Origin of the sequence: Robiginitomaculum antarcticum DSM 21748 (assembly GCF_000365025.1) — a bacterium.
Lineage (GTDB): Bacteria > Pseudomonadota > Alphaproteobacteria > Caulobacterales > Maricaulaceae > Robiginitomaculum > Robiginitomaculum antarcticum.
In genome coordinates, this window is the sequence record NZ_KB823012.1 from 335,944 (window position 1) to 392,377 (window position 56,434).

Genomic DNA, 56,434 nt, shown 5'->3' on the forward strand with positions numbered 1-56,434 from the left:
CCCCTGTATAGATGGAAATAAATTACAATTGCTCACTTAATATGACGTGTGGAGACGCAGTTAATAAATGCTGAAAATTAACGGCATTTTTATTTCCAATCCTTTAAATGTTCACCTAAGGTTCTAAATATGACAATGACTCGCACGCGAATTTTGGGATTGGACCCAAGCCTTGTGGCTTGCGGTTGGGGTATTGTCGACATGTCCGGCAGCAAAATAACTCATATTGGGCACGGCGTGATTCGCCCGCCTAAAAAAGAGAGCCTCGCTAAGCGCCTGTCCTTTTTATATGCGGCGATAGAGCAGATCATTTCCGATGCACAGCCCGATACAGCAGGGGTCGAAGAGGCTTTTATGAAAGACAATGCCATGAGCGCGCTCAAGCTGGGTCATGCGCGGGCGGTGTGCCTGCTCGCTCCCTCTCGCGCCGGGCTGTCGGTCGGCGAATATAGTGCGCGCTCCGTGAAGAAATCTGTCACGGGAACAGGCGCTGCGGATAAGGCGCAGGTTGCCGCCATGATAAACGTGCTTCTGCCGGGCTGCGCGGTGAAGGCCGGTGACGCGGCGGACGCGCTCGCCATTGCGATTTGCCATGGCCATCACAGGCCGCCGGATTTACGGGCGGTGTCATGATCGGTATGCTCAGCGGAACGTGCCTGTTTGCGGGTAGCGGCGAGGCGATTATTGATTGCGGCGGTGTTGGATATCTCGTGCTGTGTGGATCACGCACGCTGGCGGGAATGGGCGAGGGCGCGGCGGCGCGGCTGCACATTGAAACCCATGTGCGCGAAACGGCAATTACGCTTTACGGCTTTGGCACCGAAGAAGAACGCGCCTGGTTTGTGCGTTTGCAAAGCGTGCAGGGAGTCGGGCCAAAGGCCGCGCTCGCCATTCTCGATATATTGACGCCCGGGCAAATCCTGTCTGCCGCCAGCCTTGAAGATAAAGCCTCCTTTTCCCGCGCCTCCGGCGTGGGCCCAAAACTTGCGGCGCGCATAGCTATAGAGCTCTCCGGCAAACCTGCACCAACAGGGCGCATGGTCGCGGGGGCTTTCACTGCGCCGTCCGCCAGCGCCTCGCAAGGTGAGGCAGCCCGCACTGAAGGGCTATCCGATATGGGTCTGCGCAATGACGCGGTCAGCGCGCTAGTCAATCTGGGTATTGACCAATCCAGCGCGCTGCGCGCCGTGGCGCAGGCTTATGCCGGCTTTGCCGACGACCCTGCGCTTGATGACTTGATCAAGGCAGCCCTGAAAGAGATGAGCCGTGAACGCTCGTGACCTTGCCCCCCCTTACAAACCAGCCTAAGTCCGCTTTATGACCGATCCGCGCATTGTCAGTCTTGATCCGCAATCCGGCGATACGCGTGACCGCGCTTTGCGCCCGCTCAGCTTTGTTGATTTTGTCGGACAGGCAGGCGCGATAGATAATCTGAAAGTCTTTGTTAGCGCGGCAGGCGGACGCGGCGAAGCGCTGGACCACCTGTTGCTGTCCGGCCCGCCGGGACTGGGCAAGACGACATTAGCGCATATTGTTGCGCGCGAACTGGGCGTAAATTTCCGGTCCACCTCCGGGCCGATCATTTCCAAGGCCGGAGATCTGGCAGCGCTACTAACCAATCTTGAGCCGCGCGACGTGCTCTTTATTGACGAAATTCACCGGCTTAGCCCCGCTGTCGAAGAAGTGCTCTATCCGGCCATGGAAGATTATGAGCTGGATTTGATTATTGGTGACGGCCCCGCTGCGCGCTCAATTAAAATCGATCTGCCGCCTTTTACGCTGGTCGGAGCGACAACGCGGGCGGGCCTGCTGGCCACGCCTTTGCGCGACCGTTTCGGCATTCCTGTACGGCTTGAATTTTACGATGTGACGGAGCTGACCCAGATTGTTGTGCGCGCCGGGCAAAAGCTGGGCGTTGAAATGAGCGCGGACGGGGCGCGCGAGATAGCCCGTCGCAGCCGAGGCACGCCGCGCGTGGCCGGACGCCTGCTACGCCGCGTACGCGATCTGACCGAATCTGTAGGGGCAGGGCGCATTGACCGTGATAGCGCTGACGCTGCGCTACGCCGCCTCGATGTGGACGAGATCGGACTGGACGCTCAGGATCGCCGCTACCTTCAAGCCTTATGCGAAATGTTTGGCGGCGGCCCTGTCGGCGTAGACACACTGGCGGCGGCTTTATCCGAAGCGCGCGACGCGATTGAAGATGTGATTGAGCCCTATTTGATACAGCAAGGCTTTATTATGCGCAGCCCGCGCGGCCGCATGGCGACGCCGCACGCTTATGACCATATGGGTTTGGCTAAGCCTGCGGAAAATGTTGTCCCGATTCCCACGCTGTTTGGAGGCTCGGGTGAGTAAATTTCCCGAACCGGACATGGGCTATTTCGAAGGTCGCGCGCATTATTATCCCGTCCGCGTATTCTATGAGGATACAGATTTTTCCGGCGTGGTCTATTACGCTAATTATCTTCGGTTTTTAGAACGCGCGCGAAGCTCTTATTTTCGCCTTGCAGGGATTGGACATGCCGAGCTTTTGGAGCGCGATCCGCCGCTTGCTTTCGTTATTCGCAAGATTAATCTGGATTATAAAATAAGCGCGAAAATTGACGACGCGTTGACTGTGATGACGACTTATGATGTGTTTAAAGGCGCGCGCCTCTATGTCAGTCAAAAAGTCTTTCGCGGTGATGATCTGCTTCTAACCGCCGACAGCGAAGCGGCGTGTATCGATCTCACAGGACGTCCGCGCCGCGCGCCCAAAGAGATGATGGAAAAATTGCGGCCGCGGCTACTAGCCGGGTGAGCGCCTAACGCCCTGTTGTTCACAAGCGGTCAACGGCCTGCTTTTACGAAATTTCAGCACTATAGTTAACCCTTTCTTACCGCTCCTGCCTTACCGCATATTCATTGGCTTTATCGGCGTGAGCGCGCTTAAACCTAGGGTCAAACACCTTTAAAGATTCGCGCGCTGTCAATAGCGCGTGGCCGAAGCAGGATTAGATTATGAGCGATATTGCGCTTTTCACATTGGACTTTATTTATCCCCTTATGCAGGTCGAAACCAGCGCCCTTGATCCGGTGTCCACCGAGTTCTCGATTCCCAGCCTGTTCCTCAAGGCCGACATTATCGTCAAGCTGGTCATTATATCTTTGGTCGTGGCTTCGCTGTGGTCATGGGTCATCATTGTCGATAAATTTATTGCCTTTCGCGTCCTTAAAAAACGGGCTGCGGATTTTGAAGAGACCTTTTGGAGTGGGCGTACACTAGAAGAGCTCGACAGCGGCTTGTCCGGAGAGACCCGCGACCCGATGGGCCGCGTCTTTGCCGCCGCTATGCGTGAGTGGAAAGAAAGCCGCGCGGCCAGCGGGCGAGTGGATAATGACCTACAAGGCACGCGCGGCCGACTTGACCGCGTCATGAACCTTGTTGTGAACCGCGAACTGACCAAAGCCGAGAGCGGACTAAGCGTTTTGGCGACGATCGCCTCGGCCTCACCCTTTATCGGGCTGCTGGGGACGGTCTGGGGGATTATGGTCACTTTTCGCGCCATCTATACCGCAGGCAGTACCGATCTAATCGTCATTTTGCCCGGTATTGCCGAGGCTTTGTTTGCCACAGCGCTCGGCCTGATCGCCGCTATTCCCGCAGTTGTATTCTATAATAAATTCAACGGTGATCTAAACCGTTATGCCAGCCGCCTCGAAGGCTACACTGATGAACTCTCCGCCATATTGTCGCGCAAGCTCGCCAAAGGCGGCGCGTAATAATGGCGATGATGGGTGGATATAACCGGCAAGGCCGCGGGTCGCGCCGCCGCGCTGCGCCAATGAGCGAGATTAACGTTACGCCCCTTGTTGACGTAATGCTGGTGCTGCTCATCGTCTTTATGATCAGCGCCTCGGTGCTTGTGTCCGGAGTCAATATTGAGCTGCCCAAGACCGATGCCAAAGCTCTGCCGACCCAATCCGACCCGCTGACCATAAGCGTCGACCGGGATGGCCGCGTCTTTATTATGGATAGCGAAGTGTCGCTGGATAGTTTGGTGCCGCGCCTGACCGCAATTGCGCAGAACGGTTATGATGAACGCATCTATCTACGCGGTGACGAAGGCGCGGATTATGGTAATGTGATGAAAGTCATGGCGCGGATTAATTCTGCCGGCTTTTCGAATTTGAATTTGGTCACGGATCCCGTCGACAGATAACAGGATCTTTATTTATGAAATTGGGTCTGCCTATCTCCGTTGTCATCCATGTCGCCTTTATCGGCGGCACGGCTCTGCATTGGGGCACAGCAAAGCCGCGAAAAGATGTGTTTCGCGTGATTCCCGTCGAAATTGTCAATGTCTCCGATATCACGCGCGCCCCGGCGCCGCAGCGCGCCGCGCCCGACCCTGCGCCGGACAGAACGCCGCCCGACACGCCGCCTGCTGATGAAGCGTCGCCGCAAATCAAACCTTCTGAAGCCAATTTGCCGGAGACGAAACCGGCAGATAAGTCTTTGACACCCGCAGAGGTCAAACCTGACAAGACCCCGCCTAAAGACCCGCCCAAAGCTGAAGCGCCAAAAGGTCTGTCATTTGATGATCTTGAAAATATGGCGCAATCCACAGCGTCGGATTATTCCGAAAAAGGCGGCGGCGGGACAACGCAAACACAGTCCGAACAAAACCGCGAAGAGATGCAAATGGCGTCGCGCGATGGTGAGCTGTCAACCAGCTATGAAGATGCCGTCATGCGGCGCGTCTATAATAGCTGGCAAATCCCGACAGGCGCTCCGGATATGGAGGATCTGGTTGTTACCGTGGAGGTGAAGCTGTCGCGGGACGGGCGCGTGGTATCGGCGCAATTATCCACAGATAGCGCCGCCAAGGCCGGTAAGGACCCTTTTTATAAAAGCGCGGCCAATAGCGCGGTTCGCGCCGTCAACAAGGCTGAGAAATTTGAATTTTTGCCTTATGATCAATATAACAAATGGCAGACAATGACGCTGACATTTTATCCCAAAAACGCTCCTGCGGGCATTCCGACTTAATTGCGCTTCGGCAAAAGCAGAAAGACCTCTATGTTACGAATTCTTATAACCGCCTGTTTATTTGCCGCCGCCTTTGTGATGGCGGTGGTTGGCCATGCGCAAATTTCTATCGATATTACCAAAAGCGAAATCGATCCGACCCGCATTGCTATCCCCGAATTTATCGGTCAGGGCGCCGGCGCATCGCCCTATAATGTTGATATCCCAAATGTTATTAGCGCCGATCTTGAGCGTTCGGGCCTGTTTGAACCGCTGGATCGCGCTGCCTTCATCGAAACACAAAGTACGATTGATTACGAGCCGACATGGCAAAGCTGGCGCGTAATTAACGCCGAAGTTCTAGTCTCTGGCCGTGTCATTGAGCAGGACGAGATGACTATAACGGTCGAATACCGCCTGTGGGATATATATGGTAACCGGCAGCTTGATGCAGCGCGTCTGCGCACGCCTAAAGACAATTGGCGGCGCATTGCCCATAAAATTTCTGACCGAATATATACTGCGCTGACAGGTGAAGCCGGCTATTTTGACAGCCGCATCGTCTATGTCGCCGAAGACGGACCCAAAACACAGCGCCGCAAGCGTTTATCAATCATGGATCAGGACGGTGCCAATCAGGTTTATCTGGTCTCCGGCTCCGACCTCGTTCTGACGCCGCGGTTTCACCCCAGTGAGCAACGTATCGCTTTCCTGTCTTATGAGACAGGACGTCCTGACGTCTTTTTAATGGATATTACAACGGGTAACCGTGAACGTCTGGGCCGTTTTGACGGCATGACGACATCGCCGCAATTCTCCCCTGATGGCGATACGCTCCTGATGACGCGCATTATTAATGGCGACAGCGATATATTTTCCTACGACCTTTCATCACGTAAATTAACGGCCCTGACCCGCTCTTCGGGTATCGATACGTCGCCGAGCTATTCGCCGGATGGCCGCAATATTGTGTTCAACTCGTCGCGGGGTGGCTCGCGTCAGCTCTATGTCATGAGCGCTGCGGGCCGTAACGTAAAACGGATCAGCTTTGGCTCAGGCCAATATACCGCTCCGGCCTGGTCACCGCGCGGGGATAAAATCGCTTTTACAAAGTCTGAGGGCGGGCGGTTTCATATCGGCGTCATGAACGCGGATGGCAGCAACGAAAAACTTTTGACCAGCAGCTATCTGGACGAGGGCCCAACATGGTCACCTAATGGCCGTGTGCTGTTATTCTCGCGTGAGCCGCGCGGCGGGCAGTCGGGCATTTACTCTGTTGATCTGACCGGGCGAAATTTACGTCGCGTCGCCACACTTGGCGCAGCGTCGGATCCGGCATGGGGGCCAACCCTTAAATAGTCGTAACTTGGCACTGCCGCATTATTGCCTGAATATGCCTCTATATCCGGCCGTGCAATACGGGGGCAAATCACAAAGGGCCAGGCCGAGCGCCACCCTAATTTTGGAGACGCATTATGAGCCTTAAAAAACTGTCTATTGTGACCCTCGCGGGCGTAGCTATGACGCTTGGCGCTTGTGCAACAAAGCCCAAAGAGAAAATTCAAACGGTGCAGCGTCCTGTTCAAAGCGAAGCGCCGAGATCCACTGCTCCGCCCATTATGGAGACCGGCCCCATGCAGGAGACGCAAATTGCGCCGCCGCTTATGCAAGGCCCGATCCCCGGCAGTATTCAAGATTTCGTTGAGCGCGCCGGCGACCGCGTCTTTTTCGGCTATGACCAGGATACATTATCGCCGCAAGCTATGCAGGTTTTGCGCGCGCAGGCCAGCTGGCTTCAAAACTATCCGGGCGCTGTAATTATTATTGGCGGACACGCCGATGAACGCGGCACACGCGAGTATAACTTGGCATTAGGCGCGCGCCGAGCCGAAGCAGTTAAATCTTTTCTTGTGGGACAAAGCATTGCGCCAAACCGCATGTCGACCGTATCCTACGGCAAGGAGCGTCCGATTGACGGCCGCTCGACTGAAGAGGCTTGGGCGCTAAACCGAAACGGCCACACCGCTATCGTGTCCGGCACAAATAGTTAGAAAGAGTATTATGCGTATTTTGCTGACCTTCTGTCTGGTCTTTCTGACCGTTCTACCTGCTGCCGCGCAAAGCAAACGCGATATGGTGGCCAAAGATGCCGAGCTGGAACAGCGTGTTTACACGTTGGAGAACCGGTTTCTGACTGGTGACCCCGCTGCGGAGCGACTTTTGCGCCGCATGGACGCGCTTGAAGCGCAGCAGCGCGCGCAGGAAGGCGAGATTGAGCAACTTCGCTATGAACGTGAAGCCCTTCGCAAAGATGTGAAGATTTTGTCGGAAAAAGTCGAGCGCTATGAAGCGGTCGCGACGCGTATGCGCCAGCATCTCGACGCGGTGGATCTGGCGGCTACGAAAGGCACGCCAATTATTGTGGACGCGCCCGCCATGGACGCACCGGTCGTACTACCTGCACCTGCGCAAACCGCGCCTGCTGCGGGTGAAATGGGCAGTTCAGTCATCGATACGGCCGAGCTGCAAACCATTGGGCGGGATAAGCTTTTGGCCGGAGATTTCGCCGGAGCGGAGCTGGCTTTTCGTCAATATATCGACATTAACCCCGATGCAACCGACGTGGCGGACGCCTATTTCTGGCTGGGCGAGAGCTATCTTGTCCGCAACGGGTTTCCCGATGCCTCTACCGCCTATATCCAATCCATGAAAAAAGCGCCAAAAGGGCAATATGCCCCGCGCGCCCTTGTCGGACTGGCGGCGGCTTTGCGCGGTATGGATAATAAAAGCGGGGCCTGTCAGGCCCTAGATACCTTCCCCGTGCAGTTCCCGAATGCGGGCGCTGACGTCAAAGCCAAAGCCAAAGCCGAGCGCGCCCGCGCAGGCTGCTAGACGCTGTGACCGAAGCGGCGCAGGCGGTATTTGCTACGTGGCTGCGGCAAACATACCCGAACCCCGCTGAGTCAATTGCGGTCGCTTTTTCCGGCGGCGGTGACAGCCTTGCCTTACTGATTCTCACCTTACGCCATGCCGGTCCGCGGCCTGTTTATGCGCTCTGCGTTGACCATGCTTTACAAGAGGGTAGCGCGAAAATTATTGCCGCCGCCGCTGCTCAGGCGCAGCGTTTGGGCGCTGTGGCGCAAACATTTTACTGGCATCACGGCACGATAACATCTGGCGTCCAGGAGGCGGCGCGCAAGGCGCGATACGGCCTAATGGGGGACTTTTGCCGTGAGAACAGGATGGACAGCCTGCTGGTCGCGCATAGCCGGGATGATCAGGCCGAGACCTTATGGATGCGCAAGCAGTGCGGCGGCGGCTGGCGGGCTATGGCCGGGATGAGCGCGAGCAGTTATGCGCCCGTTTGGCCGCAATTGCGCGGCGTCACGTTGCGGCGTCCTCTTCTGGAGTGGGGCCGTGAAGATATTCGGGCGATTTGCCGTGATGCCGGAGAGCCGTGGTATGACGACCCCGCGAATGAAAATAACGACTATCTTCGCGTGCAGGCCCGTATGGCGCTCGCCTCTGATCCCGTATTAAGCCCTGTGCTTCTTGAAGAGGGGCGGAAGATGCGCGCCCGCAGAGATGGCGAAGCGCGCGGCGTGCAAGACTGGCTGACCGAGATTGATATAGTGGACGGCGGCGGGACACATGTCGATCAAGCGGCACTTCACAATATGAGCGCGCCGGCTTTGGCGCGGGTTTTAATGTGCATTTCGGGGCATCCGCACATGGCCGATATGGCGCGTGTTCGAGCCTTAATCGATGCAATGGTCGAACCCGGCTATAACGTGCAAACGTTGGGCGGATGCGCAATTCTTCGCCAGGATAAAGGGTTTATAATCGCGCGCGAGACAGGGCGCTGGCTGGCTCAAAACAAACCGGTTAAACTTCCTGCCCATGAGCCGGTCGTTTTTGACGGGCGGTGGGAAATTGTAGTAGCGCGAAAAGGGCTTCACGCCGCGCCTCTATGGCCTGCGCGCGGGCAGCTCTCCAAACCACAGCGCGCACAGCTTCACAGCTATAACGCCCATATCCGCCGCGGACTTGTCGGTGTATTTGAGGGCAGGGATATGGTCGCAACACCCTTTATTCCGAATGGCGATGTAACGTACCGTAATCTTGTCAAATCTAGACTCTTGAAACACAGCGCTAAACTTGGCGCGGCGCCTGCATAGCTGCGACAGTGTGGCGGTATTTAATACAGGGATACGGCCTTCCTTTTGGGGTTTTGCATCCCATATGTTAATAAAGCCGTATAACGGACAAGCACGACAGCGGAGCCTTTTATAATGCAAAGACGCAATCTTATCATTTGGGCCATGATCATCGGCCTCGCCGTATTCATGGTAATGTCAACACAAGGCGGAAATGCCGGTGATGGCGAAAAAGTTACGTTTGCGGATATTGAAGCGATGGCTGAGGCCGGGCAGCTTGAGAAAATCACTCTGGTCGACGATAATATGTATCGCGCGAAAGCCAAAGACGGCAAAATCTATACCGCTCCCGGGGCGCGCCAGATTACCGGTTTCGCAGTCGAAGAAAAATTCAAACCGATGGGCGTCAGTGTAGATTACGCGCAGGCCTCCAAAGCCGGCAGTTTCATATCCAGCATTTTAGTCGGGCTGATCCCAATCCTCGTTCTTGTCGGGCTTTACGTTTATTTTATGCGTAATATGCAGGGCGGCGGCGGTGGCCGCGGCGGGGCTATGGGTTTTGGCAAATCACGCGCAAAATTGCTTAATGAAGAATCAGGTGGCCGCAAAACATTTGATGATGTTGCTGGCGTCGAAGAGGCTAAAGCCGATTTGACTGAGGTTGTCGAGTTTCTCAAAGATCCAACAAAATTCCAGCGCCTCGGCGCAAAAATTCCCAAAGGCGCGCTTTTAATCGGCCCGCCCGGAACGGGTAAAACCCTGCTGGCCCGCGCGGTCGCAGGCGAGGCCGACGTTCCATTTTTCACAATATCGGGTTCCGACTTTGTTGAAATGTTCGTCGGTGTCGGTGCGTCGCGCGTGCGTGATATGTTCGAGCAGGCCAAGAAAAATGCGCCATGTATCATCTTTATTGATGAGATTGACGCCGTTGGCCGTCACCGCGGCGTTGGAACATCCGGCGGCCATGAAGAGCGTGAGCAAACGCTTAATCAGCTTTTGGTCGAGATGGACGGCTTTGAAGGCAATGCCGGTATTATACTGATTGCGGCGACAAACCGTCCTGACGTTCTGGATAAAGCGCTTCTGCGTCCGGGCCGTTTTGACCGCCAGATCGAAGTCCCGCTGCCGGATATTGCGGGCCGCGAAAAAATCCTCAACGTGCATATGCGCGACGTCCCTGTATCCAAAGATGTAGATAGCGGCGTGGTTGCGCGCGGTACGCCCGGTTTCTCCGGTGCTGACCTTGCCAATCTTGTTAATGAAGCGGCTTTGCTCGCCGCACGCCGCAATAAGCGTAAGGTTACGGCGCGTGAGTTTGACGATGCCCGCGACAAAGTGATGATGGGGGCCGAGCGCCGCACATTGTCTATGACCCAAGAAGAAAAGGCCAATACAGCCTATCATGAAGCCGGTCACGCTATTGTTGGCCTCAATATGCCGGGCAGCCTGCCCATTCATAAGGCCACGATTATTCCCCGCGGCCGTGCATTGGGCATGGTTCAGTATCTTCCCGAACGCGACCAGATCAGTCAGTCCCGCGAAGAGATGATTGCGCGTATGGCGATGGCCATGGGGGGGCGCGCCGCAGAAGAGCTTAAATTCGGGCATGACAAAGTCACCTCCGGTGCGTCTTCTGATATTGAACAAGTGACCCGTATTGCGACCGCTATGGTCACTGAATGGGGTCTGTCTGATGTCATCGGCCCGATTGCCTATAACCATAAAGACCAGAACAGCTTTGTGCCAGGAATTGGCCGTGGCTCGTCGATCTCGCCGGAAACGGCCAGCAAGATCGAAAATGAGATCAAACGTTTAATCATGGACGCCCATCAAACAGCGACCAGCATTCTGACGAAGAAGAAAAAGCAGTGGCATGCTCTTGCTGAAGCGCTTCTCGAATATGAAACGTTGACCGGTGAAGAGATTAAAGACCTGATGAACGGGCAGCCGCCCAAACGTGCGCCGTCCGGCGGGGGCAAGCCCAGCGTCTCGGCTCTGCCGACAATGCCGAAACCTAAGCCTAAGCCCAAGCCGAAACCGCGCAAAGGCGGCGACCCCGCTCCGGCTTAAATCATGACCCCAAACGCCGCCTCTGAAATCTTCGGGGCGGCGTTTTTGTTAGCTCTCTTAAAACCATTGCGCGCGGCTGCGACGCGGTTTATGTCAGGCTCATTCTTTTCAATGGGGCTTTCATGTCAAAAATTCTTACACTTCTCGGCGCAGCCGCGCTTGTTCTTACGCCGGCTCTTGCTGTGCCAACCGCCAGCGCCGGGGATGCGCGCATTGGCGTCATGCTTCACGATGTTCAAATCTTTGGCTTAGGCGGCGCGCGCGGTAAGGAAAAAAGCGAATCTATCAGCCTTGAATATGTTTTTGATCAGCCCCAGTGGCTGGACTGGGCATGGGGCGCGCGGCCTTATGTTGGCGGCTCTGTCAATTTAAGCGGCAATACCAGCCATGGCGGCGCAGGCGTGTTGTGGCGCAAAGGTTTCTTTGACAGCTTTTACGGCGAAGCCTCATTCGGCCTTGTCGTTCATGACGGCACGATCCGTGTGCCTAATCCGGCTGATGCGACTACGGCTGAAGAAGTCGCGATTCGCCAGCAGCGTAAACGCACTGAAATCGAATTTGGCTCCCGTGCTTTGTTCCGCACTCAATTTGCCGTCGGCTATGCCTGGACCGAGGAGTTTTCGACTGAATTTACGGTTGAGCATTTGTCCAATGGCAAAATTCTTGGCAATGATGAAAACGAAGGTGTGGATAGCTACGGGATTCGCTTTAACCGCCGCTTCTAGGCCGCATTTTCCTTGCGCTTTAGATTCGCCAAAGGCGGTGAATTTAGCTATGGCATGTAAAAGCCGACAGGATTAAATCTATAGGCGCGAAGCGGGCTCGCTTTGCGCCGCTTTTTTGTGAGTAAGCTATGGGCAATGTAGTCGTCGTAGGATCCCAATGGGGAGACGAAGGTAAAGGTAAAATCGTTGACTGGCTGTCCAGCCGCGCCGATGTTGTTGTCCGCTTTCAAGGGGGTCACAATGCCGGTCATACTCTGGTGGTTGATGGCACGACCTATAAGCTCTCCTTACTGCCCAGCGGCATTGTGCGCGGCAGCAAGATGTCTGTCATCGGCAATGGCGTTGTCATTGATCCATGGGCTTTAAAATCCGAGATCAAGCGCATACGCGATCAGGGCGTCCATATCGGACCTGACGCTTTGTTGATTTCTGACACTGCGTCACTGATCCTTCCCATACACGGTGAGCTTGATGCAATCCGGGAAAACCGCGCTGATGGCGTTAAAATTGGTACGACCCGCCGCGGCATTGGTCCGGCGTATGAAGATAAAGTGGCCCGCCGTGCCATCCGCGTCTGTGATCTCGCCGATGAGTCGCATTTGCGCGAGCGCGTAGATAATTTGCTACATCATCATAATGCTCTGCGCATCGGCCTCGGCCACGACGCCGTTGACGCCGCGCAGTTGACGCAAAAGCTCCTCGACATCGCGCCGAGCGTTCTGCAATTTGCAGGACCCGTCTGGCATCATCTTGATGAGGCCAGCCGCGCAGAAAAGAAAATCCTGTTTGAAGGCGCGCAGGGGGCCATGCTCGATATTGACCACGGCACGTACCCTTTTGTGACCAGTTCTAACACCATTGCAGGTCAGGCTGCCGCGGGTTCCGGAATGGGGCCGCGCGCACTCAATTACGTTTTGGGCATTACCAAAGCGTATACGACCCGCGTCGGCGAGGGGCCTTTTCCAACAGAGCTTCACGATGAGATCGGACAGCGTCTCGGCGAACGTGGCCATGAATTTGGCACAGTTACAGGGCGACAACGCCGCTGCGGCTGGTTTGATGCCGTCATGGTGCGCCAGGCGATCATTACGGGTGGAATTGACGGTATAGCCCTGACGAAACTGGACGTCTTGGACGGACTGGCCGAACTTAAAATCTGTACGGGTTATAAGCTGAACGGCAAGATCATCCGCCGCTTTCCCGCGGGCATGTCCAATCAGGCGGCAGTGACTCCGATTTATGAGACTATGCCGGGCTGGAGCGGATCAACGCAAGGTGCGCGCAGTTGGGCTGAACTGCCGGCCGAAGCGGTCAAATATGTCCGGCGTCTTGAAGAGGCGACAGGCTGTCCCGTAGCGGTTCTATCTACATCGCCGGAACGCGAAGACGTTATTTTGATCCGCGATCCGTTTAAGGGCTAGGCTACCCATCGCTGTGCACCAATCTCGCGCGTCTTAGCGTAACCAAGTCTGCGCGATCTTATCACACTTACACTTTGACAGGTGACAATTTTGTGTATTTGCGCCGAGTCATGAGACTGATACATTTATAAAAATTTTGATGATTTAAGGTGAAACCATGGACGGATATAACGAAACGATTGCGACGAATGCCGATGTGCGCAGCGATGTCCAGGATCGTTACGGCGCGGGCGCAAAGGAGTTTGAAGCAGCGCTGTGTTGTCCGATCGATTATGACCCACAATATCTGAAAATTATTCCCGAAGAAGTCATCGAACGTGATTATGGTTGCGGCGACCCTTCACGGTATGTGCGCGAAGGCGATACGGTTTTAGACCTGGGCTCGGGCGGCGGTAAAATCTGCTTCATCGCCAGCCAGATTGTCGGACCGGAAGGCAAAGTTATCGGCATTGATATGACTGATGATATGCTGGAGCTGTCGCGCCGTATAGCGCCTGTTATTGCCGAGCGCGTGGGCTATGCCAATGTTGAGTTTAAGCGCGGCCATATCGAAGATCTGAAAACCGATCTGGATGCGCTTAATAGCTGGCTGGCCAAAAACCCGGTGAAATCCGCCGGCGACATGGAGCGCATGGAAGAAGAGATTTTGCGCATCGGTCAGGACATGACAATGGTGCCGGATAATAGCGTCGATGTTATTGTCTCCAATTGCGTGCTTAATTTGGTGTCTGATTCAAAAAAGAAGCAGATGTTTGCCGAAATGTTTCGCGTTCTTAAAGTTGGTGGCCGCGTGGCTGTATCCGATATTGTGTCTGACGAAGACAGCTCTGAATCGCTTAAAAACGACCCCCGTTTGTGGTCGGGCTGCATTTCCGGCGCCTTGCGTGAAGACGAATTTTGTACGGCACTGGAAGAGGCCGGTTTCCACGGTGTGTTCGTTGATAAATTCGAATATGAGCCATGGCAAATTGTTGAAGGCATCGAATATCGCAGCGCGACCTATCTGGCCTATAAGGGCAAGCACGGCCCGTGTTTTGAAAAAAACCAGGCTGTGATTTACAAAGGCCCGTTCCGCCAGATTAAAGATGATGACGGGCATACTTTTATGCGCGGCGTGCGTAGTGCTGTCTGTGCAAAGACCTTTGATCTGTTAAAGCGTGAACCTTATGCCGATTTATTCTATTTTGTAGAACCCGCTGTCGAAGTGACCGAGACAGTAGATTTTCAGAATAATTGCAGTGTCCGCCGCCGCGATCCGCAGGAAACCAAACTCGGTAAAGCTAAAATTACCAGCGATCCGAGCCAGCGCGAAGAGAGCTGCTGTTAAGAGCTATCACCTAAATCAAAGCCCCGACATGTTCGGGGCTTTTTGTGCTTCGGCCCTTATTGCTAAAAAAACATCATGCCGTCATAGTTTTGCCACGTCGATTAGGTTAAAAGGGAAGAAACCAGCCTTCAGGGGAGAGCTATGATGAGCCGAAACCTATGCCTTGCCGCCTTAATTGCGTCGATAACTGTGACTGCCGCCTGTAAAACCGTGCCTGAGCCCGAGCCCGCGCCGATCACGATTAAGACAGAGGCGATGACATGTACGCCGACTGATACATTAGAGCGTCAGGTTATTCCGGCTGTTATCAAACGCGGATTTTACATCACCGGCGTCGAAGACGAACCGCAATATGTGACGGACCCTGAGACAGGTGAAGTGAAAGAAATTCCAGTCGGGGCGCACAATAAAGTCCCATATGAGCGCGTAATTGAGCCTGAACAGATCATCTGGGTGAATGCTGACGGCCAAGTCGTCACTGATATTTGCCTGTCCGATGGTGAAACGCCGGAAAGCTCTATCCCGGGGCAGTAAACCGATTTAGACCTTTTCGCTTAGGGCTTAAATTGTTACCATTAGGTCTAAAGCGGAGACCGGAATGGACATAATTTTAACCAATACCTCGACCCTACCGGGGCGTGAGGTAGTCAAACATCTTGGTCTTGTGCAGGGCAATACGGTGCGCACCAAACATTTAGGCCGCGACATTGCCGCCGGTTTTAAAAACCTTGTCGGCGGAGAACTGCGCGGTTACACCGAACTGCTCGGCGAGGCGCGGGAAGAATGTACGGCCCGAATGTTGACTGAAGCTAAAAATTTGGGTGCGAATGCGGTCATCAATATACGCTATGGAACATCATCCGTCGCGAATGGCGCGTCGGAATTATTTGTCTATGGCACGGCAGTGATTGTCGATTAAATGTCCGGGTGGAATCAGTTTCAAATAATATTATATATCTGGCCGGTCCTGATACTGGTTCTCGGCTATTTTACGGGTAAAATTATCGCGCAGCGACATCTTGCGCGTCTAGATCAGGCTGAAGCTGAACTGTCCCATATTCATATTTGGACAAGTCCCGCCTTTCCCGACGCCCTGCGTGGCGATTTGCCAAGAGGTGAAAGCGCACTCGTTGTCGGCAATGTCACATTGGGTAATGATGTATTTCGATCCTTGATCGCTGCCTTTCAAAGTGTGTTCGGGCGGAACCTGTCCAGCTTCGAGGGCTTATGTAATAGAGGCCGTCGTGAGGCGATTATCCGTATGAAAATCCAAGCGGACAATCTTGGAGCAGCGCAAATCCTGCAGGTTCGTTTCGAAGGATATTCAATCCTTGGAGCAAAGGGCCGCACCGGCGGGATAGAATTTCTGGCGTATGGCACGGCGGTGTGTGCATCCGAATAAAGGAAAATTATGTTTAAAGTGTTTTATGTATTGCCGGTTTTAATGCTTTCTGTAGCGGCCTGCGATGCACCGCCTTCCGTACAGAAGGTCATAGATGCCGAAGAGGCAAAAATAGAAGCGGCCAAGCCGCGCCTTGAAAATCCTGCCCAGACCGCTGCGCAGGAGGCGGGGCGTGAATTCTATGACCTTTATGTGAAAGGCGATTGGGCCGCGCAGGGCGCCTGTGACAGTAGCGCCAAATGGACGTTTGAGGCTGACAAATTCATCACATCACAAAACCGCACCTGCCGCTTCGCGGTTGCAGAAGAGCTTCCCGACGGCAGTATTGCTGTTGCGGGATATTGTCCGCGTATACAGCTTGATGAAGAAGCGGTCGTCATGCGGATTACCCGCACTGCGCCGGATCAAATTGTGATTAATAGCGATTTTGGCGGTGGCCCACTGGTCAAATGCGCTGGCTAATGTGGTCATGCGGCGCGCACAGATTGACCCCGATCGTATAAGAAATTTCCGCGCCTTCATTCAGACTTTGAAGGCAGGGCAATCACATTTTATGCCGCGTTGCACTCTCAAACGCTAAGACCTCATCCGCTAAAGCTTTATGCAGGGCTGCGGAGCGTGTTTTGATCTCATTTGCATCCATCGGCGTCAGCGGTGAATGCCCCCAGACGGCGCCCGGCCAAGCCGGATCTTCTGCCCGCCGGACAATGTGGTGAACATGGAGTTGCGGCGTCATATTGCCGAGCGCGGCGACATTCATTTTATCACCGCGAAACACCGCCATCATCGCGCGGCACAGCGCGCGACTTTCCACTGTAAGCTGTCCATGTTGGTTCTCGCTAAGCTCATAGGCATCTTTAACGCCTTCAAGCCGCGGAACGAGAACGCACCAAGGATAAGCGGCATCATTGATCATTAAAAGCCGCGAGAGCGTAAAATCACCCAGCCACAAGCCATCGCGGGACAGATCAGAATGAAGTTTAAATGTCATTTCAAAACCCTAATCTCTAACGGCGTGACTGGCCAGAGTTAGATATCAAATAAATCTTTTTGTCCTGACACCGATGAGGGGATACGAAATTGCGTGCAATCCAGACTATGGCGTGAATGCGCGCTGGACTCCTGGCTGACCAGTCCGGTGCGGCGCTGACACAGCGCATAGCGTTGCGCGATAAGCTGCGCGAAGGGGGTTTTAACCTCGCCGCCGCGAGACCATGCCGGATCGTAATCCTTGCCGCCATTCATGGTGCGGATATGGTTCATAATGCGTTTGGCGCGGGCAGGGGCAAACACCTCTAGCCATTCCTGAAATAGCGGACTGACTTCCTGCGGCAAGCGCAATATTGTATAAGCGCTATAGCTCGCGCCAAGCGAGACGGCTCGCTCCATAATGCTCTCAAGCTCGCTATCGTTAAGTCCCGGTATCATCGGGCCTAGCATAATACCCGTAGAAACACCGGCATCGGCCAGTTTTTTTAAGGCTTCAAAGCGGTTCTCCGGCGTTGGGCAGCGCGGTTCCATCGCGCGTGCCAGTGCGCGGTCTTGCGTCGTGATCGAGATCATACAGCGCGTCAGGTTTTTCTCGCCCATCGGCGCGAGAATATCCAAATCACGCGTAATTAAATCGGACTTGGTTAAAATAGAAACCGGGTGATGAAAGTCTGAGAGGACTTTCAAAACGTTTCGAATAATTTCCATACGCCGCTCAATCGGCTGGTAGGCGTCCATATTCGTGCCGACAGCGATTGAGCGGACTCGGTAATTGGGATTGCACAATTCCTTGATCAATAATTTTGGCGCGTCGGGTTTAGCAAAAAGACGGGTTTCAAAATCCAGACCCGGAGATAAGCCGTGATAGGCATGGGTCGGCCGCGCAAAACAATAAATGCAGCCATGCTCACATCCGCGATAGGGATTGATAGACCGGTCAAACCCGACATAGGGACTGGTCACTTTATTGATAATCGTTTTGGGTTTTTCAATTGTGACAGTTGTGCGCCGTCCGATGCGGTCATCATCGGCGAGGCTGTTCCATCCATCGTCAAACCGCTGACGCTGCACCGGCTCATAACGGCCGCTGTCATTACTGCGGGCTGCGCGTCCTTTTTCACGTAAAGGGTTTTCGGTGCCGCGCTTTGGCGGCGTAAATGGTATAAAATGGGGCGAGGTCATAGGATGATTATCCTAGGACTATAATCCTTATTAGTCTAGAACAAAAATAGAACACTCTGTGGATAGATTTATATATTCAATCTTGCCGTATCCATTCACGCGCCCTAAACAGCCCTATGACCAATGTTGAAATTCTGGGCTATATCGCAGCCGCATTGACCACGGCCAGTTTTGTACCCCAGGCCGTGCTTGTGATCCGCACGCGCCGTACGGGCGGCATATCGCTTCTTATGTATACGCTGTTTACGTTAGGGGTCGCGCTATGGCTGGCTTATGGAATAGCGACGCAGGCTATGCCGATTATCGTAGCAAATCTGATCACGCTCATCCTTGCAGGGACAATTTTGTTCATCGCTGCCAAGGCGCGATTTTCACGTCGCGGCACATTGCAGGCGAGAGCGCCCGGAACGCCGTTAGAGCCCGATCAAAACCCGGATATTCAGATTTAAGTTTCTTAGCTCTGCTGTGAGGGCTTTTGCAATACTCGGTAGTCGGCGCTTGTTTTATACGGACGGCAGCGCGTTATCAGACGGGAATTTGCGTGCAGGATCGGCCAGTATATCCGGCGTCAATGTATCGCTCAGATCCGCCCATTTTGGATTGAGCAGCTTGATGCGTTTAATCACCTGGGAGCGGTTCCATGTCAGCATATCGGTTTGGCGGTTAAACGCGCTGCCCAGATCGGGATGGGCTTCGAACCAGACCAGCATTTTGCACGCCATATGTTTAGGGTTGAGATCATCAACCTTGCCGGCCTTGTGCGCGGCTATAATGGCAGGCAGGTCATCGGCATGACCGAAATACAGTGTGCCCTTGGGGCGGTTGGTCAGAATATAGGTGTAAAACATAGCGGCGTGTAAATCACTTTCATCATAATAGACAGTCGGTTGTTCTAACAAAAAACGCGCCGCAATCCAAAGATTGCGGCGCGTTCATTACATAGTCCGAACTGCAAGAGTCCGGAGAAAAAGCTTAGTCAGCCATTTCGATGTCTTCAACGGCAGTTTTGCCGGAGCGCTCGTTAACAGCCGTGTTGAAGCGAACTTTGTCGCCTTCTTGCAGACCTTGGAGGCCGCCGCGCTGTACAGCTGAGATGTGTACAAACACGTCGTCGCCGTTTTCTGGTTGAATAAAGCCGAAGCCTTTAGTGGTGTTGAAGAACTTAACTGTTCCTGATTTCATTTCTGACATGTGTATTCCTTTCACGTCATGGTTTTGCGCCGCCTCATTGTGAGACAAAATACGCGTTAGTCGATGTCGGGAGAGGTAATAACATAGTCCCCGAAACAGAATCTCCTTTGGACGGAGGCTGTCGCGGTTAGTAAGCCGATTGTCTGGCCGTAATATCGATAAACCCAATATGGGCGAAAAGGGCTGTGATTACAAGGTCTGTAAACAGGAAAGCTGCATATGCTTACCATCGGGTTGATAACGGCTAATCCAGCGTCCTCTCATTTGCCCATGCGCCATTCTGCGATGGCCCATCGGGTGACCACATGCGCGCCGGGTTGGTCGGCGGCGGCGCGCCGCAAAGTAAGCAGGAAGCCTGCGGGGCGGCAGCTCCGAAGGCTGCCAAAGAGTTTTCTAGTGTTTACGAAGATGCCATCCCCGCAGCGATATCTCACGGCCGATACGCGGCTCTCGCTAAGGTCACAGTCCACAGCGCAGTCTGCTCCCAAACCCGTTTGATGTGAGCCGTAACCTCACCTCGCCCAGATCCAATACCGTCTTCTGGCGGGCAAGAGACGTCTTACCTGTCCGGTCCAAAAGAACAGTTTAAACATAGGGCAAATAGAAGAGGCGGGGATTGTTCTTTTGAAAAGTGCGGTTTTAGCGGGATAAAGGGAGATCGCCGCAGGGATAGAAGTTAACGCGCGCGGCCACGCGATACATAATACGGATTGATTTTCAGCGCGCAATGGCCATTTAACCCCTATGACTATTCCTTTTTCAATTCTCGATCTCGCCCGCGTCACTGAGGGCCACACAATTGCGCAAAGTTTCGACGATTGCGTCAGTACGGCGCAAAAGGCCGAGCAGTTGGGCTATAAACGCGTCTGGTATGCCGAGCATCATAATATGGTCAGCGTAGCCAGCTCGGCCACCTCTGTGCTCATCGCCCATATTGCGACGCAGACAAAAACCATACGCGTCGGCTCCGGCGGCGTCATGCTCCCCAATCATTCGCCGCTGACCATTGCCGAGCAATTCGGCACGCTCGCCACATTACATCCCGGGCGGATTGATCTGGGGCTGGGCCGCGCGCCGGGCGGAGACCGCAATGTCATTCGCGCCTTGCGCAAAGATGCGCAGAAGGCGGCCAATCGATTTCCGCAGGATGTCATGGAGCTTTTATCTTATCTTGACGAGCCCGGCGGACAGCTGAATGACACAGGCGTGCGCGCCATTCCTGGCGAGGGCACGCAAGTGCCGGTCTGGATCCTCGGCTCAAGCCTGTTTGGCGCGCAGCTCGCCGCCCATTTGGGACTGCCTTACGCTTTTGCTTCGCATTTCGCGCCGCAACATGTTTTGGAGGCGGCGCAGACTTATCGCCGGGATTTCAAGCCGTCCAAATATTTGGATAAGCCCTATTTCATGATGGCGTGTAATGTCTTTGCGGCGGACACCGAAGAGGAGGCGCAGTTTCATTTCACAACATTGCTGCAGGCCTTTATCGGTATTATCACAAACCAGCGCGGCCTTATTCCTGCTCCCGTCGAGAATTTTGAGGTGCCGGCGGAGCTCGGCCCGCATCTGGAGAGCATGTTGCAATGCAGCGCGGTCGGAACGGCTGAGCAGGTCGCGGAGCAATTGTCGCAGTTTCAGCGCGAACTTTCCCCTGATGAATATATTATCTCCATGCCGTTTTACGATCAAGCCGCACGGCTAAAGTCGATGGAGCTAACCATGGGAATACGCGAAACGCTAGGGGCTTAAGGGACAGTAAAGGATCCCGTCGTGGTCTGACCTCCGCTGCCTTCGACCGTGAAGTCAGCGGTCATACCGGATGGATCGCCATGAACTGTACGCGCATAGGTCGCCTTGCCCAAATTGCCTGTCGTCATTAAGCGGGATTTCCCCCACCAGAAGCTGGCTTCGATTTGCGCGCCTTTGACGGGTTTACCTTTACAGGTCACGCTCACATCAAACCGCACATGCCATTGGTTTCCCGATTTTGCCGTGCTCTTGCCCGCCGCCGTAACGACGGTATCTTCAACGGCGCAGTTTATCGCCGTGACCTTTATTGTGCTGCTCCCATCATCACATTTCTGTATGAGCATGGGCACCGCTATGAGTGTCAAAATCAGTGCTTTGGACGCTATGAAAACAGCCATAATTCTCTCCCCAATAATTTATAGCATAGTCGTGCTATACCACATTTTACGTAATTTGTAAATTCCGGTGCGGGGAGGGGTGCTCCGGCCGCCCGGTCGAAAGACAAGGCGACTATGAAAAAGACAGAAGAGACCTCATCCTGAGGCGACCCGCAGGGTCGGGACTCGAAGGGCGAGGTTGGTCATTTTGAGAGTTGATAGTCAAGCCGGCCCGCGTTTTGACAGCTTTGGTAACGCCTCCCAATCTCCTCGAATTAAAGCTTCTTTCTTCTTGCGGCTCCAGCCTTTAATCTGTTGTTCAAAGGATATGGCAGGCTCTGCTTCTTCAAAACACTCGGTCCAGACCAGTTCGACTGGTAAACGTTTGGCCGTATAGGATTTAGGATAAACCGCATTCTTATGCTCCCACAGCCGTCCGCGCATATCATCACCGCGATGGCTGCCCGTGTAATAAGAGCCGTCAGAGCATTTCAAAATATAAACCCAGATGTTCATGGGGTTTTATACCGCGCTGTTCGGTAGGTGACCAGAGGGTCAATAAAGTGATAAGCCAGCGCGCAACACCTCGCCCTTCGAGTCCACGCGCTACGCGCGTCCTCAGGATGAGGTGTTGGGTGAGATTGGGGTGTTGGGGAGAGTTTAAGGTACCTTTGGACAGACTAAACCACCCTAACACTACCCCTATCATCTAAAATCAAAAGCAAGCCTCATCCTGAGGGCGCGCCTAAGGCGCGGGGACTCGAAGGACGAGGCGGTGGCTTTAGTCAAACTTAATTCTCATCCAGCAAAGTGAAGCTGCACCCTATGCTTGGATATTCTAAATTATTGGAAATTTTCATGCAGGCTTGAACGAACTCTTCTCCGACTACATCATTTTTCACATTGCTTTCTTTGTATTCTTTACGCCAAGTGTAATTTTTTGATAGATCAGATTGCGCTTTTACACGTAATCCGAACTGGAAAATGACGCCAACATGATTGTAATATTGACAAATAGCGACGCCATACTCTTCGCTATATGGAAAATATTTTGAATGCGCTGTAACGGCTGTTATCGGAAATTGCCTTTGCACACGAGCTGCAGCGCCCTCTTGGTAAATTGGCCACTCTTGTGCAGCGCCGCTTTCAAAATCAGTGCGGGCCAGATCACCATCCGGGCAATTGTAAGTCTCTGCGCTAGCGGCATGTGTAAGGACAAATAATGTTATTAAAATTACAACTATGCGCATTTCTCATTCCCCCGCCTTTAAATAAATCTCTCCGCCTTTATCCCTAAATTTCGCGCTCATTTCGCCCATGCCTTCGATAATTTGCCCTTGGCTCATCTCAGACGCTTCGGGGTAGAGAGCGGCTTTTTCGTTATCGGACAGGCTGTCGGCGTAGTCGCGGACGTCCTGCGTGATCTTCATGCTGCAAAACTTAGGCCCGCACATGGAGCAGAAATGCGCGACTTTATGGGCATCTTTGGGCAGGGTTTGGTCGTGATAGTCTTTGGCGGTTTCGGGGTCCAGCGACAGGTTAAATTGATCTTCCCAGCGAAATTCAAAACGCGCGCGCGACAGCGCATCATCGCGAAGCTGCGCGGCGGGGTGACCCTTGGCCAGATCGGCGGCGTGGGCGGCGAGTTTATAGGTAATCACGCCGACTTTGACGTCGTCGCGATCCGGCAATCCCAAATGCTCTTTGGGCGTAACATAGCATAGCATGGACGTGCCGAACCAGCCAATCATGGCCGCGCCAATGCCCGATGTGATATGGTCATAGCCGGGCGCGATGTCTGTCGTTAACGGGCCAAGCGTGTAGAACGGGGCCTCGCCGCATTCGCGCAATTGCTTTTCCATATTGATTTTAATCTTATGCATCGGGACATGGCCCGGGCCTTCGATCATGACCTGACAGCCTTTTTTCCACGCGATTTGTGTTAGCTCGCCAAGGGTTTCCAGCTCTGCAAATTGCGCGCGGTCATTGGCGTCGGCAATCGCGCCGGGGCGCAATCCGTCACCGAGACTGAACGTGACGTCATAGGCGCGCATGATGTCGCAAATGTCCTCAAAGTGCGTGTAGAGGAAGCTCTCTTTGTGGTGGGATAGCATCCATTTAGCCATGATCGATCCGCCACGCGAGACAATGCCGCAGACGCGGTTGGCTGTCAGGTGAATATAGGCCAGACGCACGCCGGCATGGATGGTAAAATAATCCACGCCTTGCTCGCATTGCTCAATTAATGTGTCGCGGTAAATTTCCCATGTCAGCGCTTCGGCTTCGCCGTTCACTTTTTCCAGCGCTTGGTAAATCGGCACCGTGCCAATGGGGACGGGCGAGTTGCGGATGATCCATTCGCGGGTATTGTGGATATTGCGGCCCGTGGACAGGTCCATGACATTATCCGCGCCCCAGCGCGTCGCCCAGACCATTTTATCGACTTCTTCCTCAACGGAAGATGTGACGGCGGAATTGCCGATATTGGCGTTGATTTTCACGAGGAAATTACGGCCGATAATTTGCGGCTCCAGCTCGGGGTGGTTGATATTGGCGGGGACGACGGCGCGGCCCGCTGCGATCTCGCCTCTGACAAATTCCGGCGTGACGAAAGCGGGGATATGCGCGCCAAAGCTCTCTCCGGCATCGACGCGGGCCTGCGCGCCTGGAACGGCCTCGCGGCGGCCCAGATTTTCACGCTCGGCAATATAGATCATTTCCTTGGTAATAATGCCGGCCCGCGCAAATTCATATTGCGTCACCAAAGGTTGTCCCTGCGCGTTGACCGGCGGGTCGAGGTCCATGTCACAAGGCGAAGATGAAACTTGCGTTTTGCTGATACGCTCAACGCCGCGCAGAGGGTTATGGCGGGTCGGAAATTCACGGGCCAGATATTTGCCGCTCGCGCCGCCATTATCTTCAGGTTTGACGTGGCGGCCTTGATATTCCTCGACGCCGCCGCGCGCTTTCACCCACGCTGTACGCGGACGGGGTAGACCTTTTTCCACGTCAATCGTGACGTTACTATCGCTGTAAGGCCCGGAGGTGTCATAGACGGGCACGTCCGGCTCGTTGGCGCTCTCATGCAGGTGGACCAAGCGGTGCGGTACGCGCAGGGTCGGATCGGCCTGCGGCGCGGTATAGACTTTGGAGCTGTTGGGCAATCCGCCTTGTGTGACAACGGGCGTTTTAAATTCGGATTGGTCGGGGATCTGGTTCATGGCTACACTCGCTATTAGCGGGCGGTTTTCAGGCGCGGTATGGCCGCGTTGTCCGTCCTTCCGCCCATGTAAATGGGATCAAGTTCAAAGCGTGCTTCTCAGTCCTGTCGGACGCCGCTCGGATAATGCCTTTATGCGGTTAATTTACCCGTAGTGCAAGGCGGGGCTGCGTCTGTGAAAAAATATCTACCGCTCCAATCCCTTCCCCGCGCTCATACGCATATAGAACACTCTTAATTTGACTTGCGGGGACGAAGGATAGAGAGTTTTTATCCAAACGGGGAGATGACGAAAATATGGTATTTAGACTTATTTACGCCTCCAAAGCGGCCAAGGGCGTCGGAGAATCCGACTTTCGCGCCATCGCGATGTTCAGCGCGATCAGCAACCGCGCCCATGGCATAACCGGCCTGCTTTTGACTTATAATGATGAGATCATGCAGATTTTGGAAGGTGATGAGGCGCATGTCCGCGGCTTGTATACAAATATTCAAGCCGATAGCCGTCATCACAGCGTCACTTTGGTGCGCGAGCAAAACATAAAGTCTCCGGATTTTTCCGACTGGTCCATGGGCTACCGTCCGCTTGCCGCGCCGATCGATATGGATATTTTCTTTAAACTCACGCGCGACAGCTTGGCCAATGTTCTGGCGCTGACAGATGATCTTCAAGCGCCAACAGCAGATTTCGCCGATCGGGCCGGACTGGATTAGACCGGCTGCAATATGGCCGCTAGATGATAGGGATCCGGAACGCGTAATTTTACCACGTCAACAGAGCTGCCGGATGTGAATTTGACGGCCACAACGCGTGCGCCATTGACATAATCCAGCTTTGCCTCGCGGATATCTTTGCGCGCAATGTCGCGAAACTCACCGCTACTCTGATTGCCAAGTTCTAAAACGTCTGCGCTAACAATGACCTCGTCATAAGCAGAGAGGTTATATATAGACGCCGCTTTGATAATTGTCGCAGATTTTCGCTTTACCGTTTTGGGGATGAGCCGCAAAAACTGACGCACTATTGCGATAATTAATACGCCAATTGAAAGGTATAAAATCTTATCCGGTAAGGTGCCGTCTTGATAATAACTCCATCCGACGATTATGGCCCAGATGAAATACAGCCCCCAGATTGTCCTGTTGACGACCCGGGAGTCGACCCCCTGTGCGCCGGATAATTTGGCACGACATTCGTACAGCGGTGATGCGTCAGTCATTATACGGCTCCGTCACTGCGCGATACTGCCATAAGGCGGGTGTATCGGTAAAGAAATTTGTGTGACGTAGCCTTGCCGCCTGTCCTGTTTTGCCTAAACTGAACTCACATGACAGGAGCCGCCTCTATGTATATTCGGATTTTTGCTATTGCTCTGGCGATTGGGTTGACCGCTATACCCGTGACCAAAGTTTTAGCGTCTGATAATGACGAGCCGCGGCCTTATCACTCGACCCGGAATGCCAGCCAGGACGTCGAAGCCGCATTTGACCGCGCGGCGCTGCGCGGCACCCGCGTGCTGCTCGTTATGGGCGCCAATTGGTGCCATGACAGCCGCGGTTTGGCGGCGCGTTTGGAGCAGCCCGAATTTTCCAGCCTTATCGATCTGAATTATGAATTGGTCTATGTGGATGTCGGACAGAGAAACCGCAATATTGATATCGCCAAACGTTACGGTATTGAAAATATCGTCGGTACGCCGACGGTTCTGATCCTGACGTCTGACGGCGTATTGCTCAACCGTGATACCGCGCCGACATGGCGTGATGCGGCCAGCCGCACAGACGAAGAAACCCTGACCTATTTTACGGCATTTGCCTCCGGCGATATGATCGAAGAGCACGGCGCGCAGGAATAGCCTTATAGCTTACGCTGGTCTTCATCCTAAAACCGTATAGATTGATGCTCATATAGAGGAAGATATTATTATGTTCATGGGTCATTACGCACCGGCAGTCTGGGATACAAAACGCGGTCACGCGGTTCCGCTTATTCCGCTCTGGCTGGGGTTTTTAGCCGTCCAATTTATTGATATAATCTTTGCCAGTCTCGCCATATTCGGGGTTGAGGGCGCGGGAACTATGATAGGCGGCGTGCCGATCTTTGACATTCCATACTCCCACTCTCTGCTCAGCGCGCTCATTTTATCGATCATTGGCGCCGCGATATTTATGGCCATCGTAAAGCCCAGAAGCCGCAAAGCCTTTTTCGTATTTGCCCTGCTGATCTTTTCGCATTGGATACTCGATCTGGTCGTGCACCGTCCTGATCTGCCGCTTTATCCGGGCGGGGAGTTGATGCTGGGGTTTGGGGTTTGGAATTATCCGCTGGCGGCATTTGTGCTTGAAATGGGATTATTGCTGCTCGCCTTTGTCTTCTGGATGCACGTAACTGTGCCCATATCCAGAATCTTTTCGATCGCGCCATGGATATTATTCACCCTGATGGGCGCGCTGCAATATTTCGCTATCGTGATGCCGGGGTTGCAGGTTCAAAACGGAACATTTGATATGGCCGCCGCGCCGCAAGGGGTTTTTCTGGGGATCTCCGCACTATTGGTCTTTGCCTTTATTGCTGGCGCTGTGGCCGCGATCGAGCGCGGCCGGCCCAGCAAATTTAAACGCTAATTTCACCGCGCAGATAGGTCACGGCTTTGCCGGTCAACAGAACCCGATCCTCACTGACCTCCAAGGTTAAATGCCCTCCGCGTTTTGAGGCTTGATGCGCAGTTAATTCGGACTTGCCCAGACGCTGCGCCCAATAAGGCCCTAATGCGCAATGCGCGCTGCCTGTAACGGGGTCTTCGTCCAAATCAATAGCCGGAAAAAACATGCGTGACGTAAAATCATAATCTTCGTCACCGGGCGCGGTCAGGCCGACTCCGTGATCGCCCAGCGCCGCTATTGTGCGAAAATTTGGCTTAAAGTCGCGGACAGTGTGTGCGTCCCGGGTAACAATATAGATATTATCGCGCGCCGCAAAGCCGCCCTCTATTTCAATTGGAAAAGCCGATTTGATTGCGTCGGTAATCTCAATCTCGCGAAGCGCATAGGCCGGCGCGTCAAGGTGATAGCCTGTCTTATCATAGTTCACAGTTAGCGGCCCAATGGGGGCTTGAAGACGGAGCGGAAATTTCGCGCCCAATTCTGTACGCAGAATATGAGCTGCGGCCACAGTTGCATGGCCGCAAAACTCAATCTCGACCATTGGCGTAAACCACCGAATATACCATCCTTCGCTGCGCGGGACAACAAATGCGGTCTCGGATAAATTATTCTCCATCGCGATAGCCTGCATCATGTCAGTCATGGGGAAGGCCTCGCACGGAATGACGGCTGCGGGATTACCCTTAAAGAGGTCACTGGTGAAGGCGTCGGCTTGATATATGGGGAGTTCCATGGCTAATCCTGTCCGGGCGTGTGCGGATTGTCTGCCGCCTTGTGGTCTTTCATCCCTGCGCTGCGGCGCTGGGCCGGGTCGAGCGGTAGTCCCTTCATACCACGCGAGCGCAGCTCGGGCTTGGGCTTGACGGGTGCGTCTTTATCCGTCGGCGAAGCAGTTTTATTGCCCCGGCTGCGCAGTTTGAGTTCACGGCCTTTCATGACGGCTCCTTTGCCAAATTTGTCTCTGGCCTTGTCGCTGGCCCGCTCCGCTTGTGCGCGCTTTGCCGCCGCAGGGTCAAGCCAGTCCATGGCGTCGCCTGCAGGGGCCGTCAGGCCGGATATGCCCGCTCCGATGAGGCGGTAAGCCCCGCCTGTCGCTTCGGCGCGCAGCAGCGGCTCGCAGGTCTTAAAGATCACATCGGCCAATTGAGTCGGGCTGGACAAAGTCCTGCGCCGCGTAATGGATTTAAAATCTTTGGATTTAAGTTTTAGCGTCACCACAGTTCCGGCAATGCCAAGTGCCTTAGCGTGGTCGGCGGTTTTTTGCGCGACATACCATAATTTGTCGAGAAGCTGATCGGGATCGGAAATATCAGTGTTAAAGGTCGTCTCCGCACTACAGCTTTTGCGCTCGCTATCGACTTTGACCGGGCGGTTATCCTCGGCCCGTGACAGTCGCGCCAGACGCAGCCCGCCTTCGCCAAATTTGGTTGCCATCGCCTTGTCGCCCATGCGCCGGATGTCCGCGATGGTGTATAGGCCCGACTTGTTCAGGCTCCGGGCAAAACTCGGCCCGACGCCAAAGATAAATTGCACAGGTTTATCGGCCAGAAAGTCCAGCGCCTCGGCCTGTCCGATCATAGCAAAACCGTTGGGTTTATCCAGATCGCTGGCCGTTTTGGCGAGAAATTTGTTACAAGACAGGCCGACGCTCACAGTAACGCCAATCTCGTCCAGCACCCGTTTTTGGAGGCGCATGAGCATTACCGCAGGCGGCGCGCTATGCAGGCGCTGGGTCCCGGTAAGGTCGAGAAAGGCCTCGTCAATGGAGAGAGGCTGCACCAGAGGGGTCAGGTCGCTCATCATCGCTTTGATGCGGCGGCCCTCGGCCGAATATTTGCCGTGATTGCCGCGAATGACAACGGCATGGGGGCAAAGCTTGAGGGCTTTAAACATGGGCATGGCGCTGCGCACACCGTAAACACGGGCATTATAGCAGGCCGCCGCCACGACGCCGCGCTTGCCGCCGCCGACAATAACGGGGTGATCGGCCAGCTTAGGATTGTCGCGCTTCTCAACAGAGCAGAAAAAGGCATCGCAATCGACATGGGCGATAGACAGGCTGTCAATTTCCGCGTGCCGGATTTGGCGCTGTGAGCCGCAGTGCGGGCAGGGGCCGGCCTGTGCCAGCAGCGCTTCGCAATCGCGGCAATATCCTTTTAACTCTGCCACAAATAGCCCTTTATCCTTTTAGACACTATGATGCGTTTAGACTCTATTATAATGTTCGTGCTATGTTCTGTAAACGAAGTGTTACGACCGAACTCACCGTTGATTAATGATATTCGGGTAAAACACAGTCAATCAAGGCAGGCGTTAAAAAAATGCCGCGAAACTGGTGGATAGGTGATAATGTTGCAAATTATGCCCAAAAAAGTGCTGATTGTCGAAGATAACGAGCTGAATTTGAAGCTCTTCAACGATCTGCTTCATTCTCATGGCTATGAGACATGCCAGACCCGTGAGGGTCTGAAAGCGATTGAGCTGGCCAAAACTTATAAGCCCGATTTGATATTGATGGACATTCAGCTTCCGGGCGTGTCGGGACTGGAAGTCACCAAATGGATCAAAAACGATAAAACAACCAAAGACATCCCCGTCATCGCGGTCACGGCCTTTGCGATGAAGGGTGATGAGAAACGCATTCGCGACGGGGGCTGTCAGGGCTATATCAGCAAACCGATCAGCGTGACGGGCTTTCTGTCGACCATCCGTAAATTTGTCCGATAGGGGGCGCGCGCAATGAGTTCGCGTATCCTGATCGTTGACGATCTTGTTCCGAATCTGAATCTGCTTGAGGTGAAACTCGCCGCCGAATATTACGATGTCGTTCGGGCCACAAACGGCCTTGATGCTCTAAAAATTGCGCGGTCTGAAAATGTTGACCTTATCCTGCTTGATGCCATTATGCCGGGCCTAAACGGGTTTGAAACCTGCGCTCAGCTTAAGACTGATCCAGCGACGTGGCACATTCCGGTGGTGATGGTGACGGCACTGGAAGAGACGCGCAACCGCATTCGCGGGCTTGAGGCCGGCGCTGATGATTTCGTTACAAAGCCGATTGATGAATTTAACCTGATGGCACGCGTCCGCTCACTTCTGCGGCTTAAAATGGTCACAGACCAGTTGATGAGTCATACAACGGACTCCGCGCCATCGCGCGATCTGATTGACCATCTCTCGCGCAAACGCGGTAATGTTCTGATTGTCGATGATCAACAAAATAGCGCCGCACGCATTGAAAACGTTTTGGGCGACAGCCACAATATTACTGCGCAAAATGATCCGAAAGAGGCGATTATCGCGGCCACGCGAAATGTCGATCTGCTGATTGTCAGCCTAACCAGTGAAGCCTTTGACGGGCTGCGCCTGTGCGCGCGCCTTCGGTCCGATCCGCGCACGCAGGATCTGCCGATCCTCGCTATTACCGAAATGGCTGACGAAGACATTATGGTGCGCGCCTATGATACGGGCATTAACGACACCGTCATGCGCCCGATTGAAGCCGGAGAGCTTCAGGCCCGCGTCAACACACAATTAAAACGCAAATTTTATGCCGACAGCCTGCGCGATGATTTTCATGAAAATCTGGAAATGGTCATTTCTGACCCGCTAACGGGACTGGGTAATCGTCGGTTTTTCGACCGCTCCGTTGGCCCGCTCTTAGAAGGCGTAACCTATGGCCGGACATTCTCGCTCGTCGTGTTTGATGTCGATCATTTTAAACGGGTCAATGATATTTTGGGTCATGATGTGGGCGATGATGTGCTTAAAGAAATTGCAGCACGGCTTGTGACCAATATGCGCGCCATTGATATTGTCAGCCGCTATGGCGGCGAAGAATTTCTTATCGCTATGCCCGGCGCGACGGCTGATGAGGCGACGGCTGCGGCCGACCGCATACGCGGACTGATCTCCGGCACGCCAATATTTATTGATGGGGCGGCGCTAAAAGTGTCTGTCAGTGCGGGAATTGCCGAAGCTCAAAAAGGCGAGAAAGTGCGCGAAATATTCAAGCGCGCCGATGACGCCCTTTATGCGGCCAAAAAGGCGGGCCGAGATCAGGTTATGCAGTCACAGGTCAAAGTCGCAGCATAAGCCCGGACGAAGCGCGTTTAAAATAAAATCTTTCCAAAGAAAAACCCTCCACAATGGGAGGGCCATTCAGCATTAAATAGCGTGAAAGCGCTATTTAATCTTGCCTTCTTTGAAATCGACATGTTTGCGCGCAACGGGATCATATTTACGTTTGACCAATTTTTCGGTCATTGTGCGTGCGTTCTTTTTTGTCACATAGAAAAAACCGGTATCAGCGGTTGAATTCAGACGGATTTTAACTGTGGTAGGCTTAGCCATAACCAATGCCCCTGCTGGGATGAATGAAAGCGCGGAACATAGGCATAGGGGGCGTGATGTCAACCTGACTCTAACACCTGAAATCAGGTTTTTGCACTGCCGGGATACGCATCGTATTTAAAGCCGCCCCGATGCCAGCGTGAAAACGGGACGCGCGCGGGCGGGGCGTCAGCCTTCAGATATTTACGCAGCTCGCCAATCATGGCTTCGGTAATGACATGCATTTTAAGCGCGTCCGCCGTGGCCAGCGGCGCCCACCTGATATCGAGTAGTTCAACACTGTCAGAAACCGGCTGGGCGGCTTCGGCGTCTGTTAGATGAGTATGGAAAAACCATGTGTCAAATCGTTTGGGACGATAAGGCGGCGTCGTGGCCCGGCCAAATACGGACAGACGGTTAATAGATGGCAGATAGCCCGCTTTGTGAAAGCCGTCCCAGCCCGGATCGTTCATATTGCGCGGCGAGGGTGCTCTATGTCCGATAATCAGTCCCGTTTCCTCAAAGGTTTCGCGAAGCCCCGCAAGGAGACAGGCGCGTACCCGCGCGGGCGGCAGGGCCGCGCCCAATATGCGCGCTGTGCGGCGGTCAATCTCTCCGCAATAGGGCGCAAAGCTGTCTGCGCGGTCAACGCGTCCGCCGGGATAGACGAACACTTCGGGCATGAAATCATGTTTGCGCGAGCGGTAGCCGAGCAAAACCTCTTCCGCGCCTTTTTCGCCGCGTGTGATCACGACGGTAGAGGCCAGAAACGGGCGCGCCGCGCGGGTCATCATATCCCGTTTGCTGCGATCCTTATCGCTGACCTGGGCACGTTTGTCATGAATCCACTTTTTCACGATCGCGCTTAGGGCCGCTCTTGTCCGGCGGAGCGTTTTTTAGCGTCGGCTTGTTTGCGTTTATGTTTAGGAACGGTTTTCTTTTTGGTCTTCTTTCGCGGCTGGCTCTGCCCCGCCGGACTTTTGCTGCCGCCTCCTTTTTTAGCTTCGCCGCGTCGCCGCTGCCCGCCGCGTTTACCCCGTCCGGGCTTGCCGGGCGTTGGCTCGGTGACCATGTCAAAAATCATGCCGCCGCTGATCGGCGTTGCTTCGACGAGTTCCACGACGACGCGCTGACCGAAATTATAAGTGCCGCCGGTACGCTCTCCGATCAGGGCGCGGGCGCGGTCATCAAAGCGGAAATATTCATTGCCCAGATTGCGGATCGGGACAAGGCCGTCCGCGCCGGTATCGTCCAGCGCTACAAACAGGCCAATGCCCGTCACGCCGGTAATCCGCGCGCCGAATTTCGCGCCCACACGGTCAGCTAAATGCGCGGCAATATAGCGGTCTGTCGCGTCACGCTCAGCGGCCATGGCTGTGCGCTCGGTCGTGCTGATATGCTCCGATATTTCCTGCAGGCGCGAGATTTCCTGATCCGTTAGCCCGTCATCACCCAAATTAAAGGCGCGGATGAGCGCGCGGTGGACGATCAAATCAGCATAGCGGCGAATGGGGGATGTGAAATGCGCATAATGTGACAGAGTCAGGCCGAAATGCCCGCCATTATCGGGGCTATAAATAGCTTGGCTCTGGCTACGCAGCACGGCCATGCCAACAATCTCCGACAGATCGCGATCTTTAGCGGCGCGCAGGAGTTTGTTAAACCGTGTCGGCGTCGCTTTCTCGCCTAATGCCCATTTCATTTTTACGACAGGCAAAAAGTCCGACAGGCTTTGCAGCTTCTCACGGCTTGGCTCGTCATGGACGCGAAAGACCAGATCCGCCTTCTCCGCAGTCAGCGCTTTGGCCGCCGCAACATTGGCCTGTATCATGAATTCTTCGACCAATTTATGCGCGTCGAAGCGCTCGCGCACTTCAATGGCTGTGACCTCGCCATTATCGCCGATACGCACGCGGCGCTCGGGCATATCAATCTCCAGCGGGCCGCGGCGTTCGCGCGACGCGCGCAGCGCCTTGTAGGCGGCGTAAAGCGCTTGCAACTCCGGCACGACTTCGGCAGCCGCCTCGTGCTCGCGGCCTTCGAAAACCTCTTGGGCTTGCGCGTAGGTGAGGCGCGCGCGGCTACGCATTAATCCGCGCTCAAATTTATATCCGGAGAGGCTACCATCATTGGCAAAGGACAGCCGCACCGCCATGCAGGCCCGGTCTTCATTTGGCCGCAGCGAGCACATATCCGATGACAGGGCGTGGGGGAGCATGGGCTCGACGCGATCGGGCAGATAGACGCTATTGCCCTTCTTAAAGGCGGTTGCGTCCAGCGCGCTACCCGGCGTGACATAGGCCGCAACATCAGCGATAGCGACCCATGCCGTGAAACCTTTGCCATTCTCATTGGGCATCGCGCAAATGGCGTCATCGAAATCTTTGGCGTCTTCGGGGTCAATGGTCAAAAGCGGGAGATGGCGCAAATCTTTGCGCGCGCCGCCGACTTTGGGAATAGTGGCTGCCGCCGCTTCTTCCTCAGCCTCTTCGGGAAAGCCCAGGGGGATATTATGCTCGTGCAGCGAGATCAGACTGGCCGCTTTGGGATCGTCAATTGTGCCGACGACCTCAACAATACGCGCCGGCTTTAGTTCGCTACGCGATGTCTTGCGTCCGCTGGGTAGAGTTTCGAACAGCACAAGGTCTTTGGGTTTTAGCTTTGGATCTTCGGTGGCCAGCACAAATTCATGGCGCTCACGTTTAGACACCGCTTTGATCCGCATGCCTCTGCCGGATTGCACAATAACGCCGAGCTGGCGCTGCGGCGCGCGGCCGATAACGCGGATAACTTCGGCGCGCGGCGGGCTGGCGTTAAAATCTATGCGGCACAGGGCGCGGCCTCCCACGCCTAATTTAGCGCCTTCTTTGCCGCGCGTCTTCTCATAGACGATAAATTCCGGCGTTTTGCCATTGCCTTTAACTGCGGCGGGCGAGCCAATCATGTCGCCATCATCGTCGATACGGTCAATGTGAAGGATCGTAACTTCGGGCACGTCACCGGACAGGCGGTATGTACGACGGTCCGATTTCACAATCTCGCCGCGCTGCTCCATATCGCGCAATATCATACGCAGCTCGCGGCGCTGCTCTGCGCTGGCATCGATGATTTTGCTGATCTCACGCTTGCCTAAACGGTCAGGCTGCTCGCCAATCGCTTTTAAAATGTCTTTGCGGTTTATATCCATAGGCGCTTCATACGGGGTATCGCCGCAAAAGGGCAGGGGGTATTGCTGCGTTATTTTGAAAGCGGGTCAGACGTGTTAAATGAAAATTGAGTTTGTAATAAGTCTGTCAAACTTTTCGTTTTACTGAACCGCCTAGATCTAGCGGATTACTCTCTTTTTATTCGCTCGATCTCTTGCCTAACGGCCTATGTTCAAGGTCTTGATGATGGGGCTGTTGTGTTGCGGGCAATAAATGAACGAGGGTAAGATTAGGCGGCAATGATGACTGACCTGTTTCTGACAAATAGGCACTAATTGCATCTTGGTCAATTAATACTTGCCCGCTGCCCGCCCAATGTCGGTCTGCATTATTCTTTTTAACACCTGAAATCCAATAATCTTCACCCGACTCAATATCGAAGTAATTCCCACCGATACCGCTTCCTTTTGAGCTTTGGAAGGCTTTTCCATTTGAATAAATAGTTGCGCCTGATTTAGACGTCGTCGCAAGTCCAATCCAAGCTGGACCATTGTCCGAATGGCCCGATTTCAGCTCAACATATATAAGTCTATTTTTCATGTCTTTTACAAACATGAAAAACGGCTTTGCTCAATGCTTAAGCTGAAAGATAGGACTACGCCTTTGCTGCCGGTTTATTCTTAGAAGCCGGTTTTTTCTTTGCGGCGGGCTTTTTTCTCACCGCTGGTTTTTTCTTAGCGGCAGGCTTTTTCTTGGCCGCCGGCTTCTTTTTCTTGCCGCCTTTGGCTTCTTTTTCCGCGATATATTCCAGCGCCATGTCGATATTTATATCCTCGACATTGGTGCCTTTGGGGATGGTCGCGTTGACTTTCTCATATTTGACATAAGCCCCGTAGCGACCGTCCATAATCTTGATCGGCTTTTCGGTCGTGGGGTGCATGCCAAGATCTTTGAGCACGGTTCCGCCATTGCGCCCCCGTCCCGGATTGGCGCGCTTTTCGGCAAGCATAACCACGGCGCGGTTCAGGCCTATTTCAAACATTTCTTCAATAGTAGGCAGGTTCACATAGGTCCCGGCATGAAGAATATAAGGTCCGAAGCGTCCCAGATTGCCCGCGATTTTCTTACCGTCCTCGGGATGGTCGCCGACATGACGGGGCAGGTCGACAAGCTGTATCGCCTTTTCCAAATCAATAGACTCAACCGGCCATGTTTTCGGGATGCCTGTGTTTTTAGGTTTTGGCTCTCTGGCGATTTGCACATAAGGGCCAAAGCGGCCATTTTTGAGGAAAATATCTTCGCCGGATTCGGGATGCTGACCGAGCAGCTTGTCTTCCACCGCTGCGGCTTCGGCCTCTGCGCCCTGTCCAAACGGACGGGTGAATTTACATTCGGGATAGTTGGAGCAGCCGACAAATGAGCCGAATTTGCCCAGTTTCAATGAGAGCTGTCCGTCATCACAGTTCGGGCATTTCCGCGGATCAGTGCCGTCTTCTTTATCCGGAAAGACCAATGTTCGTAGTGAGTCGTTAAGCGCGTCCAGAACATGTGTGACGCGAAGTTCGCTTGTTTGCTCAATCGCGGCCGCAAATTGCGTCCAGAAATCGCGCAGCATGACTTTCCAGTCCAGATCGCCCGCTGAGACCTTATCAAGGCGCTCTTCTACGTCCGCCGTATAGTCATATTGGACATATTTTGGGAAGAAGTTCTCAAGAAATGACGTGACCAAGCGGCCTTTATCATCCGGGGTGAAACGGCGCTTGTCCAAAACGACATAGCCGCGGTCCTGCAAAACTTTCAGGATGGACGCATAGGTTGACGGACGGCCAATGCCCAGCTCTTCCATTTTTTTGACGAGGCTGGCTTCGGAGTAACGGGGCGGCGGCTGTGTGAAATGCTGCTCGGGTGTGGCTTTATCGAGCGTCAGCGCATCACCGGCCGCAACGGCTGGCAAGGTGGCGTCATTTTCTTTTTCATCGGATGCGGATTTGCTTTCCTCGTAAAGCGAGAGAAAGCCGTCAAATCGGATAACTGTGCCGGATGTGCGCAGGCCGACGGTTTTGGCGGCGTCCGCCATTTCAATTGTGGTGCGCTCCAATTTCGCGCTCGCCATCTGGCTGGCCATAGCGCGTTTATAGATCAGCGCGTAGAGCTTCTCCATATCGCCGGACAGCTTCAGGCTCTCCGGGGTGCGGGTAAACTCTGTCGGGCGAATAGCTTCATGCGCCTCTTGCGCGTTTTTGGCTTTGGATGTGTAAACCCTCGCCTTGGCCGGAAGATAGCTCTGTCCGTATTTTGATCCGATTTGTGTGCGACAGGCCGTAATCGCTTCGCCGACCATAGAAACGCCGTCCGTCCGCATATAGGTGATCAGGCCCGTCGTCTCACCGCCAAGATTAACGCCCTCATAAAGTTTTTGCGCGGTTTGCATCGTGCGCGTTGCGCTAAACCCCAGCTTGCGCGAGGCATCTTGCTGCAATGTTGATGTCGTGAAGGGCGCGGGCGGATTGCGTTTAAGCGGTTTAGCCTCAACGGATGTAACGGAAAAACTTTTCGCGGCATTTACCGTCGCCATTGCTGCGTCGGAATCGGCTTGACTGGAGATAGAAAATTTGTCGAGTTTGTCGCCGTTCAAGGTTGTGAGCTTGGCCGCAAATGCGCCTTTGGCGCTGCCCATCATCGCGTCGACAGTCCAGAACTCTTTCGGATCAAAGGCTTCGATCTCGGTTTCGCGCTCACAGATCAGACGGAGCGAAACGGATTGCACGCGGCCCGCACTGCGCGCGCCCGGCAGCTTGCGCCACAGCACCGGCGAAAGATTAAAACCGACAAGGTAATCGAGCGCGCGGCGCGCCAGATAGGCTTCGACCAGTTCCATGTCCAGATCGCGCGGGTTTGCAATCGCTTCGGTGACGGATTTTTTGGTGATCGCGTTAAAGACCACGCGCTGGATATCTTTACCCTTAAGCGCTTTTTTCTTAGTCAGGACTTCGAGCAAGTGCCAGCTAATGGCTTCGCCTTCTCTGTCCGGGTCGGTCGCGAGGATAAGGCGGTCAGCGCTTTTTAGCGCGGTTTCGATATCTTTGATCCGGGCGCGGGCGCGGGTGTCGATGGCCCAGCTCATGGCAAAATCGTTATCGGGGTCGACCGATCCGTTTTTCGACGGTAGATCGCGAACATGACCGAAACTGGCTAAGACCTTATAATCTTTGCCGAGATATTTCTCGATGGTTTTCGCCTTGGCCGGCGATTCAACTACAACAACGTTCATAAACGGATTTTCCAACATTATGGGCAGGTTGCCCTTGAAAGCGCGCCATACCTGACCGAGCGTCAATATAATGTCAACGCCAAGCGCTGGCATAAAATATAAGGCAAGTATTGACTTAAATTATAAGGCGTATATTTTAAATAACACTATTAACGTGCATGATGCCGGACGGACTTCTGAAATAGGGAATGACCGCGCGTGTCGCCAGCCAACAAGGACGATGTCATGGTATCTAAACTCAGTGGGCAACTATCAGTCAATACGGGCGCAAAAGATACGCCGCAAAATACTCATAGCTATATTATTGATATGCTGGAAGAGCTATCGGATATGGCCAATGACAGTAAATTAGGCGCCTTGGCGCGCGTCTTGGAACTGGCGCGCGATGCCGCCAAAGAAATGTCGGCTAAGCAGGCCTAATAGGCCAGACCCGTCCGGCCATCGGACTCGACAACGGCCTCGCCCTCGATTTCCAACTCTAACAGCGCTGCGGCCGCCAAAGGAACAGGCAGTCCCGACATACGAATAATGTCGTCGCGCGGGATGGGCGTGGGCGAAAGCAGGCTTTTTATAGCAATCTTGGCTTTGCTGATGTCGGCTTTGGCCGCCTGCCAGTCAAAGGGCGGCGCGCTGAACGCGTCCCCGCCTTCACGGGCCGAGATACGCGAGCGGGCGTGCAGAATATCAAGAATATCTTCCGCCGTTTCAATCAGCGCCGCGCCCTGGCGGATTAATCGGTTGCAGCCTTTCGTGCGCGGATCGAGCGGGCTCCCCGGCGCGGCCATAACTTCGCGGCCCTGCTCCAGCGCGTAGCGCGCGGTGATGAGCGTGCCGCTGCGTTCGGCAGCTTCGATCACGACGACGCCAAAGCTGAGACCCGAAATAAGACGGTTACGGCGGGGAAAATCGCGGGCCGTTGCGCGGTGACCGAACGGGCTTTCGCTGATGATCGCGCCTTGATCTTTAATCTGTGCATAAAGATCGGCGTTTTGCGCCGGATATACATTGTCGACTCCGCCGCCCAAAACAGCCACGGTTCCGGTGTCCAGCGCCGCCATATGCGCCTGTGTATCAATGCCGCGCGCCAATCCCGATATGATGCCGACATCCGCTGCGCCCAACTCGCGCGCGATTTGCCCCGCAAAGCGCAGGCCGACAGCAGAGGCATTGCGCGATCCGATTATGGCGAGGCGGTCTTCGGGGATACGCGATAAATCTCCGGCGACGCTGATAATAGGCGGGGGCGGATCCAAAGCGCGCAGAAGGTCGGGATAGTCCGGCTCGCATGAAGCGAAAATCTGCGCGCCGAAATCAGCGGTCATTTCCATCTCACGCTCAACTAAATCGACAGAGGGAATAGACAATTTGGAGGATTTTGTAATTTCCCGTAGTCGGGCCAAAGCTTCGGACGCATCACCGAAGCGCTCTAATAATCCGGCAAAAGCGACCGGCCCGATTGTGGTACTGCGCGAGAGCCGGATCCAGTCGCGCTTTTGTTCAAAAGACAGTGTCTGCGTTTTCAAGAGGCGGCGTCTTTCTTTGCGCCGACTTTAGGCTCCTCGCCCTTCATAATGCGCGCGATATTTTGGCGATGACGAAGAAAAATTATCACTGCCATAAAGGCTGCCATGGCGGCGACATAGGGGAGGCCCATGAAAAAGGCGATGAACGGCGCGAGCGCCGCCGCCAGTAGGGCGGAGAGCGAGGACATGCGCGAGATAAACGCCGTGACCAGCCAGATGGCGCCTGCGATGAGGCCGACGGGCCAGGCCGCCGCTAAAAGCGCGCCGAAAAATGTCGCCACGCCTTTGCCGCCTTTAAATTTTAGCCAGACGGGGAAGCAGTGTCCGAGCAGCGCCGCGCAGGCCGCGATCAGCGCGATAAAGGGTACGAGCGGTAGAGCAATTTTAACAATGGCGAAGGCCAGCCCGGCTTTGGCGGCGTCCAGAACCAGCGTTAAAATAGCGATGTCTTTGCGTCCGGTGCGCAGCACATTGGTTGCGCCGATATTACCTGAGCCAATCTCGCGGATATCGCCTTGTCCCGCCATTTTCGCGAGTAACAAACCGAACGGGATCGAGCCAAGAAGATAGCCAAATAGCGCGGCTATAATTGCGGATATAAATAACGTGCCCATAAACTCTCTTATGCCCCCAGACGGTCAAAAACAATATCGCCGCCGCAAACGGTCATGTCTGCGCGGCCGATAAAGCGCCGTCCTTCAAAGGGTGTGTTTTTGGCGCGGCTTGTCATGTGATCGGGATTAACGACCCATGGGGCATTAGGATCGATCAGGACAAGGTCGGCGGGGGCGCCTTCGGCCAGTTTACCGCTTGCTAGTCCCAGAAGCTCTGCCGGATTACAGGTCAGAGCGCGAAGCATCGCCATGAGGTCCAGCTCTTCATTATCAACCAGAGTGAGCCCCGCGCCGAGCAGGGTTTCCAGCCCGATCGCGCCAGCGCCCGCTTCGGTGTAAGGCCGGCGCTTTTCGCCGGCCATGCGCGGATCATGAGAGCTGACAATGACATCAATTGTGCCGTCATTGACCGCCGCCAACAGGGCTTTGCGGTCGCTCTCTTCGCGCAGGGGCGGGTCAAGCTTGGCAAAGGTGCGGTACTCTCCGATATCCAGCTCGTTTAGCGATAAATGGTTGATCGTGACGCTGGCATAGACTTCCAGATCGCGGCGACCGGCTTGGCGTAAAACCTCCGCGCCTTCGCGCGACGACACCATATCAATCAGCAGCCGGCCGCCCGTCAGCTCGGCCAGTGCAATGTCGCGCTCGGCAATAATGCGCTCCGCTGTCGGGGGATGCCCGGGCAGGCCGAGACGCGCGCTAAAATCGCTCTCATGGGCGCATGTGCCCGCGCTCATATCCGGATCCAGCGGACGGCTGGCGATCAGAGCATTAAAAGCGCTGCTATAAGAGAGCAGCCGGCGCATAAGCCGGCTATTGGCGATGGGATTATCCCCATTTGAAAAAAACAGCGCGCCGGCATCGCCCATCAGACCGATATCGGTCATGGCTTGTCCCAGCAAGCCATGCGTCAGCGCGCCAGCGCCGTAAACATTAATGGGGGAGCCTTCCGCACCCTTGCGCAGCAAATAGTCCAGCTTGGATGTGTCATCTAAAATGGAGCCGGTTTGCGGCATAATCACGATAGTGGTAAAACCGCCTGCAGCCGCGACATTTCCGGTCTGGTCAATACGGGTCTCAGATGAGACCACGCGCATATCAATCAGGCCCGGCGATAGAATACGGCCGTCTGCCTCTATTTCTTGGACGTTATCGGGCGCATCAACGTCGCCGAATTGCGAAATTTTGCCATATTGGACGAGCAGGTCGCCCATATCGTCATAGCCGCTGGCGGGGTCAATCAGGCGGGCATTTCTAAATACAAGATCAGACATGGGCCGCCTCGCCGTTTTGACGCGCCGCATAAAGCGCGTCGATAATCGCCATGCGCATGGCGACCCCGGTTTCGACCTGTTTCGTAATCAGCGAAATATCAGGGTCATCGGCGACATCGCTGCTGATTTCCACGCCGCGGTTCATCGGGCCGGGATGCATGACCAGCGCGCCGGGCGAGGCCAGATCCAGTTTGGCGCGGTCAAGGCCGTAAAAATGAAAATATTCGCGCTTGGAGGGCACTAATGCGCCTTGCATCCGTTCGAGTTGCAGGCGCAGCATCATGACCACGTCACAGCCGCGCAGGCCCTCGCTCATATCGTGAAACACTTCCGCGCCCCAGCGGTCAGCATCGGCGGGCAGTAATGTCGGCGGCCCGATCAAGCGCACTTCCGCGCCCAGCAGCCCCATTAAAATGATATTAGAGCGTGCCACGCGGCTGTGCAGAATATCGCCGCAAATCGCGATGCGCAGCCCGCTAATATCGCCGAGCGTGCGTTTTAAGGTGAGCGCGTCGAGAAAAGCCTGGGTCGGATGTTCATGCACGCCGTCGCCGGCATTAATCACGCTGCACGAGACTTTTTGCGACAACAAGGCGGGCGCGCCGGAGGCATTGTGGCGGACAACCAACACATCAGGGCGCATAGCGTTGAGCGTGGCGGCGGTATCAAGCAAAGTTTCGCCTTTGGCCACACTGCTGCTGCCCACAGCCATATTGACGACATCCGCGCCAAGACGCTTGGCCGCAACCTCGAAACTGTTTTGCGTGCGGGTCGAGTTTTCAAAAAATAGATTGACCAAAAGCGCGCCTTTAAGATGATCACAGCGCTGCGCCTGGGGCGCGCAATAATGCAGGCCCAGCTCCAGCAGGGTATCAATCTCAACACGGTTAAAATCGGAAATAGAGAGGCAGTGCCTCTTGGCGAAGACATATCCGTCAGGATGAGTAATCCGGGATGTCATAAACCCTCTTCGTTATTTTCGCCGCTTTACGGGAGGATAGAGAGAGAGTCAAAGCTTGCAAAGTAAAAAGGTCTAAAATGAAAAAAGCGCAGCGAAATAATTCACTGCGCTTTTTACTGTTTAATTACTTAATTTCGACCCGCTTATTCAACTACATTTCCGTCCGTGTCCCAATATTCGATATCGGCGATGCCGAGCGCCTTGAGCGGGGCTTCGATCTCTGTGCGGTCACCGACAATAATCCAAATGACGCTATCGGGCTTGATCGTCTCTGTCGCTGTCTGGCGCAGGCCTTCAGGCGTCAGGGCGTTATAGCGCTGTTGCGTTGTGGTGGCGTAATCATAGGCGCGGCCATAGCGGGCCGAGCTGCGGATCGAGCCAAGCACGGAGCCTGCCGTTTCAAACTGTCCGGGCAGAGAACGGATATTATTATCTCTGACCTTTTGAAGCTCGTCAGCGGTGATCGGACGGTTGCCTAGATAATCACGCACTTCACGGCGCAGCTCCATCAGGGACTCGCCGGTCTTGTCCGTTTGGACGGGCGCATAGATCAGCCATGGACGCTGTCCTTTGGCATTTTGCATGAAGGTGTAGGCCCCATAGGCCCAGCCCTTATCCTCACGCAAATTCATGTTGACGCGGGCCGTAAAGGCCCCGCCCAGCGCTTCATTCATGGCATCAATATCGGTGGCATTAGGCGCGCCCGTCGAGCTGATTAAATGACCGCCTAAAATCAGCGATTGCGGCGAGCCTTCCTTGTCGACGATAATTACGCGCTCGCCGGGTCTGATCCCGACCTGCGCCACATTGCGCTCCGGAATGGCCGTGTCCGGCGCGCTCCAGTTTCCGAATTCAGCTTCAAGTTTCGGCTTCAGCGTCGCTTGGTCAATATCGCCGACCACGAATAATGTAGCATTATCCGGGCGGATAAAATCACGGTGATAAGCCTGCAAATCCGCGCGGGTCATGGCGTTGGTCGTCTCTGCTGTACCCGAGCCGGTAAAGGGCACGCCATAAGCATGATCTTTGCCGTACATGGCGGGCGGAAGAAGGCGCAAAGCGGTCTGGATCGGATTGACTTTTTCATTGTCAATTCCGGCAATACGCTGCTTGCGGAAGCGTTCAATTTCTTCGTCGCTAAAGGCGGGATTGCGGATAATATCAGCGTAGATATCCAGCCCCTCATCCAGCTTATCGGTCAGCACATTCAGGGTCACGGAGGTGTTGTCCAGTCCTGCGCCCGTGCCGATATTAGCCGCAATCGCGCTGGTTTGCTCGCTAATATCCAGCGCGCTGCGCGTGGTTGTGCCATTATACATCATGTCCGAGGCAAAACTGGCCGCGCCAAGTTTATCGCGGCTGTCCGCAGCGTATCCACCGTCAAATTCCATCGCCATTTGGACAACCGGAACGGCGTCACGCGTGGCGAGAACCACCTTAATGCCGTTGGACAGAGTAAATTCACTGACGGCCGGGAAAGACAGATCCGGCACGCCGCCCATATCGGGCAGGGCGGATCGGTCAGCGCCGGTTTCGGCGGATGTCTTCTCGCCAAAGGGCAGGATAGTGAGTTTATAGGCTCCGTCTGAAAGCCATTTATTGGCCGTCATGCGCACCAGATTGCCGTCGGCGGCATTGACCCGTCCGAGCTGTTTCTTCCAAAAGCCCGGATCGCCTGCATATAGCGCGCCTTCGGCCAGTGTAGAGGCTTTGCCGCTAAAGCCGCCGATCTGCTCCAACCCGCGGATATAGGTGGCGTTAACGCCCGTTTTCTTGGCTGCGAGTAAATCCGCAGGCGGGCCGTCGCGCAGAAAATCGCTCATAATGCGGTCAATTATTGCGTCGACTTGGGCGGGGTCGGCATCTTTTTTCAGCTTCACATTAATGGTGAAAATCGACGCCAGATTATGCTCTTCCACATAGACGCTGACATCTGTCGCCAGTTCTTTGTCATAGACCAGCTCTTTATAGAGCAGCGAGGTTTTGCCGGAGCCCAGCACCTGCGCGGCCAGATAGAGCACCGCAGCGTCTTGGTCGAGGCGTCCCGGCACGGCCCAATAGCGGTCAAGGCGGGCTTGGGGAACGCGGTCATACATGACTTCGGTCACGGTCTCCGTGCGGTCCGGCACCCATGTCTTTTTCTGATATAACGGATCGCCAACGGGGGCGTCGCCGAAATATTTTTCCATGAGCGGGCGGGCCTCTGCGGCATTAATATCTCCGGCCAAAACGACAACGGTGTTGGACGCGCCATAATAAGACTTAAACCACTCAGTCACATCTTCGACGGAGGCGGCGTTGAGATCATCCATGGAGCCGATCGTAGACCAACGGTAAGGATGGCCTTGGGGGAACAGGCCTTCAAGCACGCGGTATTCAACAAGTCCGTAAGGGCTGTTATCGCCTTGGCGTTTTTCATTTTGAACGACGCCGCGCTGCTTATCCAGATTGTCCTGCGTAATTGCGCCTTCGAAATGGGTCATGCGGTCTGATTCCATCCACAGCGCCATATCGAGCGCGGGGGTCGGAACCGTCTGAAAATAATTGGTACGGTCAAACCATGTCGTGCCGTTCATTCCGGTCGCGCCGGCCTTCTCAAACGGGCCGAAATATTCGTCATTATAGTTCTCGGAGCCGTTAAACATTAAATGCTCAAACAAATGGGCAAAGCCTGTTTTGCCGGGCCGTTCATCTTTGGAGCCGACATTATACCAAACGGAAACGGCGACGGTTGGCGTCTTGCGATCTTCGTGGACGACCACGCGCAGGCCGTTATCCAGCGTGAATGTCTCATAGGGAATGTCGATATCCGGCGCGGCGCGCATGGCGTCTTCATCGCTGATTTTCGAAACGTTCATTGTCGTTTGGACTGCCGCTTTGGAAGACTTCGGCGCTGTTGACGCCGCATCATCAGTCGTGTTGCCGCATCCGGCCAGCGCGAGCGCCATAGCCACAGTTGTCAATAAAGTCAGGCGTTTCATAGTTTCCCCCTTGGATTGTTTTTTAATGATTTAGCAAGCGCAGGAGGAGCCGCAAAGTTAAATAAAAGTTAATTCAATGCATTATCGCCGCAGGCGGTCTAGCACGCCTTGCAAAATATAACTGGCCGCCAGCTTATCGACGGCCTGTGCGCGCTTGGCGCGGCTAATATCGCTTTCAATCATGGTGCGGGTGACGGCAGCGGTCGACAGGCGTTCATCCCAAAACATATAGGGCACGTCACGCACCCCCATCAAATTCGTGGCAAAGTCGCGGGTGGACTGCACGCGCGGGCCGGAGCTGCCATCCATGTTGAGCGGCAGGCCGATCACCAGCGCGCAGCACTCTCTCTCGGCATATACCTCAAACAGGCGCGTGGCATCGGGGGTGAATTTTTTGCGCTTGATGGTCTCCAGCGGAGTGGAAATCAGGCGCGTGCGGTCGCTGATCGCAATACCAATCGTCTTCGTGCCCGGATCGAGCCCCATGATCGGCCCGCTTAACGCCGCAAGCGTGTCTATATCGATGAGAGCCATAACCGTCTTCTATCCGCCGAAGAGAAGCGGCGCAATAAGCCCGCCAATCACGAACACGGCGTAGAGGACAACGAAAATGCTCAGCACGACCCTAACCCGAAATTCAGGAAATCTGCGCCACAAAATGTAAATACAAATCAGACCCAGCAGATTATCCAGTTGTCCGACAATGCGGCCGTAATGGTTTGCATCCCAATAGCTGACAGGGGAGATGAACCGCCAGTCGCTGAACGGCCAGAAATGGCGATGGGCATCTTCGGCGTGGACGGGTAAATCAATAAGGGACTGGGTAAAAGCGGCCAGCGCAAAAAATAGAAGCAGATAAGCCCATGTTTGCTTTCGAAATAAATAGCCAATCAACGCGAGGCCCGCATAGATTGGGAGCGAGTTGGACAGGGCGCTCCAGAACTGCATATGGGGCTGGAAGTAAATCTCGTTAAAATATGTGCCGACTCCGTCGCCGCTGATAAGGCCATAATAAATCAGGCCGATATAGATGAATATATCTGTTGCCATCGCCCCGGAAAATATGGCCCAGTTTCGCGCAGGAGATTCACGTTTTGAGAAGATCGCGAGCGCAAGCAAAACATGGGTTTGTGTATTCACTTCTGCCGTTCCGGATGCACGCCGGTCCAATGTTCGTCAACATAAGCTTTAATAGCCGCATTATCAGTGGCCATGTCCCCGGTCAGCGGCATCAGGCGGTCAAGCACAACACGTTTATTCGGGCCGTCAAAGGCGCAGATGAAGACGGGAACATTGGCCGCATAAGCCGCGCGCAGATATCCCGTTTTATATTGTTTAACGAGCGAACGCGTCCCCTCCGGCGGAAACCCGACGCAGACTTTGTCTGCGCTGTCAAAAAGCGCGACGATTTGATCCATGACGCCGCCGCCTTTGCTGCGATTGACGGGATAGCCGCCAATGGATCGTAGGATTGGTCCGAGCGGCCAGAAAAAGGCTTCTTTTTTAATCAAAAATGTATAGCGAAATCCCGAGGCTAGCATGGCTAAAGAGGCGGATACGCCGTCCCAATTAGAGGTATGCGGCACGCCGATGATCACAAATTTCGGCACATCCGGCATTTTGCCAACCAGGGTCCAGCCCGTCAGTTTCAGGCCTAAAGAGCCGATGGCCCGCGTCAACGCATTGCCCATACGCGGGGAATGCTCACTCATATGTACATTATCAAATTTCATCAGACTTCTGTTTTTCAATTATATTAAATTTATCCGTTTTCCGGCCTCACGCCGGTAAAGGTTTTATCGAAATAGGCCTTGATTTTGCGGTTATCAACGTCTGTGTCATAGGTCAGATCCCAAACTTTATCGAGCACAACCTCTTTGGTTGGTGCGTTAATGCCGATAATGTAAATAGGTACTTTGGAGGCATAAGCCATGCGCAAATACCCTTTTTTAAGCTTTGCCACTTTGCGGCGCGTGCCTTCGGGCGTGAGGCCAATCCAAACATTATCGTGACTTTCAAAATAGGCGACCATTTGCTGGGTGACGTCGTTTTTAGAGCTGCGGTCAACCGGAATGCCGCCCATTGCTTTCCAGAGCGGGCCGAGCGGCCAAACAAAAGCTTCCTTTTTCATCATCCATGAAAAACGCAGGCCCACGGACAGCATTGCGGCCATAGCGAGATAAAAGTCCCAATTGGAGGTATGAGGCGCGCCGATTACGATTAGCTGTTTCTCTTCGGGGAATTTGCCTCTTAGTTTCCATCCAACCATTTTCATCAAAGCAGAGCCGATGGCCCGCGTCACAGCATTGCCCATGCGCGGCGTGGCGCCAGATATGTGGGGGTTATCGAATTTCATATTTGGCTCGCCCGGTTTCTGCATTTGACTATCGCTACAGGGCGACAAAGGCAATTTCCTAACATGCAAATAAGTAGGTGGATGCTTCTAAGTTTATTTATTAATTATGACATATGCATATTGAGCCTTTCATACCCCCGCGGCCTTTGCGCTCGGGAATTATTCAAACATACCTCGCCGGCCAGAAATTCAGGCGGCGCGGGAATAAACTGATGCGTGATGTGGCGCAGGACATGGTTTTAGATCTTCCTGACGGCGTGCGCTTATCAGGATATTACTCACCCCATCCGAACGCGCGCGGAACAGTCATGCTTCTGCATGGCTGGGAAGGCAGCGTCGACAGCACATATATGCTGTGTTGCGGTCAGTATTTATACGATCAAGGCTTTAATATTTTCCGGCTTAACTATCGCGATCACGGCGACTCCCATCATCTGAATGAAGGGGTTTTTTACGGCGGTTTATTTGATGAGGTTTGGCACGCCGTCAAACACGTCAGCAATATTTCGCCTAAGTTGCCGCTTGTCCTGACCGGGTTTTCACTGGGCGGTAATTTTGCGCTCCGCGTGGCGCGCCATGCCAAGGCAGAGCCTATTGATAATCTGCGCCACATTTTTGCCGTTAGCCCGGTTATCGACCCTTTGGCCGCCGCGCCGCTCTCTGACAAGAATGCGCTGATCAAACGCTATTTTATGAAAAAATGGGTCGGCTCACTGTCTAAAAAAGCGGCGCTATACCCTAATCTCTACGACATGTCAGAGATAAATGCCGAGACAAGCATTATGGGCATGACGAAGCGTTATCTGCGGTTTACGCCGTTTGGCACAGTTGAGGATTTACTGAATTCCTACCGGATATGGCCCGATGATTTGACCGGCGTCGATGTGCCGACGCAAATTATTATTGCCCGCGACGATCCGGTGACCCCCGCTGCGCATTGCGCCGATCTGAACTTTACACCGCCTGTGTCCCTAATAGAGCTTGACCATGGCGGGCATAATGCGTTCTTTTACACTCTGACAGGGCCGACCTGGTATGATATGCATATTGCGCGGCAATTGGAGGATTTATGATACCGATTATTGTAGGCGCCCTCGCTCTTGGCGGCGTTGTGGCCGGGGCTGGCAAAGTTATGGCGAAAGCGTCAGAGGGCCAGACTGCGCCCGGCCTGACGGACGGTAAATTGTCGCCGCTCGGCTCGCGTCCAAATGCGGTGAGCAGCGAGGCCGGAACGCCGGAGGCGCGCAAAGTTATGCCGTTTAGAGGTGTCACACTCGACAAAGTGATGAGCGCTGTGAACGCGACAGGCGGCGAAATCGTCAGCCAGAAAAAAACCTATGCCTGCGCGGTCTACCGCTCTAAATTTATGGGCTATGTCGACGATATCGAGTTTCGCGTGTCCGGCAAAACCGTCCATGTGCGCTCGGCCAGTCGCGTAGGTTACTCGGATAGCGGCGTGAACCGCGCGCGGGTTGAAACCATTCGCGACACTCTCTACGCACAGAAAAATATCTCCGATTAGGCAATCGGCGGCAGGGTTGGCTGCGTAAACAAGATTACGTCGCATATGGCGATCATTTAAATTTTAAGGCTGTCATGACAGATAAAATAGACCACCGGAAAATTAAAGGGCTTATCCGCGAACTGCTCACCGCTATAGGCGAGGATCCCGACCGTGAAGGCCTGATTGAGACGCCGCGCCGTATCGCGGATTTCTGGCGCGAATTTATCGAATATGACGCCGGAAAGCTGGATACCACATTTGCGGCGGTTAAACACAATCAGATGGTCGCCGTGACGGGTATGCGCGTCTGGTCCATGTGCGAGCATCATATGTTGCCATTTTGGTGTGATGTGTCGATTGCCTATATCGCCGACGACAAGGTTCTGGGCCTGTCAAAATTTGCCCGCATCGCGCATAAACACGCCCATCGCCTAACGCTTCAAGAGCAGCTGGTCTCTGATATCGCAAACGAGCTTAAAGAGATTCTGGGCACCGATAATGTTGCCGTTATGGCCAAGGGCGAGCATTTGTGCATGACTATGCGGGGTATACAAACGCCGCACCGGATGATTAGCTCTGCTCTATCGGGCGTGTTCCACCAAGCCGAGCAGCGCGCAGAATTCTTTCAACTCGTCAACGGCGCGTAATCGCCCCTAAATCCGAACGGAGATATATTATGAAAACTTTGCTTATCAGCGCGGCTGCCGCCCTTACCATGACCGGATGTATTTCTGTGCAGGCGGGCGATCTTAGCGCCCCGGGATCCTCTATATCCATCGTCTCTAATGGTCAGATGAATATTGCGACCGAGAGCCGTTATGATTTTTATAAAACGGATAAGCTTGTGCAAGCGGCTCTGGCCGAGCGCGATCTGAATGTCTTCGCCAACGTCAATCATGGACAGGGCGCGCGCTCCGTCGATATGGATATTGGCTTGAGCAAGCTGTACATATTCGGTAATCCGAAATCCGGCACGCCGCTCATGATGGAAAACCGCGCTTTCGGCATGGAGCTTCCGATGAAAATTCTTGTCCATACGGATGAGGACGGAAATGTGATGATCACCTATACTAATATTAAACTGCTTGCGCGGTCATATGGCATCACGGATCAGGATGAACTGCTGACTAAAATTCAGAGCACATTACGCGATATCGTCAAAGAGGCCGGCGGGGCGTAATTGATCAATATAGGCGTGAGATGGGCGTATAAACGCCTTTTGATCTAGATCAGCTCCCCTGGCTTAGACGCATATTGACGACCTCTAATACTTCCGCTGCCGCTTCGGGGATTTTCGTCCCCGGCGGAAAGACGGCTTTAGCGCCCATCTCTTTGAGCGTAGCGACATCTTCGGGCGGGATCACGCCGCCAACGACGATGAGAATATCGGGGTGACCGGCGGCCGCGAGCGCGTCGCGCAATTCCGGCATTACAGAGAGGTGCCCCGCGGCGAGTGAGCTGGCTGCGATGACGTCAACGCCTTCAGCAATGCCTAATTGCGCGGCCTCATGCGGGGTCTGAAATAGCGGGCCGATGACCACGTCAAAGCCAATATCTTCGAACCCTGTGGCGACAACTTTCTGGCCCCGATCATGGCCGTCCTGACCCATTTTCGCGATCAGGATTTTAGGTTTGCGGTCTTCCATTTCAACAAAAGCCGCAATTTGTGTTTTAGCTTTGGCCAAAGACGGATTGGCGGGATCAAAACTGGACGTATAAACGCCTTTCACGCCCGTCGGCTGTGCGGCGTAGCGGCCATAGACTTTCTCCAGCGCGCTGCTCATCTCGCCGACTGTGGCCTTTTTCGCCGCAGCGTCGATGGCGAGCGCGAGCAAATTGCCTTCACCCGTATCCGCAGCCTTCGTTAGCGCGTCGAGCGCGGCCATCGTTGCGTCCGTGTCACGGTCCGCTTTGAGCTGTTTTATCCGCGCGATTTGCCCTTGGCGTACAGCGTCATTATCGACTTTCAAAAGCGGGATGTCGTCCTTTTGTGATGACAGATATTTATTGACGCCGACTACGGTTTGCACGCCGCTATCAATACGCGCTTGAATACGCGCAGCGCTCTCCTCGATGCGCAGTTTTGGAATGCCCGCTTCAATCGCGGCGGCCATACCGCCTAGTCCCTCAATTTCATCAATATGCGTCTGCGCACGCGCGGCGAGGTCATGGGTTAAGCGCTCGACAAAATAGCTTCCGCCCCATGGGTCAATCTGGTGGTGATGCTTACCTTCAGTCTGTAAGAATATCTGCGTATTGCGGGCAATACGGGCGGAGAAATCTGTCGGCAAGGCAATGGCCTCATCCAGCGAATTGGTGTGCAGGCTTTGCGTATGGCCGTCTACCGCCGCCATGGCCTCGATATGCGTACGCCCGACATTATTGAACACATCCTGCGCGGTCAGGCTCCAACCGCTAGTCTGGCTGTGCGTGCGCAGCATTGTTGATTTCGGATTGCCCGGTTCGAACTCACTTATCATGCGGTGCCACAGCAGGCGCGCAGCGCGCAATTTAGCCACTTCCATGAAATAATTCATGCCAATGGCCCAGAAAAACGACAGGCGCGGGGCGAAGCGGTCAATATCCATACCCGCTGCAAGACCGGCGCGCGCATATTCCAAACCGTCGGCGAGCGTATAGCCCAGTTCGATATCGGCTGAGGCGCCCGCCTCTTGCATATGATAGCCCGAGATCGAGATAGAGTTAAATTTCGGCATATGCGTCGATGTATGGGCGAAAATATCGCTGATAATCCGCATGCTGGGTTTGGGCGGATAGATATAGGTGTTGCGCACCATGAACTCTTTGAGAATGTCGTTCTGGATCGTGCCCGACAGGTCTTTTTGCGCGACGCCTTGTTCCTGCGCGGCGGCAATATAAAGCGCCAGAACAGGCAAAACCGCGCCGTTCATTGTCATTGAGACGCTCATCTTATCCAGCGGGATTTGGTCAAATAAGATCCGCATATCGTATAGGCTGTCAATCGCAACGCCCGCCATGCCGACATCGCCTCTGACGCGGGGATGATCGCTATCATATCCGCGATGGGTGGCCAGGTCGAAGGCGACGGACAGGCCTTTCTGACCGCCTGCGAGATTGCGGCGGTAAAAAGCGTTGCTGTCCTCGGCGGTGGAAAAGCCCGCATATTGGCGGATTGTCCACGGACGCTGCGTGAACATTGTCGGGTAGGGGCCGCGAATATAAGGCGCGCTGCCCGGATAACTATTGAGGTTATCCAGCCCTTTTACATCACCCGGCCCGTAAGCGGCTTTAATGTTAATACCTTCGGGTGAGGCCCACGCCTCGCCTTTGCGCTTCATGATTTGCGGCTGTCCGAGATCTAATTTGGTAAAATCTATATCCATCACCGCATCCCCCGCACTTTGGCCGGACGGACATTTTTCGCCGGATGCAATGTGATGCCTAAAACCGGCTCTTCGCGCGCCGCGCGTTCTGCCGTGCTGGCGGATATACGCGTCATAAAGCCGGAAAGGTTGTCAAACCCGCCTTCTGCTTCGATCCGTTGGAAATTTGACCAAGCCGCGCGGGCCAGGACTTCGCTCATTGCTTCATGAAAATAGCTGCCATAAGCGGGGTCGACCACCTGTGCCAAATGGGATTCCTCCATCATCATCAATTGCATATTGCGCGCTATGCGGTAGCCGAACGGATCGGCATGGCCAATGGCATCGGTATAAGGACGAAGCGTAATAAAGTCCGCGCCGCCTGTCACCGCGCCAAAGCCTGCGCTCATTACACGCAGCATATTGGTCCATGGATCAACGCTTTGCATCATGCGTTTCTGACTTATGGCGTGGACGGTCAGGCGGGCATCATCCGCGCCGAAACTCTGCGCAATGCGCGCGTGAATTCGCCTCGCCGCCCGCATTTTGGCAATATTAAGATGCGCGTCCTGATCGGTGGTTAGCTCAACGCCGATATGGCGGGCTGCGAGGTCAGAGCCAAGGCGGCGATAGGTGTGGGCAATGCCGGCCGCCATATAGGCGAGTTCCTGAGCGGATGTCGCGCCATTTTCCGAGGCCTCAGCTGCATTAATTGTAATTAGCTGCCATGTGTCCGGCATTTTTTGTGCTAAATCCATTAAGCCTTCTGTGCCCGGGCACAGCCCAAGAAAGAGATGATCCGCGGATAGACTCTCAAATAGATCAAACCGACGGGCATTATATCCCGGCGCGAGAACAAATGGGATAAAGTCGGTTTGCACCTGATCAAGCAGGCGCGGAATATCGCCTGCGCCGGTTAAATCCAGTGCATGATCGCCAAGAGAAATACGCGCTGCGCTCGCTCCGCCCTTGAGGTCGCGAAGTAATTGGGCGTTGGCAAAGGTAATATCGGGGTCGCGCACGGGCGCGCAAATGTGCCATGGCCGCTGGCCTAACAGCGGCGCTGCGTTTCGCGCTGTTGGCGCGATCACGTCGGGCAGATCGCTTGCGTCGTAAAGCGGTCCGCGGGTGATATTATCTTCGGTGTAGCGGGTCAGGCTGGCCAGCGGCTGGCCTCTCAGGGCCGCTTGCGCATTTTCGGCCCAGTCTTTGCGGGATGTGTCGCTCATGCCATATCTCTCTTTCGTGATCCTGATTTTGGCCAGTTTGCTGTGACTGTAAAGTGTTCTATATATAGAACAGCAGGGCTTGAATTTTGAACGGGGCCTGATTATATCGCCTTTGCACAGGGGCACACTACGCCCGATTTAGAGGTAATTCCATGACCGATGCCGCCAGCGCGCCCGTGAAAGTCAATCCCAACGCCCCGTCCGCCGAGACGGTTATTGATGTCGAGCATTATACGGACCGTCTGTTCTCGTTTTCGATTACCCGCCCGCCGGCCTTTCGATTTCGCAGCGGCGAGTTTGTGATGATCGGACTGCCCGCTGCTGAAGGGCAGAAAAAACCTGTTATGCGGGCTTATTCCATCGCTTCTCCGAGCTGGGATGACAAGCTGGACTTCTTTTCCATTAAAGTTGCGGACGGCCCGCTAACCTCGCGCCTTCAGAAAATCAAGCCGGGCGACCAAGTGCTGCTGGGCAAAAAATCTGTCGGCACATTAGTGCTCGACGCGCTGACGCCCGGCAAGCGGCTTTATATGTTCTCGACCGGAACCGGCATCGCGCCCTTTGCCTCTCTTATGCGCGATCCCGAGACCTATGAGCGGTATGACAAGGTCATTTTAACCCATACATGTCGTCAGCGTGCAGAGCTGTCTTACGGCCTTCGCCTTACGGAAAGCCTGCGTGATGATCCGCTCGTGGGCGAGATGATCGGAGACAAGCTGGCCCATATTACCTCCCTCACGCGCGAGGAATATCCGCTGAAAGGCCGCATCACGACCTTAATTGAAAGCGGTCGTTTGTTTGAAGAACTTGGCGTTCCAGCTCTTGATCCGGCGACTGACCGGGTGATGATTTGCGGCTCCATGGATATGATCAAGGACACCAAAGCGCTGGTTGAAACGTTCGGTCTTGTCGAAGGCTCGAACTCCAATCCCGGTGACTTTGTGGTTGAGAAGTCATTCGTTGGTTGAAGATATTTTTAATCCTGTGAATCAAAAATATCTGAACGGGTAAATGACGATATTGCTGATACAGAAAGCCGTTAATTTAATTTAATTGCGGATGCTGGCATAGAGGTAAATTCATAATAAAATACGTCTCCGCATTTTATATATTTAGCGAAAATAGCACTTGTTTTTACAGGGTGCTCAACGTCGAAATCGGGTTGACTTTTTTTGTTGTAATATACTTCGCAAATTTCGTAGATCGCGGGCATGGACTGTTTGCTGGAACCGTAAAACTGATAAAATTCTTTTGATCCGCCATTTTCCAATCGGAATGTAAATACAATCGACGTGGCGAATACGCCTGAGCTTATTGTTGAGCTATTTATGCCATATAATTTTCCCGAAACGTGCGACATATTACCTAACTTTGACTGCGTAGGTTCACACTTTTCGCAAGTTCTAGCGTCGCTCAAATTTGTAAAAAACAAAGCCGTTGCTACGATAAGAAATAACCTAAGAAACATAATCCCTACTCCGGTGTGAAATCACCCAGTGTGAGCAGCGCGACCCGTACGCCGAAGCCCGAACTGTTTCCGGCAAGGCCAAGATTATTGCGGCGTTTTTCGTAGTAAATTTCCAGAAGTGTACAATTGTCATTAAAGATAAATGCCAGTTCTTCACGGCGCGTGACAGCGGCGTCGAGATCACGGTTGGCGACATAACGCATAGACCAAAAGTCAGTAAGTTTGACGCTGGCTTGGCCGGAGATTTCTTCGGGCGGGATTTGCGCTCCGGTTATGCCGGGTGCGTTAAAAAGATCATCAATTTTATAATAGCGAACACTCCCGCTAAAGCGTTCGCCGGTATAATTTGCAGCCGTATCAACACGGCGCAATGTGCCGTCATCTTCGTCAAAGCGCAGACGGCTCGAGCCTGAAAAGCCCAGGCTTAAATCAACTTCGGCCTGTGCAATAATATCGGAGCTGTCTCCGTCCAGTCCGCTGGTCTGAGCAAAATCATCACTATATCCACTGGCAAAGCTTTGCCCGAGGAATAGCGAGGCGCGGTTATCATCCCAGCGCGCGCCAAAACTTGTGCCGACATCGGCGCGAAACCCCTCTTGCCAGAAATCAAATCCGGTGGATTTATTGGCGCTCCACAGAAGCGCGCGGTCGAGATCCAGACCGATCCCGTCTTCGGTCAGGCTGCGCGCTACGCCGCCCGTCACGACCGAAAACTGATCCTGCTTAGCCTCGCCGAAAGACTGCGTGACTTGCACGCGCGGCTCGATCGTCAGGTCGACATTTTGCCCGGGACGGATAAATGTCCAGCGGGCATCAACGCCGACATTACCCAGCGTACGGGTAAATTCGCGATCCTCTGTCAGATCCTCGCTGCTCAGGCGGTAAACATCCGTGCGCGCCATAGCAAAGGGCGACACGCTAATGCCTTGCGCGGTATATAGC

Annotated in this window: 61 protein-coding genes (1 of these 61 cut by a window edge); 33 read left to right on the plus strand and 28 right to left on the minus strand. The window is 54.1% G+C overall.

Features of this window, described 5'->3' with window-relative positions; all coding sequences use genetic code 11:
- Positions 1–135 precede the first annotated feature (135 nt).
- The 19 genes from ruvC to H142_RS0108585 all read left to right on the plus strand — a co-directional run bounded on the left by ruvC (position 136) and on the right by H142_RS0108585 (position 16,581).
- Complete coding sequence (gene ruvC / locus H142_RS0108495; RefSeq protein ID WP_233341650.1) at positions 136–633, plus strand: crossover junction endodeoxyribonuclease RuvC; 498 nt, start codon at positions 136–138, stop codon at positions 631–633.
- A complete protein-coding gene (gene ruvA / locus H142_RS0108500) occupies positions 630–1,280 on the plus strand; it encodes a Holliday junction branch migration protein RuvA (protein ID WP_017931699.1) in 651 nt (216 codons plus the stop codon). Before ruvC ends, ruvA begins: the two co-directional genes overlap by 4 nt.
- Before the next feature lie 37 nt (positions 1,281–1,317).
- A complete protein-coding gene (gene ruvB, locus H142_RS0108505) occupies positions 1,318–2,361 on the plus strand; it encodes a Holliday junction branch migration DNA helicase RuvB (protein ID WP_017931700.1) in 1,044 nt (347 codons plus the stop codon).
- Positions 2,354–2,806, plus strand: coding sequence for a YbgC/FadM family acyl-CoA thioesterase (locus H142_RS0108510; protein ID WP_026147905.1), 453 nt, complete (start codon positions 2,354–2,356; stop codon positions 2,804–2,806). The genes ruvB and H142_RS0108510 overlap by 8 nt, the downstream gene beginning before the upstream one ends.
- 200 nt (positions 2,807–3,006) lie before the next feature.
- On the plus strand, positions 3,007–3,768 hold the full coding sequence (tolQ, locus tag H142_RS0108515; RefSeq protein ID WP_017931702.1) for a protein TolQ: 762 nt from the start codon (positions 3,007–3,009) through the stop codon (positions 3,766–3,768).
- A 2-nt stretch (positions 3,769–3,770) separates the two neighbouring features.
- Positions 3,771–4,208, plus strand: a complete 438-nt coding sequence (locus H142_RS0108520) for an ExbD/TolR family protein (protein ID WP_017931703.1) — start codon at positions 3,771–3,773, stop codon at positions 4,206–4,208.
- Between the two features lie 14 nt (positions 4,209–4,222).
- A complete protein-coding gene (locus H142_RS0108525; RefSeq protein ID WP_017931704.1) occupies positions 4,223–5,038 on the plus strand; it encodes a TonB C-terminal domain-containing protein in 816 nt (271 codons plus the stop codon).
- A 30-nt stretch (positions 5,039–5,068) separates the two neighbouring features.
- Positions 5,069–6,376 (plus strand): Tol-Pal system beta propeller repeat protein TolB, encoded by a 1,308-nt coding sequence (tolB, locus tag H142_RS0108530; RefSeq protein ID WP_017931705.1) that lies wholly within the window; start codon positions 5,069–5,071, stop codon positions 6,374–6,376.
- A 116-nt stretch (positions 6,377–6,492) separates the two neighbouring features.
- On the plus strand, positions 6,493–7,068 hold the full coding sequence (locus tag H142_RS0108535; protein ID WP_017931706.1) for a peptidoglycan-associated lipoprotein: 576 nt from the start codon (positions 6,493–6,495) through the stop codon (positions 7,066–7,068).
- 10 nt (positions 7,069–7,078) lie between these two features.
- Positions 7,079–7,909 carry a hypothetical protein gene (locus tag H142_RS0108540; protein ID WP_017931707.1) on the plus strand — a complete coding sequence of 277 codons (831 nt, stop codon included), beginning with the start codon at positions 7,079–7,081 and terminating at the stop codon, positions 7,907–7,909.
- A gap of 5 nt (positions 7,910–7,914) precedes the next feature.
- On the plus strand, positions 7,915–9,195 hold the full coding sequence (gene tilS / locus H142_RS16295; RefSeq protein WP_017931708.1) for a tRNA lysidine(34) synthetase TilS: 1,281 nt from the start codon (positions 7,915–7,917) through the stop codon (positions 9,193–9,195).
- A 114-nt stretch (positions 9,196–9,309) separates the two neighbouring features.
- Complete coding sequence (gene ftsH / locus H142_RS0108550) at positions 9,310–11,244, plus strand: ATP-dependent zinc metalloprotease FtsH (protein ID WP_017931709.1); 1,935 nt, start codon at positions 9,310–9,312, stop codon at positions 11,242–11,244.
- 122 nt (positions 11,245–11,366) lie between these two features.
- A complete protein-coding gene (locus H142_RS16300) occupies positions 11,367–11,969 on the plus strand; it encodes an acyloxyacyl hydrolase (protein ID WP_017931710.1) in 603 nt (200 codons plus the stop codon).
- Positions 11,970–12,097: 128 nt separating this feature from the next.
- Entirely contained in the window at positions 12,098–13,390 is a 1,293-nt protein-coding gene (locus H142_RS0108560) for an adenylosuccinate synthase (RefSeq protein ID WP_017931711.1), read from the plus strand.
- A 157-nt stretch (positions 13,391–13,547) separates the two neighbouring features.
- Positions 13,548–14,717 (plus strand): methyltransferase domain-containing protein, encoded by a 1,170-nt coding sequence (locus H142_RS0108565; protein WP_017931712.1) that lies wholly within the window; start codon positions 13,548–13,550, stop codon positions 14,715–14,717.
- A gap of 141 nt (positions 14,718–14,858) precedes the next feature.
- On the plus strand, positions 14,859–15,251 hold the full coding sequence (locus tag H142_RS0108570; protein WP_017931713.1) for a hypothetical protein: 393 nt from the start codon (positions 14,859–14,861) through the stop codon (positions 15,249–15,251).
- A 64-nt stretch (positions 15,252–15,315) separates the two neighbouring features.
- A complete protein-coding gene (locus H142_RS0108575) occupies positions 15,316–15,636 on the plus strand; it encodes a YbjQ family protein (protein WP_017931714.1) in 321 nt (106 codons plus the stop codon).
- Positions 15,637–16,119 (plus strand): YbjQ family protein, encoded by a 483-nt coding sequence (locus H142_RS0108580; protein WP_017931715.1) that lies wholly within the window; start codon positions 15,637–15,639, stop codon positions 16,117–16,119.
- 9 nt (positions 16,120–16,128) lie between these two features.
- Positions 16,129–16,581: a hypothetical protein gene (locus H142_RS0108585; protein WP_017931716.1), complete on the plus strand. Its 453-nt coding sequence runs from the start codon at positions 16,129–16,131 to the stop codon at positions 16,579–16,581.
- Between the two features lie 82 nt (positions 16,582–16,663).
- On the opposite strand, the gene H142_RS0108590 is transcribed toward H142_RS0108585, so the two are convergent.
- Positions 16,664–17,110: an HIT domain-containing protein gene (locus tag H142_RS0108590; protein WP_017931717.1), complete on the minus strand. Its 447-nt coding sequence runs from the start codon at positions 17,108–17,110 to the stop codon at positions 16,664–16,666.
- A 38-nt stretch (positions 17,111–17,148) separates the two neighbouring features.
- Complete coding sequence (locus H142_RS0108595) at positions 17,149–18,291, minus strand: PA0069 family radical SAM protein (protein WP_017931718.1); 1,143 nt, start codon at positions 18,289–18,291, stop codon at positions 17,149–17,151.
- Positions 18,292–18,407: 116 nt separating this feature from the next.
- On the opposite strand from H142_RS0108595, the gene H142_RS15010 reads away from it, so the two are divergent.
- Positions 18,408–18,740, plus strand: coding sequence for a SemiSWEET transporter (locus H142_RS15010; protein WP_017931719.1), 333 nt, complete (start codon positions 18,408–18,410; stop codon positions 18,738–18,740).
- 54 nt (positions 18,741–18,794) lie between these two features.
- Here H142_RS15010 and H142_RS15015 read toward each other — a convergent pair whose 3' ends face one another.
- Both H142_RS15015 and H142_RS0108610 read right to left on the minus strand, forming a co-directional pair.
- On the minus strand, positions 18,795–19,190 hold the full coding sequence (locus tag H142_RS15015) for a GIY-YIG nuclease family protein (protein WP_017931720.1): 396 nt from the start codon (positions 19,188–19,190) through the stop codon (positions 18,795–18,797).
- A gap of 73 nt (positions 19,191–19,263) precedes the next feature.
- On the minus strand, positions 19,264–19,473 hold the full coding sequence (locus H142_RS0108610) for a cold-shock protein (RefSeq protein ID WP_026147907.1): 210 nt from the start codon (positions 19,471–19,473) through the stop codon (positions 19,264–19,266).
- Between the two features lie 314 nt (positions 19,474–19,787).
- On the opposite strand from H142_RS0108610, the gene H142_RS0108615 reads away from it, so the two are divergent.
- Both H142_RS0108615 and H142_RS0108620 read left to right on the plus strand, forming a co-directional pair.
- The gene (locus H142_RS0108615) at positions 19,788–19,985 is read left to right on the plus strand and encodes a hypothetical protein (protein ID WP_017931722.1); all 198 of its coding nucleotides are present in this window, start codon (positions 19,788–19,790) and stop codon (positions 19,983–19,985) included.
- 241 nt (positions 19,986–20,226) lie between these two features.
- Positions 20,227–21,228, plus strand: a complete 1,002-nt coding sequence (locus H142_RS0108620; protein WP_017931723.1) for an LLM class flavin-dependent oxidoreductase — start codon at positions 20,227–20,229, stop codon at positions 21,226–21,228.
- Here H142_RS0108620 and H142_RS0108625 read toward each other — a convergent pair.
- The 4 genes from H142_RS0108625 to thiC form a co-directional block, all read right to left on the minus strand.
- Positions 21,225–21,626 (minus strand): hypothetical protein, encoded by a 402-nt coding sequence (locus H142_RS0108625; protein WP_017931724.1) that lies wholly within the window; start codon positions 21,624–21,626, stop codon positions 21,225–21,227. The genes H142_RS0108620 and H142_RS0108625 overlap by 4 nt on opposite strands.
- 201 nt (positions 21,627–21,827) lie before the next feature.
- Positions 21,828–22,121 (minus strand): GIY-YIG nuclease family protein, encoded by a 294-nt coding sequence (locus H142_RS0108630; RefSeq protein WP_017931725.1) that lies wholly within the window; start codon positions 22,119–22,121, stop codon positions 21,828–21,830.
- 275 nt (positions 22,122–22,396) lie between these two features.
- On the minus strand, positions 22,397–22,855 hold the full coding sequence (locus H142_RS0108635) for a hypothetical protein (RefSeq protein WP_017931726.1): 459 nt from the start codon (positions 22,853–22,855) through the stop codon (positions 22,397–22,399).
- Positions 22,856–22,858: 3 nt separating this feature from the next.
- Positions 22,859–24,826, minus strand: coding sequence for a phosphomethylpyrimidine synthase ThiC (gene thiC / locus H142_RS0108640; protein ID WP_017931727.1), 1,968 nt, complete (start codon positions 24,824–24,826; stop codon positions 22,859–22,861).
- 296 nt (positions 24,827–25,122) lie between these two features.
- Between thiC and H142_RS15020 the strand changes: the two genes are divergently transcribed.
- Complete coding sequence (locus H142_RS15020) at positions 25,123–25,539, plus strand: BLUF domain-containing protein (protein ID WP_017931728.1); 417 nt, start codon at positions 25,123–25,125, stop codon at positions 25,537–25,539.
- Here H142_RS15020 and H142_RS0108650 read toward each other — a convergent pair.
- Positions 25,536–26,045, minus strand: a complete 510-nt coding sequence (locus H142_RS0108650; protein WP_017931729.1) for a hypothetical protein — start codon at positions 26,043–26,045, stop codon at positions 25,536–25,538. The genes H142_RS15020 and H142_RS0108650 overlap by 4 nt on opposite strands.
- 126 nt (positions 26,046–26,171) lie before the next feature.
- Between H142_RS0108650 and H142_RS15025 the strand changes: the two genes are divergently transcribed.
- Complete coding sequence (locus H142_RS15025; RefSeq protein WP_017931730.1) at positions 26,172–26,681, plus strand: thioredoxin family protein; 510 nt, start codon at positions 26,172–26,174, stop codon at positions 26,679–26,681.
- Between the two features lie 70 nt (positions 26,682–26,751).
- A complete protein-coding gene (locus H142_RS15030; protein ID WP_017931731.1) occupies positions 26,752–27,450 on the plus strand; it encodes a hypothetical protein in 699 nt (232 codons plus the stop codon).
- Here the strand turns inward: H142_RS15030 and H142_RS0108665 are convergent.
- Together H142_RS0108665 and H142_RS0108670 are read right to left on the minus strand one after the other, a co-directional pair.
- The gene (locus H142_RS0108665; RefSeq protein ID WP_017931732.1) at positions 27,440–28,222 is read right to left on the minus strand and encodes a PhzF family phenazine biosynthesis protein; all 783 of its coding nucleotides are present in this window, start codon (positions 28,220–28,222) and stop codon (positions 27,440–27,442) included. The genes H142_RS15030 and H142_RS0108665 overlap by 11 nt on opposite strands.
- Before the next feature lie 2 nt (positions 28,223–28,224).
- The gene (locus H142_RS0108670; protein WP_017931733.1) at positions 28,225–29,658 is read right to left on the minus strand and encodes a DNA polymerase IV; all 1,434 of its coding nucleotides are present in this window, start codon (positions 29,656–29,658) and stop codon (positions 28,225–28,227) included.
- A 180-nt stretch (positions 29,659–29,838) separates the two neighbouring features.
- Here H142_RS0108670 and H142_RS0108675 point away from each other — a divergent pair, with 180 nt between their 5' ends.
- Positions 29,839–30,216: a response regulator gene (locus tag H142_RS0108675; protein WP_017931734.1), complete on the plus strand. Its 378-nt coding sequence runs from the start codon at positions 29,839–29,841 to the stop codon at positions 30,214–30,216.
- 12 nt (positions 30,217–30,228) lie between these two features.
- Positions 30,229–31,584, plus strand: a complete 1,356-nt coding sequence (locus tag H142_RS0108680; protein WP_017931735.1) for a PleD family two-component system response regulator — start codon at positions 30,229–30,231, stop codon at positions 31,582–31,584.
- 90 nt (positions 31,585–31,674) lie between these two features.
- On the opposite strand, the gene rpmG is transcribed toward H142_RS0108680, so the two are convergent.
- The 5 genes from rpmG to topA form a co-directional block, all read right to left on the minus strand.
- Entirely contained in the window at positions 31,675–31,842 is a 168-nt protein-coding gene (rpmG, locus tag H142_RS0108685; RefSeq protein ID WP_017931736.1) for a 50S ribosomal protein L33, read from the minus strand.
- Positions 31,843–31,925: 83 nt separating this feature from the next.
- Positions 31,926–32,678, minus strand: coding sequence for an NUDIX hydrolase (locus H142_RS15035; protein WP_017931737.1), 753 nt, complete (start codon positions 32,676–32,678; stop codon positions 31,926–31,928).
- A gap of 8 nt (positions 32,679–32,686) precedes the next feature.
- Positions 32,687–35,008, minus strand: a complete 2,322-nt coding sequence (gene rnr / locus H142_RS15040) for a ribonuclease R (RefSeq protein WP_017931738.1) — start codon at positions 35,006–35,008, stop codon at positions 32,687–32,689.
- A gap of 157 nt (positions 35,009–35,165) precedes the next feature.
- Positions 35,166–35,582: a hypothetical protein gene (locus H142_RS0108700; RefSeq protein WP_017931739.1), complete on the minus strand. Its 417-nt coding sequence runs from the start codon at positions 35,580–35,582 to the stop codon at positions 35,166–35,168.
- A 40-nt stretch (positions 35,583–35,622) separates the two neighbouring features.
- Entirely contained in the window at positions 35,623–38,238 is a 2,616-nt protein-coding gene (gene topA / locus H142_RS0108705) for a type I DNA topoisomerase (RefSeq protein WP_026147909.1), read from the minus strand.
- A 225-nt stretch (positions 38,239–38,463) separates the two neighbouring features.
- Here topA and H142_RS0108710 point away from each other — a divergent pair, with 225 nt between their 5' ends.
- Positions 38,464–38,658, plus strand: coding sequence for a hypothetical protein (locus H142_RS0108710; RefSeq protein WP_017931741.1), 195 nt, complete (start codon positions 38,464–38,466; stop codon positions 38,656–38,658).
- Here H142_RS0108710 and dprA read toward each other — a convergent pair.
- The 9 genes from dprA to H142_RS0108755 form a co-directional block, all read right to left on the minus strand.
- Entirely contained in the window at positions 38,655–39,761 is a 1,107-nt protein-coding gene (gene dprA / locus H142_RS0108715; RefSeq protein WP_017931742.1) for a DNA-processing protein DprA, read from the minus strand. The genes H142_RS0108710 and dprA overlap by 4 nt on opposite strands.
- Positions 39,758–40,387 (minus strand): glycerol-3-phosphate 1-O-acyltransferase PlsY, encoded by a 630-nt coding sequence (gene plsY, locus H142_RS0108720; RefSeq protein ID WP_407689923.1) that lies wholly within the window; start codon positions 40,385–40,387, stop codon positions 39,758–39,760. The genes dprA and plsY overlap by 4 nt, the downstream gene beginning before the upstream one ends.
- Positions 40,384–41,649, minus strand: coding sequence for an amidohydrolase family protein (locus H142_RS0108725; RefSeq protein WP_017931744.1), 1,266 nt, complete (start codon positions 41,647–41,649; stop codon positions 40,384–40,386). Before H142_RS0108725 ends, plsY begins: the two co-directional genes overlap by 4 nt.
- Positions 41,642–42,610 carry an aspartate carbamoyltransferase catalytic subunit gene (locus tag H142_RS0108730; protein ID WP_017931745.1) on the minus strand — a complete coding sequence of 323 codons (969 nt, stop codon included), beginning with the start codon at positions 42,608–42,610 and terminating at the stop codon, positions 41,642–41,644. The genes H142_RS0108725 and H142_RS0108730 overlap by 8 nt, the downstream gene beginning before the upstream one ends.
- Positions 42,611–42,753: 143 nt before the next feature.
- Positions 42,754–45,591, minus strand: a complete 2,838-nt coding sequence (locus H142_RS0108735) for a M16 family metallopeptidase (protein WP_017931746.1) — start codon at positions 45,589–45,591, stop codon at positions 42,754–42,756.
- An 81-nt stretch (positions 45,592–45,672) separates the two neighbouring features.
- Positions 45,673–46,125, minus strand: coding sequence for a Holliday junction resolvase RuvX (ruvX, locus tag H142_RS0108740; protein ID WP_017931747.1), 453 nt, complete (start codon positions 46,123–46,125; stop codon positions 45,673–45,675).
- Positions 46,126–46,134: 9 nt separating this feature from the next.
- On the minus strand, positions 46,135–46,761 hold the full coding sequence (locus tag H142_RS16305; RefSeq protein ID WP_169331831.1) for a hypothetical protein: 627 nt from the start codon (positions 46,759–46,761) through the stop codon (positions 46,135–46,137).
- A complete protein-coding gene (locus H142_RS0108750) occupies positions 46,728–47,324 on the minus strand; it encodes a 1-acyl-sn-glycerol-3-phosphate acyltransferase (RefSeq protein WP_017931749.1) in 597 nt (198 codons plus the stop codon). The genes H142_RS16305 and H142_RS0108750 overlap by 34 nt, the downstream gene beginning before the upstream one ends.
- A 29-nt stretch (positions 47,325–47,353) precedes the next feature.
- A complete protein-coding gene (locus H142_RS0108755; RefSeq protein ID WP_156811964.1) occupies positions 47,354–47,947 on the minus strand; it encodes a 1-acyl-sn-glycerol-3-phosphate acyltransferase in 594 nt (197 codons plus the stop codon).
- A gap of 233 nt (positions 47,948–48,180) precedes the next feature.
- Here H142_RS0108755 and H142_RS0108760 point away from each other — a divergent pair, with 233 nt between their 5' ends.
- The 4 genes from H142_RS0108760 to H142_RS16310 all read left to right on the plus strand — a co-directional run bounded on the left by H142_RS0108760 (position 48,181) and on the right by H142_RS16310 (position 50,631).
- Entirely contained in the window at positions 48,181–49,020 is an 840-nt protein-coding gene (locus H142_RS0108760) for a YheT family hydrolase (RefSeq protein ID WP_233341651.1), read from the plus strand.
- Positions 49,017–49,469 carry a DUF1499 domain-containing protein gene (locus H142_RS0108765; RefSeq protein ID WP_017931752.1) on the plus strand — a complete coding sequence of 151 codons (453 nt, stop codon included), beginning with the start codon at positions 49,017–49,019 and terminating at the stop codon, positions 49,467–49,469. Before H142_RS0108760 ends, H142_RS0108765 begins: the two co-directional genes overlap by 4 nt.
- A 74-nt stretch (positions 49,470–49,543) precedes the next feature.
- Positions 49,544–50,098: a GTP cyclohydrolase I gene (folE, locus tag H142_RS0108770; RefSeq protein WP_017931753.1), complete on the plus strand. Its 555-nt coding sequence runs from the start codon at positions 49,544–49,546 to the stop codon at positions 50,096–50,098.
- 29 nt (positions 50,099–50,127) lie between these two features.
- The gene (locus tag H142_RS16310) at positions 50,128–50,631 is read left to right on the plus strand and encodes a DUF302 domain-containing protein (protein WP_017931754.1); all 504 of its coding nucleotides are present in this window, start codon (positions 50,128–50,130) and stop codon (positions 50,629–50,631) included.
- Between the two features lie 49 nt (positions 50,632–50,680).
- On the opposite strand, the gene scpA is transcribed toward H142_RS16310, so the two are convergent.
- The gene (gene scpA, locus H142_RS0108780; protein WP_017931755.1) at positions 50,681–52,816 is read right to left on the minus strand and encodes a methylmalonyl-CoA mutase; all 2,136 of its coding nucleotides are present in this window, start codon (positions 52,814–52,816) and stop codon (positions 50,681–50,683) included.
- Positions 52,816–54,024, minus strand: coding sequence for a methylmalonyl-CoA mutase family protein (locus H142_RS16315; protein ID WP_017931756.1), 1,209 nt, complete (start codon positions 54,022–54,024; stop codon positions 52,816–52,818). The genes scpA and H142_RS16315 overlap by 1 nt, the downstream gene beginning before the upstream one ends.
- Before the next feature lie 152 nt (positions 54,025–54,176).
- On the opposite strand from H142_RS16315, the gene H142_RS0108790 reads away from it, so the two are divergent.
- Positions 54,177–54,992 carry a ferredoxin--NADP reductase gene (locus H142_RS0108790; RefSeq protein ID WP_017931757.1) on the plus strand — a complete coding sequence of 272 codons (816 nt, stop codon included), beginning with the start codon at positions 54,177–54,179 and terminating at the stop codon, positions 54,990–54,992.
- A 505-nt stretch (positions 54,993–55,497) separates the two neighbouring features.
- Here the strand turns inward: H142_RS0108790 and H142_RS0108800 are convergent.
- Positions 55,498–56,434: the 3' portion of an LPS-assembly protein LptD gene (locus H142_RS0108800; protein ID WP_169331833.1), read on the minus strand. The gene runs 1,418 nt beyond the window's last position; the window shows 937 of its 2,355 coding nt (coding positions 1,419–2,355); the start codon falls outside the window, past its right edge; it ends in the stop codon at positions 55,498–55,500.

Bases quoted from the DNA above. Each gene is read 5' to 3' on its own strand.
- ruvC (WP_233341650.1), top strand. From the start codon at position 136: ATGACTCGCACGCGAATTTTGGGATTGGACCCAAGCCTTGTGGCTTGC.
- ruvA (WP_017931699.1), top strand. From the start codon at position 630: ATGATCGGTATGCTCAGCGGAACGTGCCTGTTTGCGGGTAGCGGCGAG.
- ruvB (WP_017931700.1), top strand. From the start codon at position 1,318: ATGACCGATCCGCGCATTGTCAGTCTTGATCCGCAATCCGGCGATACG.
- tolQ (WP_017931702.1), top strand. From the start codon at position 3,007: ATGAGCGATATTGCGCTTTTCACATTGGACTTTATTTATCCCCTTATG.
- H142_RS0108520 (WP_017931703.1), top strand. From the start codon at position 3,771: ATGGCGATGATGGGTGGATATAACCGGCAAGGCCGCGGGTCGCGCCGC.
- H142_RS0108525 (WP_017931704.1), top strand. From the start codon at position 4,223: ATGAAATTGGGTCTGCCTATCTCCGTTGTCATCCATGTCGCCTTTATC.
- tolB (WP_017931705.1), top strand. From the start codon at position 5,069: ATGTTACGAATTCTTATAACCGCCTGTTTATTTGCCGCCGCCTTTGTG.
- H142_RS0108535 (WP_017931706.1), top strand. From the start codon at position 6,493: ATGAGCCTTAAAAAACTGTCTATTGTGACCCTCGCGGGCGTAGCTATG.
- H142_RS0108540 (WP_017931707.1), top strand. From the start codon at position 7,079: ATGCGTATTTTGCTGACCTTCTGTCTGGTCTTTCTGACCGTTCTACCT.
- ftsH (WP_017931709.1), top strand. From the start codon at position 9,310: ATGCAAAGACGCAATCTTATCATTTGGGCCATGATCATCGGCCTCGCC.
- H142_RS16300 (WP_017931710.1), top strand. From the start codon at position 11,367: ATGTCAAAAATTCTTACACTTCTCGGCGCAGCCGCGCTTGTTCTTACG.
- H142_RS0108560 (WP_017931711.1), top strand. From the start codon at position 12,098: ATGGGCAATGTAGTCGTCGTAGGATCCCAATGGGGAGACGAAGGTAAA.
- H142_RS0108565 (WP_017931712.1), top strand. From the start codon at position 13,548: ATGGACGGATATAACGAAACGATTGCGACGAATGCCGATGTGCGCAGC.
- H142_RS0108570 (WP_017931713.1), top strand. From the start codon at position 14,859: ATGATGAGCCGAAACCTATGCCTTGCCGCCTTAATTGCGTCGATAACT.
- H142_RS0108575 (WP_017931714.1), top strand. From the start codon at position 15,316: ATGGACATAATTTTAACCAATACCTCGACCCTACCGGGGCGTGAGGTA.
- H142_RS0108580 (WP_017931715.1), top strand. From the start codon at position 15,637: ATGTCCGGGTGGAATCAGTTTCAAATAATATTATATATCTGGCCGGTC.
- H142_RS0108585 (WP_017931716.1), top strand. From the start codon at position 16,129: ATGTTTAAAGTGTTTTATGTATTGCCGGTTTTAATGCTTTCTGTAGCG.
- H142_RS0108590 (WP_017931717.1), bottom strand. From the start codon at position 17,110: ATGACATTTAAACTTCATTCTGATCTGTCCCGCGATGGCTTGTGGCTG.
- H142_RS0108595 (WP_017931718.1), bottom strand. From the start codon at position 18,291: ATGACCTCGCCCCATTTTATACCATTTACGCCGCCAAAGCGCGGCACC.
- H142_RS15010 (WP_017931719.1), top strand. From the start codon at position 18,408: ATGACCAATGTTGAAATTCTGGGCTATATCGCAGCCGCATTGACCACG.
- H142_RS0108610 (WP_026147907.1), bottom strand. From the start codon at position 19,473: ATGAAATCAGGAACAGTTAAGTTCTTCAACACCACTAAAGGCTTCGGC.
- H142_RS0108615 (WP_017931722.1), top strand. From the start codon at position 19,788: ATGCGCGCCGGGTTGGTCGGCGGCGGCGCGCCGCAAAGTAAGCAGGAA.
- H142_RS0108620 (WP_017931723.1), top strand. From the start codon at position 20,227: ATGACTATTCCTTTTTCAATTCTCGATCTCGCCCGCGTCACTGAGGGC.
- H142_RS0108625 (WP_017931724.1), bottom strand. From the start codon at position 21,626: ATGGCTGTTTTCATAGCGTCCAAAGCACTGATTTTGACACTCATAGCG.
- H142_RS0108630 (WP_017931725.1), bottom strand. From the start codon at position 22,121: ATGAACATCTGGGTTTATATTTTGAAATGCTCTGACGGCTCTTATTAC.
- H142_RS0108635 (WP_017931726.1), bottom strand. From the start codon at position 22,855: ATGCGCATAGTTGTAATTTTAATAACATTATTTGTCCTTACACATGCC.
- thiC (WP_017931727.1), bottom strand. From the start codon at position 24,826: ATGAACCAGATCCCCGACCAATCCGAATTTAAAACGCCCGTTGTCACA.
- H142_RS15020 (WP_017931728.1), top strand. From the start codon at position 25,123: ATGGTATTTAGACTTATTTACGCCTCCAAAGCGGCCAAGGGCGTCGGA.
- H142_RS0108650 (WP_017931729.1), bottom strand. From the start codon at position 26,045: ATGACTGACGCATCACCGCTGTACGAATGTCGTGCCAAATTATCCGGC.
- H142_RS15025 (WP_017931730.1), top strand. From the start codon at position 26,172: ATGTATATTCGGATTTTTGCTATTGCTCTGGCGATTGGGTTGACCGCT.
- H142_RS15030 (WP_017931731.1), top strand. From the start codon at position 26,752: ATGTTCATGGGTCATTACGCACCGGCAGTCTGGGATACAAAACGCGGT.
- H142_RS0108665 (WP_017931732.1), bottom strand. From the start codon at position 28,222: ATGGAACTCCCCATATATCAAGCCGACGCCTTCACCAGTGACCTCTTT.
- H142_RS0108675 (WP_017931734.1), top strand. From the start codon at position 29,839: ATGTTGCAAATTATGCCCAAAAAAGTGCTGATTGTCGAAGATAACGAG.
- H142_RS0108680 (WP_017931735.1), top strand. From the start codon at position 30,229: ATGAGTTCGCGTATCCTGATCGTTGACGATCTTGTTCCGAATCTGAAT.
- rpmG (WP_017931736.1), bottom strand. From the start codon at position 31,842: ATGGCTAAGCCTACCACAGTTAAAATCCGTCTGAATTCAACCGCTGAT.
- rnr (WP_017931738.1), bottom strand. From the start codon at position 35,008: ATGGATATAAACCGCAAAGACATTTTAAAAGCGATTGGCGAGCAGCCT.
- H142_RS0108700 (WP_017931739.1), bottom strand. From the start codon at position 35,582: ATGTTTGTAAAAGACATGAAAAATAGACTTATATATGTTGAGCTGAAA.
- topA (WP_026147909.1), bottom strand. From the start codon at position 38,238: ATGAACGTTGTTGTAGTTGAATCGCCGGCCAAGGCGAAAACCATCGAG.
- H142_RS0108710 (WP_017931741.1), top strand. From the start codon at position 38,464: ATGGTATCTAAACTCAGTGGGCAACTATCAGTCAATACGGGCGCAAAA.
- H142_RS0108725 (WP_017931744.1), bottom strand. From the start codon at position 41,649: ATGTCTGATCTTGTATTTAGAAATGCCCGCCTGATTGACCCCGCCAGC.
- H142_RS0108730 (WP_017931745.1), bottom strand. From the start codon at position 42,610: ATGACATCCCGGATTACTCATCCTGACGGATATGTCTTCGCCAAGAGG.
- H142_RS0108735 (WP_017931746.1), bottom strand. From the start codon at position 45,591: ATGAAACGCCTGACTTTATTGACAACTGTGGCTATGGCGCTCGCGCTG.
- ruvX (WP_017931747.1), bottom strand. From the start codon at position 46,125: ATGGCTCTCATCGATATAGACACGCTTGCGGCGTTAAGCGGGCCGATC.
- H142_RS0108750 (WP_017931749.1), bottom strand. From the start codon at position 47,324: ATGAAATTTGATAATGTACATATGAGTGAGCATTCCCCGCGTATGGGC.
- H142_RS0108755 (WP_156811964.1), bottom strand. From the start codon at position 47,947: ATGAAATTCGATAACCCCCACATATCTGGCGCCACGCCGCGCATGGGC.
- H142_RS0108760 (WP_233341651.1), top strand. From the start codon at position 48,181: ATGGTTTTAGATCTTCCTGACGGCGTGCGCTTATCAGGATATTACTCA.
- H142_RS0108765 (WP_017931752.1), top strand. From the start codon at position 49,017: ATGATACCGATTATTGTAGGCGCCCTCGCTCTTGGCGGCGTTGTGGCC.
- folE (WP_017931753.1), top strand. From the start codon at position 49,544: ATGACAGATAAAATAGACCACCGGAAAATTAAAGGGCTTATCCGCGAA.
- H142_RS16310 (WP_017931754.1), top strand. From the start codon at position 50,128: ATGAAAACTTTGCTTATCAGCGCGGCTGCCGCCCTTACCATGACCGGA.
- scpA (WP_017931755.1), bottom strand. From the start codon at position 52,816: ATGGATATAGATTTTACCAAATTAGATCTCGGACAGCCGCAAATCATG.
- H142_RS16315 (WP_017931756.1), bottom strand. From the start codon at position 54,024: ATGAGCGACACATCCCGCAAAGACTGGGCCGAAAATGCGCAAGCGGCC.
- H142_RS0108790 (WP_017931757.1), top strand. From the start codon at position 54,177: ATGACCGATGCCGCCAGCGCGCCCGTGAAAGTCAATCCCAACGCCCCG.